Origin of the sequence: Alkalicoccus urumqiensis, from assembly GCF_002993335.1 — a bacterium.
Taxonomy (GTDB): Bacteria; Bacillota; Bacilli; order Bacillales; family Salisediminibacteriaceae; genus Alkalicoccus; species Alkalicoccus urumqiensis.
Genome location: NZ_PVNS01000018.1, coordinates 1 through 42,808, shown reverse-complemented (window position 1 = coordinate 42,808; position 42,808 = coordinate 1). Strand labels below are relative to the sequence as shown.

Below are 42,808 nucleotides of genomic sequence, written 5' to 3'. Positions count from 1 at the left end.
GGAGGCCCTGCCGACGAAAGCTGCTCTTTGCTTTCTTCGGCAGGGGTGAAGGAACCTCGAGCGAGTGGGCGCTGCAGCTGGACAATGCTTCGATTGAAGAAGCATGGCTCCGCGCGGCCGCGCCGCATGGCAGAAAACCGCTGCCCTGCGGCTCAAACCAAAGGCCGGCTCCGCTCATGCTTTCAGCCGCTTGACGCGGTATGGATTTTCGCCTCGTTCGGATCCTCCCGGAGTCGACGGCCTCCGGTTTCGGCAGGTAGGAAGAAAACGCTTGATAGAAGCGGTCCCTTTTGCACAGTGAATACTGTCATTCAATCGAATTGTACGAGGTCATCCTCGCCTTATAGACATCGATCCCGCTGCGGATCATTTGTATTTCACCTCTATTTTACTACGCTTCGAAGCGTTCGGCAGAGACGCCGGTGGGATTTAGCGCAGTCTGAAGATCCTTTCTCAGGGCGAAAGCCATGAGAAATAGCTGAAGACAAGCCCACGGCAAGCTTCTGCCGAGTAGCGGAGAAGCTCTACCACCAGAAACAAACGGTAAATGCAGCAAAACGTTGAAATGCTGCAGCCCTTGGCATACCTGCTTGGAAGAGGCTTTGGATTTTATACATTCTTATTAGTCAAAAAAAGCCTCCCGCTCAAAGCGGAAGGCCGGTCGTTAAAATACCTGTTCCTCGAGAGTTAATTCTGTTGTCGTCAGCTCGCCATCGCGGTAATAGCTTACTTCCATCGTATCACCGATACTAACTTCGGTGTAAAGGTACTTCCGCAGGTCGTGGGCGTCGGTAATTTCCTGTCCATCGAGCTCGACGATGACATCTCCTTCCTGAAGTCCTGCTTCCGCGGCCGGAGTGTCCGGCTGTGCCTGTTCGACATACACGCCTCCTTTAATATCTTCCGGCAGGCCTAACGTGCTCTCCCAGTGGAAGGACGGAATTTCCTGCAGGGAGCGGAGGACGATGCCCATCTGTGGACGCTGTACTTCGCCGTACTGCTCCAGATCCTCAATGACCGGCTGTGCAATCTGGGTCGGGATGGAGAAACCGATGCCTTCTACTGCACTCTGGGCAATTTTCATCGAGTTGATCCCGATGACTTCCCCGCTGCTGTTCACAAGAGCGCCGCCGCTGTTACCCGGGTTGATGGCTGCGTCCGTCTGCAGTACTTCAGCTTCCCAGTCCGGCTGACCGTCGCCGTTTAAATCCACGGGAATACTCCGCTCTACGGCGCTGATAATACCAGCTGTAACCGATCCTTCAAAGGCAAGCGGATTTCCGATAGCAATCGCCGTCTGACCGGCGCGGAGCGCTTCAGAATCGCCGAAATCTGCGGTCGTATCGACGTTTTCTGCGTCGATCGTCAGTACGGCGAGATCCGTGAGCACATCTTCGCCGACGAATTCCGCCGGCACGCGGGAACCATCTGCGAGCGTGACGTCCACATCCGTCTGCCCGGTGGCAGCGCCGTTAATGACATGCTGGTTCGTGACAACGAAAGCGCGGTCTTCCTCTACTTTATAGATGATACCGGACCCAGTGCCTTCTCCGCCGCCGCCACCGCCTTCCGGTGAGCCGAGAACGCCGGTGTTCTGATTCATGTTCACAATGCCGACGACAGCGTCGGATACGCGGTCGACCGCTTCGGTAACATCAACAGCTTCGGAAGGTGCTCCTGTATTATCCGACTGCGGTTCAATGCTGTCTGTCTCCGGTGCTGTCTCTTCTTCCTGCGGTGATTCCTCTGCCTGATCGTTTTCTCCCATATCCAGTTCATACGGCAGGAAACCGTAGGACGACAGCGTCGGAATGGAGAAAATAACGAGAAGGGCGCCAAGTACTGCCCCAATAAATCCGTATATACCGGAACGCCCGCCATTCTGCTTTTTCTCCCGGCGGGTGTAGTCCTGATCGTAGTATCCCATCGATAACAACCTCCCCTTTTATCTGCCGCCTGTCTTTGTCGAAGACGGACGAAACGGCTGTAATTCTATTGTAAGAAGAAGTGAGCAGAACGTCTATTGTCAGGGCTTCTGTTTGAGAATTTTCCAAACAGGAGCGTCATTCCTTTCATAGTTACCCATGTTTTGGCTGTTTTCTCCCTGTTCTGTCCATTTTCGTGCGTCATTGTTCTTAGATATCATCAGATAGAAAAAGCTGCAGCGGTGGATGCCTATACCGCTGCAGCTTTTTTCTATACTTCTTTCAATCCGGTCGGGGATTCCGGATCGGTATCAAACAGACGAAAATGTTCCCCGGGATGAACGTCCTCTGCCGTAAGTGTCTGTTCGACGGTCATTCTGGCGAGGTCCTTCATGTTGTTGTCCTTGCTCAGGTGGGCCAGGTAAATATCGGCTTTGTGGCTGCGCACAAGTTCCGCCAGCGCCATGCCGGCATCTTCATTGGAAACGTGGCCTTCATCGCCGAGAATGCGGCGCTTGACGTTCCACGGATAGCGGCCCATCCGGAGCATGCTGATGTCATGATTCGACTCGAAAATGAGCGTATCCGCTTCACGGGCCATGCCGATCATCCGGTCACTGACGTAGCCGGTGTCGGTTAAGATGGTCAGTTTTCTTCCTTCGTGCATGAACGAAAAAAACATCGGCTCCACGGCATCGTGCGAGACAGCGAAACTTTCCACATCGAGGCTGCCGAACGTTTTTCTGGCGCCGGTTTCAAAATGGAATTTCTGTGCCGGATCCACGGTGCCGATCATGGAGTCCATCGCTTTCCACGTCCGGTCATTGGCATAAATCGGGAGCTTGTAGCGTCTCGCGAGAATGCCGAGCCCTTTCACGTGGTCGCTGTGTTCGTGCGTCACGAGAATACCGGAGAGGCTGTCGAGCCGGATGCCCGCATCGGCAGCAAGCGCTTCGAGTTTTTTGCCGGACAGGCCGGCATCCACCAGAAACCGCTCCGTGGCTGTCTCTACATATATCGCGTTGCCGGTGCTTCCGCTGGCAAGCACGCTGCACTTCAACGTCATGCGGTACCCTCCTGCTTAGTTACTCATCGATGTCTGTATTTCACCGCGGAGTGCATCGACGAAGTACGTGTCATCGTCCACGGTGATCCGCCATACCGGCGCGAAAATTTGAAAGTCGGTGTCAATTTCCAGCAGGTTGTAATACCCAAGTTCTGCCGCGGATACTTCGCGCTCCCCGCCGACGAGAACCTGATTTTCCTGAAGCAGTATATCAATGACTTCAAGCGGTGTCAAAAGCTCCTGTTCTTCGCCGGTGGCGGTGATCGTTAAATAGCGCTGCGTATATTGGACAATTTCCCCGCTGTCATTGAGCTCCAGCTCAAGATGGAATGCCTCCCGCTCGTATTCGTCGATTTTACTGCCTTCATACGTCTGATACAGACCGACGCGGCCTTCTTCTTCGTCGTAGGCAGCCACTTCATATTCCTCCCCGCGGAAAACGAATTCCTGCAGAAAGGCATCGGCGCTTGCCTGGATGTTGGCGGTGACGAGCGAATACGGCGATTCCAGCTCGGAGCGGATTTCCAGACCGTCGTCGCTCACCGACAGGTTCTGCTCTTCGAGGGACTGGTTTAAGAAAACTTCTTCAAACACCCGCCACTCGCCGCTGATCATACCGCCTTCCTCTTCCACCTCTTCATTATTGATGTTAATGTCGATTTCCTCACTGAGACGGGATTCCAGATTCACGGAGGCGAGTTCCGGAAGATCGCCGTGCTGCTGCTTCAGTGTCAGCTGATAGCCGAGGAAAATGTTGAGCAGCATGAACGTGATAATAAAAATGGTTTTCGTTCTACTCCAGTCCATTCTCCACCTCCGTTCCCGCGTCCGGAATTGTGATCCGCTGCCACTGGCCGCGGACTTCCACGTACCACGACGGCTCGAAAACGGCGATGGAGTTCTGTACGCGCATGTAGTAGCCGATCCGGGCGTTTTCAACGACATCTAGGCCGAAGAGTTCCTCCGATTCAATATAGGATTCCACTTCTGCAAACGAAGGCAGTTCGATCCGTGTGCCGATCTCGAGCGGTTCTTCGCTCATGCGGAACATCGGACGGGTGTAGTTTGTGATATTGGCGCCTTCCCGGGTCAGCTGGATCATATAGTGGTCCGGGTTGTTCGTATCGGCGCTCAGCACCGGATAGCCGTCCATATGAAGCGAGTAGGAAGCCTGGTCGTTAAAGCCGGATTCGCTCCAGGAAGTCATGAAATATCTGTCGGTCCAGCCGCTGTGGCCGTTGACGAATTCCTGGGACGTGCGGAGCACTGATTCACTGGCGCCGAGGCTTCCGGTTACAATATCCGGCTGCACGTATTCAAGCGTCGTGTCGTCGTTTTCCAGCTGCATGTAGCGGCTGCCATCCGTAAAGTAGCGTTCGCCTTCTTCCGGGTATTCCTGAACAATACTCGGGTCGGCAAACAGCGACTGTACGAACGTGTCCGCTTCCAGTTCGATAATGTTATAGGTGAGAAGTTCTTCTTCCACCCGTTCGGCCGGAACATAATGAATCTCCTGGAACACGCGCTCCTCCTCCGGCTGAAACACTCTCGCTTCCACCGGAATCCGCTGCATGCCGGCATTCCGCGTATAACCGGTCAGCTCCGCTGCTTCGAGGGTGGTTCCCGCTTCGTACACGTTATCGCCTTCCAGGTCGATAAATCGGATGACGACATCATCCTCTTCGGTCACCGTGAGAAGTATGCGGTCCGCCTGCTCCATGGAAGGAAGGACCCCCCGCTCTCCTTCTTCTTCGGGTACCGTTAAAATCTGTTCAAGCCAGCGCTCCTGAAGCGGCGAGTCAAATTGAATTTCCAGTCCGTTAAATGACTGCAGATCCTCTGACGTAAGCCCGTTTGTCTGCTCAACTGCTTCGATTTCCACTTCCCGGAGATCCTCCATCAGCTGCACGTAGTTCTCTGCCGACTGCTGCAGCAGAAACGATGCCTCCTCCTCATGAGAAATCACCGCAGAAGGGTAGAAGAGTTCGGAGAAAGCTTTCGTTTCGCCGATCGACTCCACCTCTGTAAACGCCTCTTCGGGATCATCCAGCTCCGAATACGCCGGCTGGTATGTCCAGACGAACCACGTAAGGACGAGACTCGTTAATACCATTGTCCACAATACTGCTGTTTTCACATGTTCAATCACCGGCATGCTGCATCACCGCCTCCTGCGTGTAAGGGAGGCTGAAGGAAAATGTCGTTCCTTTGCCCCATTCACTGCTCACCCAGATATTTCCTCCGTGGGAGAGAGCAATTTCCCGGGCAATGGCAAGCCCGAGACCGGTGCCGCCGAGATTGCGGGACCGGGCTTTATCGACACGGTAGAACCGGTCGAAAACGTGGTTGACGTTGTCTTTTGGAATACCGACCCCTTCGTCTTTCACACTGACGACGATCCTCGACTCCTCTGTCCGGAGCGTAACGGTGATCGTGCCGCCTTCCGGGGAGTACTTCACGGCGTTGGACACGATATTGTCCATCAGCTGGGTCAGTTTATCCCGGTCGCCGAAAACAGTAATGTCCTGCTCCGGGATTTTTCGTTTAAACTGGATCTCCTGGTTTTTCGTCGACATTTCAAACCGGTCCACGATATGATTCACGAGCTGCGGCGCATCGACTTCTGTCATCTGCATCTGCTCGTCCCGGCCGTCCATTTTCGACAGCTGCAGCAGGTCGTTGACAAGCCGGATCATGCGGTCCGTTTCATTCGCGGTCACGCTGAGAAACTGCGGTGCGATATCCGGATCCTGCATCGCCCCGTCCTGAAGCGCCTCCAGGTAGCTTTTCATGGAGGTAAGCGGCGTCCGGAGCTCGTGGGAGACGTTTGCGACGAATTCCCGGCGCTCCTCCTCGATCCTCTCCTGCTCTGTCACATCGTGCAGCACAGCGATAACCCCGTTTTCTTCCCCGTTCTCTTTGGAGATCGTTGAGAAGTTCGTTTCGATCGTCATTTTTTCATCCGCTGTATCAAAATCGAGAAGCAGCGGGTCCTGGAAGCGGTAAAAATCCTCCAGCTTCATGAATTTATCGAGGTTCAGCACACGTGTCAGATCCGTGCCGACCATGTCTTCCTGCCGGCGGGCGAGAATTTCCTCGGCACGTCGGTTGACGAGAATGACCTTACCGTCGCGGTCCGTGGCGACGACGCCGTCAGTCATGTGCATCAGAACGGATGCAAGCTTTCTCCGTTCGCCTTCTGTCGTGGCATTTGCTTCCTGCAGCTTGTCGGTTAAGTCGTTAAATGTGTCGGCAAGCTGGCCGATCTCATCGTCCCCGTACACTTTAACGTACTGCGAGAAATCCCCCTGCCCCATAATGACAGCCTGTTCTTTCATATCCACGATCGGCCGGGAGATTGTTCTTGATAAAAAGATACCGAGCGCTGCGGTCATCCCGAGCGCAAGAACCGTTCCGGCAAACAGAATCTGGTTCGTTTCCTGAAGCTGATCGTAAATACCTTCCATCGACGCCTGGATGTCGATCGCTCCGATGATTTCCTGTGTCTGGGATTCAATCGGAATCGTCATGACGAGAACCCGGTCGTCGTTTTCCGGATCGCGCATGATCTCCCCATCGTAATCCGTACTTCCGGTTACGAGCGATGGGTAGACACGCATCGAATAATTCCCCTGGCCGGGCCGTCCGCTCCTCGAGGGATTCGTTGTGGCCAGGATGTTCCGGTCGCTGTCTACGACGACAACATCGGCGTTGTCGAGATTGAATACGTCGCTTCGGATGATGTCATTAATCCGCGACTGCCGGACTTCCTGCACGTCCTGGCCTTCCTCCAGTTCATCTTCGATATCGGCGGTCATTTCCTGGGAAATATTATAGGCGAGCAGGCCGGCCCGCTCGTTTAAGTTTTCCCGGAAGTTCGCCTCGAGCTGGTCTTCCAGCTGTTGTGTAAAGTATACCCCGATCAGCTGCATGGCGATAAGAATGAGCAGTACATAAATCGCCACGATTTTGACGTGGATCGATTTATAAAAGCGAAGTTTTTTCATGCATTAACTCTCCTGCTCTGCCTGCCTCAGGTAATAGCCGACGCCGCGTCGTGTTACGATCCACGTCGGACTGCTCGGGTTGTCCTCCACTTTTTCACGCAGCCGGCGTACGGTTACATCGACCGTGCGGACATCGCCGAAGTAGTCGTATCCCCATACGGCCTGCAGCAAGTGTTCACGCGTCATGACCTGGCCGGTGTGGCGCGCGAGGTAATGAATGAGTTCGAATTCCCGGTGGGTCAGCTCAATCGGATCTCCGCGTTTTGTCACCAGATAGGCGTCCGGCTGGATGAGAAGCGGGCCGATCTCAATATTTTTGTTCTCGGATCCGCTTTCATCCGACTTTTGATTACGGCGCAGGTTCGCTTTCACCCGCGCGACGAGTTCCCGCGTACTGAACGGCTTGGTGACGTAGTCATCCGCGCCGAGTTCCAGACCGAGCACTTTATCGATCTCCGAATCCTTTGCTGTCAGCATAATAATCGGCATGTCGTACGTTTTCCGTACTTCCCGGCATACTTCCATTCCGTCTTTATACGGCAGCATGATATCAAGCAGAATAAGACTCGGTACGTGTTCTTTTACGAGCTCCACTGCTTCATTCCCATCATACGCACAGACCACGTCAAATCCTTCTTTTTCCAGTCCAAACTTTAAAATATCGGCAATTGGTTTCTCATCGTCTACTACGAGAATCTTTTCCTTATCCATGTGGTCGTTCCTCCTGTACACTCGACTTCTTTCCCCATTTTAGCATACTAATGCCGGGGAACATATTTCCACTGTATTACAGCCCGGTCCCGGCTTATGGCAGAGCACCAATTGCTTTTCTTCATACAAAAAAACTATCCGACCGCAGTGGTGGATAGGAATTTTCTATCGTTATAAATGCTCGTGTGTACATCAGTGGTGGCTCGGGACGGAATCGAACCGCCGACACACGGATTTTCAGTCCGTTGCTCTACCGACTGAGCTACCGAGCCCTCTGAAAACAAAAAAATGGCGGTCCAGACGGGAATCGAACCCGCGATCTCCTGCGTGACAGGCAGGCATGTTAACCGCTACACCACTGGACCACTTACGTGTTTATTTATGTAAATTGGTTGCGGGGGATGGATTTGAACCATCGACCTTTGGGTTATGAGCCCAACGAGCTACCAGACTGCTCCACCCCGCGGCAATAAGAATGTGGGTTCGTTTGAGAACCGCAACAGATTTAATTCTACTCTTTTTTCACGCTGGTGTCAACAGCTGCTGAAAAAAGAAATGGTGACCCGTACGGGATTCGAACCCGTGTTACCGCCGTGAAAGGGCGGTGTCTTAACCACTTGACCAACGGGCCATGCTATCGCCTCAGCGACATATATTATAATAGCATGCTGGAAATAATTCTGCAATAACTTTTTTTGCGTTTTTTCCAGAAATTTATGCGGTGCCTGCCGGGCGCCGCGCCAGCCTTACTGATTGTATCAGCATTTCTCGGGAAAACCAAGCTGTTTTTTCGGCGGTAGGGGAGCTGCGCTGTTCTGCCGGCAGTTTCTAGCGGAGCCGCAGACGCTGTCAGAAGGCCACTCGAAAAAGGTTCACTTCCAGTGGGGAAGTGTATCGTAACTCTCTGCAGAACGTTCGTAAAACAGGTGCCGGCGTCCGCAGCACAGGTGCCGGCGTCCACTTCTCAAAAAATGTACCACTTCTTCATCCAAAACGTCCGTACTTTACCCAAAAGGTTCACTACCTCCGAAAAACGTCCACTGCCGTCGACGCTCCCCCCCATCCACCGGCCCCTGTAATCCTCAGCGGCTTTCTGCTTCGTCTGCTGCAGCGAACATACGGGTTTCTATCTATATAAAAAAGCTGCGGCAGGAGTTCTGCCACAGCTTTTTATAAAGTTCCGCTGCTTCTATGATTCCCTGCCTCCGCAGCTTACGCGAAAACGCCGCGGACGAGGTTTGTCTGTTTGCGGTCCGGTCCTACGGAGAAGATGGACAGCGGGATACCAGTCAGCTGCGAGATACGCTCGACATAGTAGAGCGCATTTCTCGGCAGGTCATGCAGGGAGTGGACGTCGGTAATGTCTTCCTCCCAGCCCGGCATCTCTTCATAGACCGGCTCACATTCTGCCAGCACCTTAAGACTTGCCGGGAATTCCTCCATGATCTCGCCGCGGTACTTGTAGGCGACACAGATTTTTAATGTCGGAATGCCGGTTAACACATCGATCGAGTTCAGCGACAGATCGGTAATCCCGCTCACACGGCGTGCATGGCGGACAACGACACTGTCAAACCAGCCGACACGGCGCGGACGGCCGGTGGTCGTTCCGTACTCTTTCCCGACTTCCCGGATCTGATCGCCGATTTCGTTATTCAGCTCGGTTGGAAATGGTCCGTCGCCGACACGCGTCGTGTACGCTTTGGATACACCGACGACGTGATCGATTTTGGATGGGCCGACACCGGAGCCGATCGTTACACCACCTGCAATCGGGTTGGAGGAGGTCACGAACGGATAGGTACCCTGGTCGATATCAAGCATGACACCCTGCGCTCCTTCAAACAGCACGCGGCGGCCGTCGTCCAGGCCATCGTTTAAAATGACGGATGTATCGGCCACGTATTTTGCAACCTGCTGGCCGTATTCATAGTATTCATCGAGAATATCCTCAATCTGAAATCCTTCCGTTTCATAAATCCGCTCAAATACGCGGTTTTTCTCACGGAGATTGACTTCCAGCTTCTCCTGGAACGTTTCGCGGTCCAGAAGATCAGCGATGCGGATGCCGGTACGGGCCGCTTTATCCATATACGCCGGGCCGATGCCTTTACGCGTCGTTCCGATTTTGTTGGAACCTTTGCTTTCTTCCTCACAGATATCCAGTTTCAGATGGTAGGGAAGAATGACGTGCGCCCGGTTGCTGATGCGGAGGTTGCTCGTATCCACATTCCGCTCGTGCAGGTAGGCGAGCTCTTCGACGAGTGCTTTCGGGTCGATTACCATGCCGTTTCCGATGACGCATGTTTTGTCTTTATAAAAAATTCCGGATGGAATTAAGTGCAGTTTGTATTTCGTATCATTGAAAATAATCGTATGTCCTGCGTTGTTTCCGCCCTGGTACCGGGCAATCATTTCTGCTTTTTCCGACAGATAGTCGGTAATTTTACCTTTACCTTCATCACCCCACTGGGTTCCTACCACTACTACTGATGGCATCGATGAAGCACCTCCACTGTGTGCGTTTATTCGTTCTTTATGCGAACCAACGTCAGTTTATCAGTTTCCACTTCCAGCGTCAACACAATTACCGAACATTAAAAGGCAGAAAACAACTATCGTTCGTTATTTTAACATCGTTTTGACAATGCGGCAGAAAAAAAGCACAGAACATCTGCGGGCAGATCTTCTGTGCGTGGCATGTCAGGCGCCGGGAGGAATGTCCCCCTCGTCAAAGCGGCGCTCCAGATTGACGAATTTATTATGTTCTTTCACGAACGCCAGCTCGACGGTGCCGACCGGGCCGTTCCGCTGCTTGGCGATGATGATTTCGATAATGTCTTTTTTCTCGGATTCCTGATCGTAGTAGTCGTCCCGGTACAAAAAGGCGACGATATCCGCGTCCTGCTCGATACTTCCGGATTCACGAATATCCGACATCATCGGGCGTTTGTCCTGACGTGATTCCACGCCGCGGGAAAGCTGGGAGAGGGCGATGACCGGCACTTCAAGCTCCCGGGCCAGCCCTTTCAGCTCCCTTGAGATCTCGGACACTTCCTGCTGGCGGCCTTCACTGGAACGGGCGTCGCCCTGAATCAGCTGCAGGTAGTCGATCATGATCATACCAAGACCCGATTCCTGTTTCAGCTTCCGGCACTTCGAACGGACTTCTTTTACTTTAATGCCCGGTGTGTCGTCAATGTAAATGCCCGCTTTTGCCAGGCTTCCCATCGCCATCGTCAGCCGCTGCCAGTCCTCTTCTTCCAGCGCCCCGGTACGGAGTCTCTGGGCGTCAATGTTTCCTTCGGCACAGAGCATACGCATGACGAGCTGATCCGCGCCCATTTCGAGACTGAAAATCGCGACGTTTTCGTCCGTTTTCGTTGCCACGTTCTGTGAAATATTCAGCGCAAAGGCGGTCTTACCAACCGATGGACGCGCGGCAACGATGACGAGATCGCTCCGCTGGAAACCGGCTGTGATCCGGTCGAGCTCGTTAAAGCCGGTCGGAATTCCGGTTACTTCTCCGGCGGTATGCTGAAGAAGCTCGATTTTATCAAAGGCTTCCACGAGGACGTCTTTAATGTTTACAAATTCGCCGGAATTCTGTTTTCTCGATACTTCGAGAATCGATTTTTCCGCCTCATTTAAGATGGCATCAATTTCTTCCTCCGCCGAGTAGCTTTCCGATGCAATATTAGTCGCGACACGGATCAGACGGCGGAGCAGTGATTTTTCCTCGACGATTTGTGCATAATACTGCACGTTGGCTGCCGTCGGAACGGCGTTGGCCAGCTCCCCCAGATAGGCGACACCGCCGATTTCCTCCAGCCAGTTTTTCCGGTGGAGTTCATCGATCATCGTTACAAGATCGACGGGCTCCCCTTTCTCGGAGAGTTCCACCATGACGGAAAAAATACGGCTGTGCCCCGTCCGGTAGAAATCCTCGGGCATCAGCCGCTCGACGGCTTTGTTCAGTGCTTCCGCCTCCAGAAAGACGGCACCGAGCACGGCCTGCTCTGCTTCAATATTCTGCGGGGGGGTCCGGTCTTCGTACATCTCGCTCATCCGGATATTCCTCCTTCAGCCTGGTTGATCAGGCTTCTTTCACGTGTACTTTTACGGTGCCGGTCACTTTCGGGTGCAGTTTCACCTGAACGTTCGTATAACCGAGCGCGCGGATCGGCTCGTTCATTTCAATTTTACGCTTATCGATTTTGTAGCCGTCTTTCTTCAGCTGTTCGGCAATCTGCTTGTTTGTTACGGCGCCGAACAGACGGCCGCCGTCTCCTGCTTTTGCAGAGAGTTCCACGGTTTTTTCTGCCAGCTCCTGTTTCAGCTTTTCCGCTTCCTCCAGTTCTTCCTGCGCCTGACGCTCTTCGCTTTCCTGCTTTTTCTGCATGGATTTCATGTTGCCTTTATTTGCTTCCATCGCCAGTTCGTTTTTCAGCAGGTAGTTGCGGGCGTATCCGTCCGGTACCTCTTTCGTTTCCCCGCGCTTGCCTTTTCCTTTTACATCTTTTAGGAAGATAACTTTCATGATGATTGTCCTCCTTTAAAATAGTCATCGATTTTTTCTTTGAGAAGCGCTTCTGCTTCTTCTTCGGTCATGTCCTCGAGCTGCGTCGCCGCATTCGTCAGGTGGCCGCCGCCGTTCATTTTCTCCATAATGACCTGAACGTTGACCTCTCCAAGTGAGCGGGCGCTGATACTCAGCCGGCCGTCTTCAATCTTGGAGATAACAAATGAGGCGACGACATCGTTCATCGTCAGAAGCGTATCCGCTGCCTGGGCGATCAGGACCTGCCCGTATGTTTCATCCGAGTAGCCGCGTGCAATAGCGACACCGCCCGAATAAATATGGGCCTGCTCAATCAGCTTCGAACGTTTGACGTAATGATCCAGATCTTCTTTTAACAGCTTCTGCACGAGCGTCGTATCCGCCCCTCTGCTCCGCAGGTAGGCAGCGGCATCGAACGTTCTGGAACCGGTCCGGATGGCGAAACTTTTCGTATCGACAATGATGCCGGCGAGAAGCGCCGTTGCTTCGAGCGTATTAATCTGCGGGTTTCTCGGCTGATACTCCAGAAGCTCTGTAACAAGTTCCGCTGTCGACGATGCATACGGCTCCATGTAGACGAGCACCGCGTCGTTGATGAAGTCTTCACTCCGGCGGTGGTGGTCGATCACGATCGTCCGCTCGACTTTATCGAGCAGCTTCGGCTCCTGCACCAGCTTCGGCTTGTGCGTATCGACGATGACGAGAAGCGTGTCGTCGGTAATTTCCTCGCGCGCCTCATCCGTTGTAATGAACCGGGCCCACAGTTCCCGGTCCTGCTCGACTTCGTGCAGGAGCTTTTTCACACTCTGATTCACATCGTCCGGATCGATGACGATATACCCTTCTTTCTTATTCGCCTGGGCAATTTTCAAAATACCGATCGCCGCTCCGACAGAATCCATATCCGGGTTTTTGTGGCCCATGATATACACTTTGCTGCTCTCTTTGACAAAGTCGCGCATCGCGTGGGAAATAACCCGGGCACGGACGCGGGTCCGCTTTTCTGTTGCATTGGATTTTCCGCCATAAAAGCGGACTTTTCCGTTCTTTTCTTTAATCGCCACCTGGTCCCCGCCGCGGCCGAGCGCCAGATCGAGACTCGACTGGGCAAGCGCCCCGAGCTCACGGAGCGAGGATTCCCCGCTGCCGATACCGATACTCAGCGTCAGCGCTATTTTTTCCTCATGGGTATTTTCACGTACTTCATCGAGCAGTGTAAAGCGGTTCGCTTCCAGATCGGCGAGCGTGCCTTCGTTAAACACGGCGACGAACCGGTCGGATGAGGTCCGGCGGATAAATACATCGTGCTCTCTGGACCACTGATTCAGCGCATCTGTCACGTGGGAGAGAAGTTTGCTTCTCACCTGATCGTCCATGCCCTGGGTCACCTCATCGTAATTATCCAGGTAGATGAAACCGAGCACCGTCTTTTCCTGCTCAAACTTTTCTTTAAACTGCTGCTCTTTCGTTGCATTGAGAAAATACAGCAGCCGTTCGTCCGGTTCATGGACGACACGGTAGTTTTCCTCTTCCAGCTCCAGAAAAAACGTATGTTTTTCTTCATTCACCGATTCAAGCAGCTCGTCGGAAACGGCGTCGAGTGACGCGTTCGTATAGTCTTTGCTGCCGATTTCCTGCATGAATGGATTCATCCACTGGATCTGCCGGTCTTCGTTATACAAAAGCATACCGACCGGCATTTTGGTGACCGCTTTCTCTCCTGCTTTATTGACGCGGTACGTCAGCGTGGAGATGTAGTCCGAGAGCTCGCGTTCAAATTGAATACGGGCACGGATGACAAACGCAGCGGATCCTGCAAGCGTCACCCACCCGGCAAGCCCGGCGCGCCAGTCATATACTGTTAAAATTCCGATGAAGACAGCCGCTACTGCATAAAGCAGTGTGACATGATAGCCGTGCCAGCGTTTCATAAGGAATTTTGGCATTTCACACAACTCCTACCTCTGCGACGTCAGCCGCATTCGCAAATCAAAGCCTAAGTCAATTATACCTAAAATACGGACGATCGGGAGCATAAATGGAAAAATGAGAAGCGACAGAGAAATTAGAATGGGCAGGAGAATGTTCATCTGCTTCCAGTGGAAGAAAAAGAACAAAAACGACAATCCCTGCAGCACCATCAGAAATTCCATCACCGGGGTGACGTTTGCCGCCACCGTATGAAGCATGCCTTCTGCACCTTCACTCTGGTTAATAAACGAGAGAATGATTGCCGCCAGGTAGTACCAGATAAACACCCGCGGCAGGCTCCATTCCCGGAGCGGCGGAAACGAGGGTGCCTCCAGGCTCCGCCGGCGCATCCAGGCCTGCGCGGTTACCTGCAGCAGGAAGGCGGTCACCGCACTTACTGCGACAAGAAGCATCGGCGCGATCACCTGCAGTCCGTCGATAAAGGCCATTACATCCTCAACGGCACCCACTTCCTCTTCCGCATCAATTCCGATCAGCGTTTCGGTCTGATCCATCGATTCCTCCATCGCTGTCTGAAACGCTGCGATGGGATCGGTGGAGGTAAACGCCATAAAAGCAACGTAGGAAAACACTACGCCGGCGGTCACGGTGAGCACCGTACCGGCAAACACACCGAACGCCGGCGTCTTCTGCCGGAACAGTTCTCCCATAATGATCCCCGTCACGCCGAAAATGACGAACATGGAGGGCGCAAGCGGTGCGATCAGAATAACGAGAAGCATCAAGCTGAACAATCCCGCCACCGCTCCGGCCCGCCAGCCATAGTGATATGTAAATACAACAAAAGGCAGCGGCAGTACCAGCATCAGAAGAAATCCGATCAGCGGCAGCAGAAGTGCTGCAAGCGTCAGTCCGGCAAAAAGAAACGATGCAAGAATACCGCTGCGGAATAACGATTGCTGATCCATACAGCGAGCCACCTTCTTTACAATATAAGCCTGCATTTCGTTTTAACAGAAAAAGAACCCGCCCATCTGTCTTTCCGGAATGATTTTTCCGGAGGGCACGGTCGTATTCTCCATTTTACCATGCAGGCCTTTGGGAAACAAAAAAACGGGAAAAACGCTGTGCGCTTTCCCCGTCTTTCTATCGTTTTACTCTTCCACGAATGGAAGAAGTGCCATTGTACGAGAGCGCTTAACCGCGCGGGTCAGCATACGCTGGTACTTGGCAGACGTGCCTGTTACACGGCGTGGAAGAATCTTTCCGCGCTCGGAAATGAATTTCTTCAGAAGCTCCGTGTCCTTATAATCAATTTTCGTGATCTTGTTCACCGTGAAGTAACATACTTTACGGCGACGTGGTCGTCCTCGACGTGCCATGGAAATACCTCCTTTTTACTTGAATTCGTTTCTATTTAGAACGGCAGATCATCATCGTCAATATCAATCGGCTTGCCTTCTCCTGCAAATGGATCGTCATTTGCCGGTGCACCCGAGCCCTGCTGTCCGGAACCGCCCTGACCGCCGTAGCCGCTCTGGCCGCCGGCCGGTGCGCCTCCGTACTGCTGGTCATTCTGATATCCGGATGATGGAGCGCCCTGGCCTCCCTGGGAGGAGCCGCGTGGTTCCAGAAACTGTACGCTGTCCGCGACTACTTCGGTCATGAACACACGCTTGCCTTCCTGGTTATCAAAGCTGCGTGTCTGAATCCGTCCGTCGACGCCGGCCATGCTTCCTTTTTTCAGGTAGTTGGCGACGTTTTCGGCCTGCTTTCTCCATACAACAATGTTGATGAAGTCTGCTTCCCGATTGCCCTGCTGGTTGGAGAACGGACGGTTCACAGCAAGTGTGAACGATGCTACTGCAATCCCGTTCGCCGTATAGCGGAGCTCCGGATCTTTTGTCAGGCGTCCAACTAGAACAACGCGGTTAATCATCCGAATTCCTCCCTGGAAGTTGATGTCGGTCAAGCATATTCGTATTAGTCATCCTCGCGTACAATCATCGAACGCAGGATGTTGTCGTTGATAGAGCTAAGACGGTTAAACTCGTCAAGTGCCGGCTTTTCAGCCTTTACTTGAAGAATGACATAATAACCTTCAGGGTAATCGTCGATCTCGTAAGCGAGACGCTTTTTCCCTTTTTCATCAGTCTCTACGACCTCTGCGCCGTTATCCGACAGGATCTTGTTGAAGCGTTCAACTGTTTCTTTTGTCTGTGCTTCTTCCAGGTCCGGGCGGACAATGTACATAATTTCGTAATTGCGCATGTTCAGTCACCTCCTTTTGGACTTAGGCCCTCTTCTTGTAAGAGAGCAAGGAGCGAGTTCTATTTGCTCGCAAGTAATCATTATATCAGAAGGAGCACACAGGTGCAATGCCTTTTCCATCATCTATTTTTCAGCCAACGGACACGGCCGCACGTTTTTCCTTCTCGGCCATTAGGAGCCGGTAGGACGTAAGCCGGGCATCCAGGTCGTGAATGTTCGTAATGAGGAGGAAATCGTCGCTCTCATAGCGGCGGGCGAGTTCCTCCAGCTGGTCAAGCACCTGGGAAGGCGTTCCGTAAACGGTCCGCCGGCGTTCGTTTTCCGCTGCACGTTTTGTCTCCGGATCGTCAAGCATGCGGCGGGCGGTTTCCGGAGAAGGAATAATGGTCGATCCTCTCCGGTACTGCTGCATCCAGGCGTCCTGCGTTTTAAGAAGTGCCTCGGCTGTCTCCTCTGTTTCGGCACAGACGACAAAGACGCATGTACGGACCCTTGCTTTCTCTCCGGCCTGCTCCCGGTACGACCGGAGTGTTTCCTCCCATTTATCCGGGCTGATGAAATGACCGAAGACGAGCCCTGCTCCTGCGGCTGCAGCGGTTTCTGCGCTTCCCGGAGAAAGGCCGAGAATCCAGAGCGGAGGCGCCGGCGCGTGTCTCGGCGTCGTTTTTACAATGCGGTGCCGGTGGTTCTTTGGCAGCGTATCCTGAAGAAATCCCTTCAGTTCCCCGACCTGCCGGAGGAAATCATCCATCGCCGACGCCCCGCCGGCAAGCGCTTCCCGCGTCCGTTCCGTTCCGCCGGGCGAGCGGCCGACGCCGAGCTCGACGCGGCCGGGAAACATCGTCTCCAGCGTGGAAAACTGTTCCGCTACTTTCAGCGGACTGTACTGCGGCAGCAGAATGCCGCCGCTGCCGAACATCATCGACGGGGCTGCTGCTGCCCACCTTGCGATCCACAGTTCCGGCGCCGCGCTCATCATGCCGTTCGTGCTGTGGTGCTCGGCAAACCAGTAGCGCTCATATCCAAGTGTCTCCGCCTGCCGGATCATCTCTTCGGTATGCGTCAGGACCTGTGCGTGCGTTTTCCCTTCCGGAAGCACCACCTGATCCAGTATTCCAAGCTTCATTCTCGTCCCCTCCTGACGGACAGTATGCCACGAAACCAGACAGACTGTCCTGCAAGATGCTCGCCCGAAGGCGGACCGTTCTCTGCCTGCAGGAAAAACGTCCGCTTCTGGCGGGGAGTGTATCATAAAGGATCAGAAAACGTTCGTAACCGGCATCCGGACGTCCATAGCAGCGGGTGCCGCGTCCGCTTCGTGAAAAAGGTATCACTTCCCATGCCGGAACGTTCATTTCTTCATGAAAACGTCCGCTTCCTCAAAAAAACGTCCGTTCCATCCACCGGCCACGGCCCCTCTCACTCAGACCGTAACCCGCAAAAAAGCAGAGGCGGGCGCTCTCCGGCCCGCAGTTTCCTGCCGCCGGCAGAAAAAAAGACAGAAGCATGGCTGCTCCTGCCTGTTCGTTATATTATACGTTGAAGCGGAAGTGGACGACATCTCCGTCCTGGACGACGTATTCTTTGCCTTCCAGACGGACGTTTCCGGCTTCTTTTGCTTTGTTCATGCTGCCTGCTCCGGTCAGATCCTCGTAGGACACGACTTCTGCCCGGATGAAACCGCGCTCGAAATCGGTGTGGATGACGCCTGCAGCCTGTGGCGCTTTCGTGCCGCGGCGGATCGTCCAGGCGCGGACTTCCTGTTTTCCGGCCGTAAAGTACGTGTCGAGGCCGAGGAGCTGGTAGGCTGCACGGATAAGCTGATCCAGACCCGGCTCTTCAATGCCGAGGTCGTCGAGGAATTCCTGCTTCTCTTCCCCCTCCAGCTCCGCAAGCTCGGATTCGATCTTCGCGCAGACGACGATCACTTCCGAATTTTCTGCTTCGGCGAATTCCTTCACCTTCTGCACATAAGGGTTGCTGTCAGCATCGAGAATTTCTTCCTCACTGACGTTTGCCGCATACAGCACCGGCTTTTCCGTCAGCAGCTGGAAGCCTTTCACGATTTTTTTCTCTTCCTTTGTGAAATCGACGCTCCGGGCAGGCATTTCATCTTCAAATGCCGCCTGTAACTTCTGAAGGACAGCAAGCTCAGCGATCGCCTCTTTGTCCTTCGATTTCGCCAGTTTTTCCACTTTGCCGATCCGCTTTTCCACGGTTTCCAGATCCGCGAGAATCAGTTCCAGGTTGATCACCTGAATGTCCCGGATCGGATCCACGCTTCCGGAAACGTGCGTCACGTTTTCATCCTGAAAGCAGCGGACGACATGCGAGATCGCATCCACTTCGCGGATATGGGAGAGGAATTTATTGCCGAGGCCTTCGCCTTTGCTCGCCCCTTCGACGATACCGGCAATATCGGTGAATTCAAATGCGGTCGGTACCGTTTTCTCCGGATCGACCATCTCTGTCAGTGTCTGCAGACGTGCATCGGGCACTTCAACGATACCGACGTTCGGGTCGATCGTGCAGAACGGGTAGTTCGCTGACTCCGCTCCTGCCTGTGTAATTGCATTAAATAGCGTGGACTTGCCGACGTTCGGCAGTCCGACGATTCCAGTTGTTAACGCCATGTTCATTCTCCTTTATTCGTTCCATAAAATTATCTTGTCAAAAATCATACGTACGGGCATCCTCGTCAATTATAGGGAGTCCCGGAGGAAAACGCAAACGCCCGGTTTCTGTGCGGACTTCCGGAGCCCGGACCGGAAGTCCTTCAGCTTTCCGGCTCGGCCCGCTCCAGGATGCGCTTCATCTTTTTTTCAAATTCTTTTCTCGGCATCATGATGCTGTGTCCGCAGCCGGTGCATTTGATGCGGATATCCATGCCCATGCGCACAATTTTCCAGCTGTTCGTCCCGCATGGATGCGGTTTTTTCATTTCCACGATATCGCCGCGTTCAAATGACATGACAAATCCCTCCTGATAAAGTAACGAAGTATATTAGAAAAACTGCTGCTGTACGAGAACGAAGAGGATAACGAGCAGAATCGCCGGCAGCAGGTTTGCAATCCGGATTTTCGGCAGGCCGAGAAGGTTCAGGCCGATCCCGATAATCATGATCCCGCCGACAGCGGTAATTTCACTGATAATCATATCAAGCTGTTCTTCCGGAAGAAATCGGACGATCCAGACAGCGGCGAGCGCAATCGATCCCTGATATACAACGACCGGAACCGCCGAGAGCATGACGCCGATGCCGAGCGTTGCTGCAAAGATCACCGACGTGAAGCCATCGAGCACCGACTTCGTCAGAAGCACCGAATGATCCTGCCTGAAGCCGCTGTCGAGCGCCCCGATGATGGCCATGGCTCCCACGACATAGAGAAGCGTGGCTGCAATAAACCCTTCCGCAATGGAGCTCCCGCCTTCGTCGCCTTCCTTTTTAAACCGACGTTCAAGCCAGCTGCCGACGCCGTTTAATTTTCCTTCCAGATTCCAGCGTTCCCCCAGAATAGCACCGAGCGCCAGGCTGAAAATGACGAGCAGGAACTCTTCCCCTTCCACTGCCATCGTGAAACCGAGCACGAGCACTGCCAGTCCGATCGCTTTCATCACGGTCTCCTGCATGCTTCGTGAAAACCGCGTCAGTTTCGTTCCGATCAGCGCCCCGAAGACGATCGCCAGGCCGTTGACGATCGTACCGAATAAAACCATACTCCCCCACCTTTCCATAACAAAGGCCTTCCGGAAATTGCCGCTTCCGGAAAGCCTGCAGTACGTTACTCTTCTTCGTGCACCAGCATTTCCAGCAGGCGCTCCAATTCACTCTCATCCGCATAATCGATTTCAATGCGTCCCTTTTTCTTTCCGGTACGGATATGGACGTTCGTGCCAAGATAGGATTTCAGCCGGGATTCCCGGCGCCGGATGGCGGCAGGGACGCTTTTCTCTTTTTTCGTTTCACGTGAAACACCGTCGTTCAGCCGCTGAATCAGCTCCTCGAGACGCCGGACGCTCATCTCTTCTTTTACGATCCGTTGCAGCAGCCCGCTAAGCTCCCGCTCGTTTTTCAATCCGAGAAGCGCACGGGCGTGCCCGGAGGAAATCGTCCCGGCGTTCACGTAGTCCTGTACGAGCTCCGGCAGTTTTAATAGACGGAGGTAGTTGGCAATGTGCGGACGGCTTTTTCCAAGACGCGCAGCGAGCTCCGTCTGGTTCAGCTGCAGATGCTCCATCAGCTTCTGATAGGCCCGTGCTTCTTCCAGTACGTTCAGATCTTCGCGCTGCAGGTTCTCAATCAGTGCAAGCTCCATCATTTCATCGTCATTGAGTTCTTTGATGACAGCCGGAATCCGCTTTAATCCAGCTTCCCTGGCCGCCCGGAAGCGGCGCTCGCCGACGACAATTTCATAGCCTTTGACAGAAGGCCGGACCGTGATCGGCTGAATGAGCCCCTGCTTCTGAATGGAAACCGCCAGTTCCTGAATTGCTTCGTCATCAAATATTTTCCGCGGCTGGTATGGATTTGGGCGCAGATCTTTTACTGCTACTTCTTCAATCCGGTCCTCCGCTGTATCATCGGCATCCGGGAAAAAGGCATTGATACCTCGTCCGAGTCCTTTAGCCATGGGAAATCACTTCCTTTGCTAAGTCTGCATACACCTGGGCGCCGCGGGAGCGCGGGTCATAGGTGACGACCGATTCACCGTGGCTCGGCGCCTCTCCAAGACGCACATTCCGCGGGATAATGGTTTCAAACACTTTTTCCTTAAAGTATTTTTTCACTTCATCGATCACCTGAATGCCGAGGTTCGTCCGCGCATCGAGCATCGTTAACAGCACGCCTTCGATATAAAGGTCGTGGTTCAAGTGTTTCTGGACGAGCCGGACCGTATTTAAAAGCTGGCTGAGCCCTTCCATCGCGTAGTACTCACACTGAACCGGAATCAGCACGGAGTCCGCCGCAGAAAGAGAATTCAGCGTCAGAAGGCCAAGGGACGGCGGGCAGTCTATGATCATGTAATCATATGTATCCCGGAGCGGATCGAGCGCCTGCTTCAGCCGGATTTCCCTGGAAATCGTCGATACCAGTTCAATCTCAGCACCTGCAAGCTGAATAGTGGATGGAAGAATGGAGAGCCCCTCCATCGGCGTCGGCAGAATGAGTTCTTCTGCATCCCGGCTTTCCACCAGTACGTTATAGATACACTCGTCCACATCCCCTTTATTGATGCCGATCCCGCTCGTTGTATTTCCCTGGGGATCGATATCCACCAGCAGCACCTTTTTGCCCTCCTGAACCAGACTGGCGCTCAGGTTGACGGCTGTCGTCGTTTTGCCGACACCGCCTTTTTGATTTGCAATAGCCACAATTTTTCCCATACTTCTCACCTGCCTGACCGATTCTTCCGGCTGTTTTCTCTATCATATCATGAAATGGAAAGAAAAAAAGACATCCCCATGTCCTATAATAAAGACAAAAACCGTTTTTGAAATGACGGACCGTTTTCTGCCTGCATCAGCAGCACCATGCACGAACAATGCAGTTAAGCATTTATTGTCCCGGGTTGGAACAACGTCCGCATTCCCAACTTCCCCGGGCCGTTAAAGAACCAGGAAGAGTCCGCCAGGTTTTAAAAGAAAAGAGAGGTTTTCTGAATAGGTTCGCGCTTCCTGCCTTCACCTGCAGCCGTACGCGTTCCGGAGGGAACGGGCTCAACTAATTCCTTCTTCCGTTCGTCAGAAGGAATGGATTTTCGCCTCGTTCGGATCCTCCCGGAGTCGACGGCCTCCGGTTTCAGCAGAGGAAAGAAGTGCTTTGACTAGCAGGATGTTTCTTCTACGGTAAAAGCATTTTTTCGTTTGCATATTTACTATCCGCTATCCAGTTTATCCATCTATTCTTCAGGTCGAAGCTTCTGTCTTTCTAACATCATACTACGCTTCGGAGCGTTCGGCAGAGACGCCGGTGGGATCAAGCGCAGTCTGAAGATCCTTTCTCAGGGCGCAGGCCATGAGAAATAGCTGAAGACAAGCCCACGGCAAGCTTCTGCCGAGTAGCGGAGAAGCTCTATCAACAGAAACAAACGGTAAATGTCACAGAACACTGAAATGCTGCAGCCCTTGGCATAACTGCTTGAATGAGGCTTTGAATTTTATACATTCTTACCCTACAAAAAAAGACCCTCCGCTGTGGAGAGTCTTCGCGTTATTTCTTCGGAATGCGGATGGTGAACTGATAGTAATCGTCGTGCTCTTCTTCATCCGTATCGACGTTCAGTCCGCTCTGCTCCACCATGTCGACCGATTTGCGGATCGTGTTCATGGCGAGACGCATGTCGCGGGAGACGCTTTTTCGAACCGGTTTTTCTTTCTTCGGTGCGGGCGGCGCCATCATTTTCGCAGCAGCCTGCTCTGTTTCTTTGACGTTAAGCCCTTCTTCCACAATCCGCTCCACGAGTTCGTTCTGCTGCTCTTCTGTTTCCAGATGCAGCAGCGCGCGGGCGTGGCGCTCGCTGATCTCCCGCTTCAACAGCGCATCCTTCACTTTGGACGGCAGCTGCAGCAGGCGGAGCTTATTTGCAACCGTGGACTGGCTTTTGCCGAGCCGCTGGGCGAGGCTTTCCTGCGTCAGCTGATGCAGCTCGAGAAGCCGCGCGTAGGCCTGCGCTTCTTCAATGGACGTAAGTCCTTCGCGCTGCAGGTTCTCAATCAGTGCTACCGACGCCGTTTTCGTGTCGTCCAGATTGTTGACGACGACAGGAACAGTCTCCAGTCCGGCTGACTTCGCGGCCCGCCAGCGGCGCTCACCGGCAATAATCTCATAGCCGCCGTCCTTTTCCCGGGCGACGATCGGCTGAATCATGCCGTGCGTATGAATCGTCTGCGCCAGCTCTTCAATTTTCTCTTCGACAAATACTGTACGCGGCTGAAACGGATTCGGCGACAGCTTCTCCACCGGTATCTGCCGGACAGATTCTCCGCTTTCCACCAGTGCGTCTTCCGTCCCTGCTCCTTTTTTCTCCGTTAAGCCAAACAGTTTAGAAAATGGCTGTTTCACGGTGACACCACCCTTACCAGTCTCTCCATGGCTGTTTCACGTGAAACACGCATGGACCCTCTAACCTTCTGCCGAGTATTATATCATGAAATCTACGACTTTGTGCGGAAATTAAGGAACGGGTGTTTCTATGAAGGCAGGATCGGCTCTTTATTCGGCGTCCCCGGCTTTCTCGGAAATTTTTTCGGCGTCGCTTTTTCTTTCCGGATCCGGATCACTGTCCGCTGTCCGCCATCCTCCGGGAGGGAAAACGACGCTGCCTCCTCGACCTTTCCGCCGAGAAGCGGAATGGCTTTCTCCGCATCACGGAGCTCCTCTTCCGCTCCGGACGCTTTCATGGCAATGAAGGTGCCGCCTTTTTTCACGAGCGGCAGGCAGAGTTCTGCCAGCACCGGCAGTCTTGCCACCGCGCGGGAAACAACGACGTCGTAGGCCTCCCGGTGGTCGGGACGGCGGCCGAACTGCTCCGCCCGGTCGTGGTGGAATGCCACGCCGGTCAGCGACAGTTCCTCCGCGAGCGCATTTAAAAACGTAATCCGCTTCTGAAGGGAGTCGACGATCGTAACATCGAGCTCCGGAAAACAGATTTTCAGCGGCAGGCTGGGAAAGCCGGCACCTGCACCGACATCCGCTACTTTCAGCGGACGGTCGAAATCAAAGGAGAACGCTGCCGAAATCGAATCGTAGAAATGCTTCAGGTATACTTCTTCCTTTTCTGTAATAGCGGTCAGGTTCATCCGCTCATTCCAATCCACCAGTACGCCGTAGTACCGCTCCAGCTGCTTCTGCTGATCGGTGGAAAGTGTGATATTCTGCTCTGCCAGTGCCTGCTGAAGTGCCGCTTCATTCATCCTGCCTGCTCCTCCTTTATCCTTGTGCTGCTGTTTTCTGCAGCTGTCCCTGCTCGAGGTAGACGAGCAGTACTGAAATGTCCGCCGGATTTACTCCGGAGACACGGGATGCCTGGGCAACAGAAAGCGGACGGACTTCGGTCAGCTTTTCACGTGCTTCCAGTGCCAGACTGCTGATCGCGTGATAATCCAGGTCTTCCGGAAGTTTTTTGTTTTCCATTTTACGCAGCTTTTCCACCTGCTCCATCTGCTTGGCGATGTAGCCTTCGTATTTAATGTGGATTTCCACCTGCTCTTTAACATCATCTGTCAGCGGCTTCTCTGCCGGTGCCAGTTTCTCTACTTCCGCGTACGTGATTTCCGGACGCTTCAGCAGCGCGGCTGCGTTAATAGCGTCTTTCAGTGCCGAGGATCCAGCTTCTTCCATCACCTGCTGCGCCGCTTCCTCTGCTTTGATCGTCGTTTTCTCCAGACGCTTCACTTCAAGGGCGATCTCTTCTTTTTTCGCTTCAAACCGGGCGAAGCGCTCGTCGGAAATGAGGCCGATGTCATGGCCTTTTTCCGTCAGACGGAGATCGGCGTTATCGTGACGGAGAAGCAGGCGGTATTCCGCCCGGGACGTCAGAAGGCGGTACGGTTCCTCGGTGCCTTTCGTGATAAGATCATCGATCATGACGCCGATATACGCTTCTGAACGGTCAAGAACGACCGGCTCGCGGCCCTGCACTTTCATGGCCGCATTGATGCCAGCCATGAGTCCCTGGCCGGCTGCTTCTTCATAGCCGCTCGTGCCATTAATCTGGCCGGCTGTAAAGAGACCGCTGATTTTCTTCGTTTCAAGCGACGGCCACAGCTGCGTCGGCACGATCGCATCGTACTCGATCGCATAGCCCGGACGCATCATCTGCACGTGCTCGAGCCCCGGAATCGTTTTAAGAATGCGCTGCTGAATATCTTCCGGCAGGCTTGTAGAGAGTCCCTGGACATACACTTCCTGCGTGTTGCGCCCTTCCGGCTCCAGGAAAATCTGGTGGCGCGGCTTGTCGCTGAAGCGGACGACTTTATCTTCGATCGACGGGCAGTAGCGCGGACCGGTTCCTTCGATCATGCCGGAATACATCGGCGAGCGCGTCAGGTTATTGTTGATCAGCTCGTGGGTCTCGTCGTTCGTATACGTGAGCCAGCAGGGCAGCTGGTCGGTGATATACTGAACGGTTTCATAGGAAAACGCGCGCGGAACATCATCGCCAGGCTGGATTTCCGTTTTGTCGTAATCGATCGTGCTGCTGACGACACGCGGTGGAGTCCCTGTCTTAAACCGCTCCATCTTAAACCCGAGCTCCTGCATATGGTAGGAGAGGTTGACGGACGGCTGCATGTTATTCGGACCGCTCTCGTAGGAAAGCTCACCGAGAATGACTTTGCCGCGCAGGTACGTTCCGGTCGTGACGATGACCGCCCCCGCCCGGTACTCGGCTCCTGTCTGCGTAATGACGCCTTTTACCTGATCGTCTTCAATAATAAGCCGCTCCACCATACCCTGGCGGAGAAGCAGGTTTTCCGTTTCTTCAATCGTCTGCTTCATTTCCTGCTGGTACAAAAATTTATCCGCCTGCGCACGGAGTGCCCGTACGGCAGGTCCTTTTCCTGTATTGAGCATCCGCATCTGAATGTGTGTTTTATCAATGTTTCGTGCCATTTCCCCGCCGAGTGCGTCAATTTCTCTTACGACGATCCCTTTCGCCGGTCCACCGACGGACGGGTTGCACGGCATGTAGGCGACGGCGTCGAGATTCAGTGTGAGCATCAGCGTATTGGCTCCGGCGCGTGCCGATGCCAGACCTGCCTCCACACCGGAATGTCCGGCCCCGATCACAATGACATCAAATTCTCCTCCATGATATCCCATGATGGATGTCCTCCTTTATTTTCCTAAGCAGAATTGCGAAAACAACTGGTCAATTAAACTATCCTGCACACTTTCTCCAATGACTTCGCCGAGAATTTCCCACGTCCGGGTAATATCGATCTGAACCATATCCACCGGCATGCCGTTTTCCGCGGAGGAAAGCGCCTCATCCATCGAGCGGAGCGCCTGCTCCAACAGCGCAATGTGGCGGGAGTTGGACACGTACGACATATCGCCGGAGTCCATTTCCCCTGCGAAAAACAGCGTCCGGATGCCCTCCTCCAGTTCATCGATTCCTTCATCTTTCATAAGTGAGGTCGAAACGACCGGATTGCCTCCGGCGAGCGTACGGACCCGCTCCATATCGACGTTTTCTTCCAGATCGGTTTTGTTGACGACGATGATCGCCTCCTGGCCGTCGATGAGCTGGAACAGTTCTTCATCGGCCTCTGTCAGTGCTTCATTGTAATTTAACACGAGCAGCACGAGTTCAGCGCCTGCGACGACTTCACGGGAACGCTGGACGCCGAGGCGCTCGACGATATCCTCTGTTTCACGGATGCCGGCCGTATCGAGAAGCCGGAGCGGTACCCCGCGCACGTTGACGTACTCTTCCACGACGTCGCGTGTCGTTCCGGGAATGTCGGTGACGATCGCTTTTTCCTCATGCACGAGGCTGTTTAACAGCGATGATTTCCCGACATTCGGCCGGCCGATGATCACCGTGGACAGTCCTTCACGCAGTATTTTTCCCTGATGGGCGGTCTGCAGCAGCTGTTCGATATCCCGGCGGACTTCTCCGCCTTTGTCGCGCACCATCTGCACGGTAATCTCCTCTGCGTCGAACTCCGGATAGTCGATATTCACTTCCACTGAAGCGACCGTTTCTAAAAGCAGCTGCCGGAGCCGCTGAATGCGTGTGGAAAGACGTCCCTCCACCTGATTCATCGCCACGTTCATGGCGCGGTCCGTTTTCGCACGGATGAGATCCATGACGCCTTCCGCCTGGGACAGGTCGATCCGGCCGTGGAGAAACGCCCGTTTCGTGAATTCGCCGGGCTCCGCCAGACGCGGGCCGTGGGCGAGAATGAGCTGCAGCACGCGGTTTACCGAGGTAAGTCCCCCGTGGCAGTTGACTTCAATCATGTCTTCCTTTGTATACGTCCGGGGCGCCCGCAGGACGGAAACCATCACTTCCTCCACGGTCTGTCCGCTCTTCGGGTCCACGAGATGACCATAATTGATCGTATGGCTGTCCACCTCCTGGAGAGACTGCTTTCCCTTATACAGTTTGTCCGCAGTCTGCACCGCTTCCGGACCACTGATACGGACGATGCCGATAGCTCCTTCTCCCATCGGTGTGGAAATCGCCGCGATCGTTTCCGTTTCCATAAGGCTCTCCCTCCTTTTCGTTGATTCCAACTTAACAGAATAGCACACTCTTGTTCAAAACGAAAGAGAGAGCTCTGGCAGCGCTCCCTGCAAAAACGCCGCCCCGGGAATCGGGACGGCGTCTGGCTGCATTTAATTGGCTGACTGCTTCGGTACGACGACGATACGGCGGTTCGGTTCTTTCCCGTCTGAATACGTCGTCACACGCGGGTTTTTCTGCAGTGTATGATGAATCATTTTTCGTTCATGGGCACTCATCGGCTCGAGGCGGACTTCCTTTTTCAGGCGTACGGCCTTTTCCGCCAGCCGCTCCGCCAGCACTTCGAGCGCTTCTTTCCGGCGGCTCCGGTACCCTTCCGCATCCAGTGTAATCCGGAGATACTCCTCCGACTGGCGGTTCGCCGCCAGATTCACCAGATACTGCAGGGAATCGAGCGTCTGACCGCGTTTTCCGATCAGCACGCCTGCTTCTGCACTGTGGATATGAAAGCAGATCGTTCCGTCGCGGTCTTCCTGCTCCACCGAGGCATGAATGCCCATTTGATCAATGACGTCACGGAGAAAGAGAAGGCCTTCGCGGACCGGATCCGGTTTCCGTTCGAGCTCCACCAGGGCAGGACGGGCTCCGAGCAGCCCGAAAAACCCTTTCTGCGGTTCTTCAAGTACACGAATATGAACCTCCGTCTCTTGTGCCTCAAGTTTCTCGAGGCCCTGCTTTACGGCTTCCTCAACGGTTTTTCCGGATACGGTCACTTTTTTCACTAGCCTTTCGCTCCCCCCGCTTTCGCCTGATCGGCGGTTTCTTTTTTCTTACCGACATTCGGGCCGGTAATGAAGTATGTCTGTACGATCATAAACAGGTTACCGATAACCCAGTACAGCGCAAGTGCCGACGGGAAGAACGCTGCAAATGCCATGATCATGATCGGCATAATATACAGAAGCGCCTTCATCTGCGGGTTGTCCTGCACCATCATCATCTTCTGCTGAATAAACGTGGTCGCACCTGCGATCAGCGGCAGAAGGAAGAATGGGTCTGCACTTCCGAGCTCGAACCAGAGAAATTCCTGTGCCTGGCCGGTGTAGCTCGGATCGACATCCGGGTTAATGGACGGCGTCCGGATAATGGCGTGATAAAACGCAATTAAAATCGGCATCTGCACGAGAATCGGCAGACACCCGGCAAGCGGATTGACGCCGTGCTGCTGAAACAGCTGCATCATTTCCTGCTGAAGCTTCTGCTGGGTCTGCTGGTCTTTCGCACTGTACTTCTCACGCAGTTCTTTCATCTGCGGCTGCAGTGCCTGCATGGCTTTTGTACTCTTCGTCTGCTTGATCATGAGCGGCAGGATGAGGATACGCAGCAGGATCGTCACGATGATGATCGCGAGTCCATAGCTGTTGCCGAGCGCTTCGGCGATCGTCGTCATCAGCCACGACAGTGGATACACAAAAAACGGGTCCCAGATACCAGTGTTTTCTTCCGAAATTGGCTGGTCGATGTTGAAGCACCCTGCCATAACGAGCATGATGCCGGCAAACAACGCCGCCAGACTTAACTTTTTCACCACTTGATGGTCCTCCTATTCTATTCGATGCAGCTCAGTTATCTTCCTGCACCTCTTCACCTTTTTTCTTCCCGGGAACCGGATCAATCCCCCCTGGATGAAATGGATGGCACTTGGCAAGCCGGCGGATCGTCAGTACACTTCCCCGTACCACTCCGTGAACCTGCACTGCCTCGATGCCGTAGTGGGAGCAGGTTGGATAGAAGCGGCAGGTTGGAGGTGTGAACCGGGAAATATACCGCTGATACAGACGGATACTTCCGATAACCAGTTTCTTCATATGAAATGCGCCTCCTGTTTTACCGGCGGTTGACCAGCTTGGCTACCTTAAGCACATGCTTCAATGATTTCTTCATCTCATCCAATTCCATTTCTGCAGCCGGCTTCCGTGCGATAATGACAATATCGCGCTCCTGATACAGAGAAGGTGCCTCTGCACGCAGAACTTCTTTCATCAGCCGCTTAATCCGGTTGCGCGTCACTGCGTTCCCCAGCTTTTTGCTGACGGACAGCCCGATGCGGATCGCTTTCTGATCGGGCTTTTTCCGCTGATAGACGACGAACTGGCGGTTGGCTGACGAAGAGCCGTAACGGAAAACCTGCTGAAACTCTTCGTTTTTTCTTAATCGATGCTGTTTTTTCATCTGCGCCTCCGATTACAACTGAAAAGCGCCGGTAACGCTCTTCATTGTACCGAAACTTTCCCCCGCCTTCAATCAGACAGAGGGGCGTTTCTGTGACATTCTTTCTACAGACATGCAAACAGCTGTCCTTTTCCGGCAACGGCAGGACAGCTGCTACATGTTCAAAAAGGGACCGCTGTAAAAAAAGACCACTGAACAATGCAGTGGTCTTTTCCTTACGCGGATAGAACCTTGCGGCCTTTACGGCGGCGGTTGGCCAGTACTTTACGGCCATTCTTAGTCGCCATGCGCGCACGGAAACCGTGGTTCATCTTACGCTTACGGTTATTTGGATTGAATGTCGGCTTACCCATGTGTTCCACCTCCCGGATATACTAAATTGCTTTTCCTGTCAGACCGCCCATACCCACTCCCGCAGCTTCCCGGCTGCACCTGAAATCGACGAGAGTTTTCACGGACGCTCTGTATCGTTTCTATCTCTGCGTCCTTCGTCTTCTGAAGGCAGTCTTGTAAATTATAATTTCTCTCCCCGCTCGTGTCAATAGCCCGTGTTGAAATAAACCAGGCAGAACCCGCCTGATTTTAAAAAAGGGAGATCTGTTGAAAGGATTCCGCTTTCTGCCGCACCTGCAGCCGTACGCGTTCCGAAGGGAAGCCGAATCAAGGAAGCGCAGCGGCTGCGGAGTCTTACTTCTGAGCAGGTTTGTCTTATAACGGACGCTTCCGCTCCAACAACTGCTCGTTCCAGTCTCACTACGAGGCAGCCCGTTCTCACTTCCCTGCCATAGTCTCACTTCTCCCGTCTATATTCCAACTTCTCCACCCAATATTCCCGCAGCGCACCAGTAAAGTCCAACTTCTCCATGCTGCGGCAGGCAGAGGCGGGCGCCTCTCCGCACGCGGTCTTCCGGTTCCGTATGACGACCAGGACGACCGGCCGCCACACCCCGGCGGCCCTCTGCTTCCGGACCGCTCCCCGTTTTGGGAGTGGAGCCGGCCTTTGGTTTAAGGCGTGGCCGCGCGAAGCCGTGCTTCTAATAGTAAAGGGATAGCCAGCAAGCTTCTCCAACCGGCATTCCAACAGCAGACCGGAAAAGTCTCACTTCTCCATCCACCGCGAGCGACGCTGCCTCCTCCGCTCCAGGAAACATTCCTCTTTCATATTAAGCGGACGTTCATCACTCAGGGGAGGACGCACACTTTTTTACCATGCAGCACTTCTTCTGTCAGAACATTTCCGGTCGGAGCTGAACCAGCCTTATTTTCCGAAAATCGTCCATCGGCCAGAGCATCGCTGATCTTGAAGAAACAGCTGTGTTAAAAAATAGATTTTACTTTTTGTGTCGGCCGTGATTTTACCTTCTACAAAACCCGCTCCAAAATTCTTTTCACGTCTGTGGATAACTTTTTGCGCTTATTTCACTTCCTCCACACCCTTTTCCGCAGGTCATTCACAGTATCTTGTGCTGTGGATAAAAAATACACACAACCGGTGGAATACTGTGGATAACTTAAATAAACGTTTGCCACCAGCGGATTTATTTGATAAGATGGTGTTGTTTTTCTCGTGGAAAAGTCTCCCGGGAATTAGAGCTATCCACAGCTGTGTATAACTATGTGGATAGTTATTCAACCGGTCTTAATAAGTTTATCCACACCTTTGTGAATAGCGTTGATTACCTGTTCTCTTCTTATTATACTGTTTTGCACACATTCCTGTGGATGTATATTTATCCATTCAGGTTATGCAATCCTTGTACAGAAGGGGAGAGGTGTCTTTTTGGTCCGCAGAAAACGGGGGAGGACAGAAAAGGAGGGGGATACGTGGAAAACCTGCATGATCTCTGGCAGCAGGCGCTGGAGAAAATTGAAGAAAAAGTCAGCAAGCCTAGTTTTGATACGTGGTTTAAAGATACAGAAGCCGATGCAATCGATCAGAGCTCCAATACCATCACCATTGTGGCTCCAAATGAATTTGCACGCGACTGGCTGGAGAACCGCTATTTTACGATTATCACCGAAACACTTCAGGAGCTGACCGGAGCGGAGCTGGAGGCAAAATTTGTTCTTCCGAAAGAAGAGCAGCCGGAGCCGGATCTTCCGGTGCAGAAACAGCCGCCCGAGCCAAACGGAGCGGAACAGAGCGATCCGCCGAAGCATATGCTGAATCCAAAGTACACGTTCGATACGTTTGTCATTGGAAGCGGAAACCGTTTTGCGCACGCGGCGTCGCTGGCTGTAGCGGAAGCACCGGCCAAAGCGTACAATCCGCTGTTTATTTATGGTGGCGTCGGACTCGGCAAAACGCACCTGATGCATGCCATCGGCCATTATGTCATTGATCATAACCCGGGTGCGAAAGTCGTTTATTTATCTTCCGAAAAGTTCACGAATGAATTTATCAACTCCATCCGTGATAACAAAGCCGTCCATTTCCGCAATAAATACCGGAGTGTCGACGTTTTATTAATCGATGATATTCAGTTTCTCGCCGGGAAGGAGCAGACGCAGGAGGAGTTTTTCCACACGTTCAATGCGCTGCACGAAGAGCGCAAGCAGATCGTGATCTCCAGTGACCGTCCGCCGAAAGAAATTCCGACGCTTGAGGACCGGCTCCGCTCCCGCTTCGAATGGGGGCTGATTACTGACATTACGCCTCCGGATCTGGAAACACGGATCGCGATTCTACGCAAAAAGGCAAAGGCGGAAAATCTCGATATACCGAACGAAGTGATGCTCTACATCGCCAACCAGATCGATACGAATATCCGGGAACTTGAAGGAGCGCTCATCCGTGTCGTCGCGTATTCCTCCCTTATTAATCAGGAAATGAATGCAGATCTCGCGGCCGTTGCGTTAAAAGACATCATCCCGAACGCCGCACAGCGGGAAATCACCATCGACGACATCCAGTCCGCCGTGGCCCAGGCCTACGGTGTCCGCGTCGAAGATCTAAAAGCGAAAAAGCGGACGAAAACAGTCGCCTACCCGAGACAGATTGCGATGTATCTTTCCCGTGAAATGACCGATTTTTCACTTCCAAAAATCGGTGACGTATTCGGCAAGCGCGATCATACGACAGTCATTCACGCACATGAGAAAATCAGCAAGCTGCTCCGGGAGGACCAGGAGCTGAAAAAGGAAATCGACGATATTACCGGCCAGCTCCGGAATCACTAGGCACCTGTGCAGAATGTGGATAAGCTGTACGCACTTGTACACAGCTTATCCACATGTGGAAAACCACGTCATAGAAGGTGCGGTATATAGTTATCCACAAATTCACAGGCCCTATTACTATGACGACTATTTTTTAAAATAATAATAACTATATAGAAAGACAGCCGGGCTGTCTTTTGAGGGAGGTTTTCAGCAGCATGAAGTTTACGATCCAGCGAGATGTTTTTGTGCAGAATATACAACACGTATCCAAAGCCATTTCATCACGGGCAACGCTGCCTATCCTGACAGGAATAAAAATAGTGGCATTCGATGACGGAATCACGCTGACAGGAAGTGACTCTGATATTTCCATCGAAGCATTTATTCCCGCAGAAGATGGGGACAACAGCAATGTCGACATCGAACGTCCGGGCGCTGTTGTTCTGCAGGCTAAATACTTTGCAGATATCATTAAAAAACTGCCTGAATCGACCGTGGAGCTTACATTAAACGATCAGATGGTGACGAAAATCCGTTCCGGAAGCTCCGAGTTCAACCTGAACGGCCAGGATCCGGATGATTTTCCGCGTCTTCCGGAAGTCGAAGAAGGAAGCCAGTTCACGCTGAAAACGGATCTGTTAAAAGCGCTGATTAAACAGACGGCCTTCGCTGTCTCCACTGCAGAAACGCGTCCGATTCTGACAGGCATTCACTGGGGCATGGAGTCAGAGAAGCTGATGTGCACGGCGACAGACAGCCATCGTCTCGCGATGCGCGAAGCCGGAGTAGAGGAAAGCGGCGATGTCGAATTCACGAATGTCGTCATTCCCGGAAAAAGTCTGACGGAGCTCAGCAAAATTCTCGATGACTCCGAAGAGACCGTCGATGTCACCGTTACGGACAATCAGGTGCTGTTTAAAGCAACGAACCTGCTGTTTTTGTCACGCCTTCTCGACGGCAACTATCCGGCGACGAAAAACATGATTCCATCCCAGTCGAAAACGAATATTCAAGTACCGGCCAAGCAGCTCATGGCTGCCATTGAGCGGGCGCTTCTGTTGTCCGACGGAAAAAACAACGTCGTCAACCTGAAATCGCTCAACGAAAACGAACTGGAGATCACGTCTGTGACGCCGGAAGTCGGAAAAGTCACCGAATCGGTTTCCTGCGACGCGTTTGAAGGGGAGGAGCTGCGCATATCCTTCAACGGAAAAAACATTATCGATGCGCTGCGGGTCATTGAATCCCAGGACGTCGCGATCCAGTTTACCGGGGCGATGAGTCCATTTATTATGCGCCCGGCAGATAGAGATTACATGCTTCATCTCTTTTCTCCGGTCCGCACATACTAAAGGCCTGTTTTCGATGGAAAAAGAGCTGTTCCAGCATCCGGAAAAACAGCCTTTTCCCGCTGAAAGCCCTCAGAAGCCTCTGTCCCGTTTTTTCGGGTGCAGAGGCTTTTTTGCACCCCGGGACAGTTTCAGAAAGAATATTGGCTAAATACGGCGGAATTTAGTACAATATAGATTGAGACACTTTGTGTACGTAGAAGAACGAAAGCGAGTTGAGCGGACATGGAACAGGAGATTGCCATACACGGGGAATATATTACGCTCGGCCAGGCACTCAAAGAAGCCGGGATCATTGGCTCCGGCGGAGAAGCCAAGCCGTTTCTGCAGGAATACCGGGTGCTTGTCAACGAGGAGCAGGACCAGCGCCGGGGCAGAAAGCTGTACCCGGGGGATCTGGTGGAAGTCGAAGAAGCCGGTACGATCCGGATTACTGCGTAGCCGCATGCAGATACATTCGCTCGAACTGAAAGACTACCGCAATTATGACTCGCTGGAACTGACATTCGATCACCAGGTCAATGTCATCCTCGGAGAAAACGCCCAGGGAAAAACGAACCTCATGGAAGCCATCTATGTTCTCGGCATGGCGCGTTCGCACCGGACACCGAGAGACAAAGAGCTGATACGCTGGGACCAGCCGTTCGCCCGGATCAGAGGCGGCCTCTCGAACCGGAGGGGGCCTGCGGATATGGAAGTCGTTTTTTCCAGACGCGGGAAGAAAGTAAAGGTAAATGCAATAGAGAAGAAACGTCTCAGTGAATTTGTCGGCACGTGCACGATCGTCATGTTTGCGCCGGAGGATCTGACGCTTGTGAAAGGCAGTCCACAGGTGCGCCGGCGGTTTCTCGATATGGAGCTTGGACAGATCAACAATGTCTACCTGTATCACCTGTCCCAGTACTACAAGATTTTAAAGCAGCGGAATCAGTGGCTGAAAGAGCTGCGGGAGCGCCGCAGAGATAGTGATGATGCGATGCTGGATGTGATGACAGGCCAGCTCGTGGATGCGGGGGCGGAAGTGCTTCTGCGCCGCTTTCAGTTTCTGGATAAGCTTGCACAGTGGGCGGCTCCGATCCACCAGGATATCAGCCGGGGACGCGAGGAGCTGGAAGTTTCCTATGACGCGAGTGCGGAAGTGGACCGGACGATGACGATCGACGAGCTGAAGCATGCGCTTCACGAGGCGTTCGCCGGGGTCCGCGAACAGGAAATGCGCCGCGGCACAACGCAGGCAGGCCCGCACCGGGATGACCTGTCTTTTTTCGTCAATGGGCGCAATATCCAGACGTACGGCTCCCAGGGTCAGCAGCGGACGACGGCGCTTTCTCTGAAGCTGGCGGAAATCGAACTGATTTATGAAAAAACCGGTGAATATCCGATACTGCTTCTCGATGATGTTCTCTCTGAACTCGACGATCACCGGCAGACGCACCTGCTGAATGCGATCAAAGGGCGTGTGCAGACATTTGTGACGACGACGAGTGTCGACGGTCTCGATCATGAGCTGTTATCGGAAGCCGGCACGTACTATGTGGAAGAAGGAACGATCCGGGAAAGGAGCTGACGGCATGTTTATTCATCTCGGCGGCGATATGGTGTTAAAGGCAGAGCGCATCGTTGCGATTCTTGATCATATGAGTGAAAAGGATTCGCCCGAGAACCAGGCGTTCATGCAGGCGAACCGCGACGGAAAGAAAACACAGAAGGTGACGGAGGATCCTCCGAAGTCGATGGTGATTACCGAAGACACTGTCTATTTATCCCCAATCTCCTCCTATACGCTCAAACGCCGGGCGGAGGAACGTACGTTCATCACCGGCGAAGCAGACATGGAAGAGGAAGAATCCACCCGCTCTTAATAACGCGGGAAGAAATGCAGGTGAAGCATAATGAGTTTAGATAATCAGTCCTATGATGAGAGTCAAATCCAGGTGCTTGAAGGGCTCGAAGCGGTCCGCAAGCGCCCGGGTATGTATATCGGTTCCACCGCCAGCCGCGGACTCCACCACCTCGTCTGGGAAATTGTTGATAACAGTATCGATGAAGCGATGGGCGGCTACTGTGATACGATCCACGTGTCGATCGGCACCGATAATTCCATCACTGTCGAGGATAATGGACGGGGCATCCCGGTCGGTATCCATGAAAAAATGGGCCGTCCGGCAGTCGAAGTCATTATGACCGTGCTGCATGCCGGAGGAAAGTTCGGCGGCGGCGGCTACAAAGTATCCGGCGGTCTTCACGGTGTCGGTGCATCGGTCGTTAACGCCCTTTCCACCAAGCTCGAAGTAAAAGTATACAAAGAAGGCAAAATCTACTTTATCGATTTCGCCCGCGGGATTCCGCAGACGGAGCTGGAAGTGATCGGAGAAACAGAAAAAAATGGGACATCGATTACATTCTGGCCGGATGACTCGATCTTTACGGAAACGACAGAATACGAATTTGATATTCTGGCCAACCGCCTCCGGGAGCTCGCTTTCCTGAACCGTGGTCTGCGTATTTTTATTAAAGATGAGCGGGAGAACGGCCGCGAAGCGGAGTACTACTACGAAGGCGGCATCAGCTCGTTTGTGGAGCACTTGAACCGGACGAAGGAAGTGCTGCACGATCCGCCTGTTTTCCTGGAAGGGGAGCGCGACGGAATCACGCTCGAGATTGCGATGCAGTACAACGACGGTTTCGCAAGCAACCTGTATTCCTTTGCCAACAACATCAACACCCATGAAGGCGGAACGCATGAATCCGGATTTAAGACCGGTCTCACGCGGGTTATTAACGATTATGCCCGTAAAAACAACCTGTTTAAAGAAAGCGATCCGAACTTAATCGGCGATGATGTGCGCGAAGGGTTGACGGCGATCGTCTCGGTCAAAATCCCGGACCCGCAGTTCGAAGGCCAGACGAAAACAAAACTTGGAAACAGTGAAGCGCGTACGATTACCGATTCGTTGTTTTCCGAGCATATGGGTAAGTTTCTTGCCGAGCATCCAACGGTTGCACGCCAGATTGTAGACAAGGGTCTGATGGCCTCCCGGGCAAGAGATGCAGCTAAAAAGGCGCGGGAATTAACCCGCCGGAAGTCGGCGCTTGAAGTGAGCTCGCTTCCCGGAAAGCTTGCCGACTGCTCCTCCCGGGATGCGTCGATCAGTGAGATTTATATCGTGGAGGGGGATTCGGCCGGCGGATCAGCCAAACAGGGCCGTGACCGTCATTTTCAGGCGATTCTGCCGCTCCGGGGTAAAATCATTAACGTGGAAAAAGCACGTCTTGATAAGATTTTGTCCAACAACGAAATCCGGGCGATCATCACCGCGCTCGGCACCGGGATCGGGGAAGATTTTGATATCGCGAAGGCGCGCTATCATAAAATTATCATCATGACGGATGCGGACGTCGACGGCGCCCATATCCGGACGCTCCTTCTGACGTTTCTCTACCGCTACATGCGTCCGCTCATCGAAGAAGGCTATATTTACATCGCGCAGCCGCCGCTTTATAAAATGGAACAGGGCAAGCGGGTGGAATACGCCTACAACGATAAAGAGATGGAGCGTATTCTCGGCGAGATGGATGCAACGCCGAAACCGAAAATGCAGCGCTACAAGGGTCTTGGTGAGATGAATCCGACCCAGCTGTGGGAAACGACGATGGATCCGGCAATGCGGACAGTCATGCAGGTGAACCTGAACGATGCGCTGCTCGCAGATGAAGTATTTGAAACGCTGATGGGGGACCGGGTGGAACCGCGCCGGGACTTCATTCAGGCGAACGCGCATTATGTAAAAAATCTCGATATTTAAGCCTTCGGGCTGCGTTTTCTGCCGTCAGCGAAACCGGCGGCTGGAAGCGCCCTACATAAGCGGACCGGAAAACAGCAGTACGAAATGGAGGGAAACGGATGGCGGATCAACATGATCAATCACGCGTAAAAGATATTAATATCAGTCAGGAAATGCGTACATCCTTTATGGATTACGCAATGAGCGTTATCGTCAGCCGTGCGCTGCCGGATGTACGGGATGGATTGAAGCCGGTGCACCGGCGTATTCTGTACGCGATGAATGAACTCGGCATTACGGCGGAAAAAGCGTACAAAAAATCAGCCCGGATCGTCGGGGAAGTTATCGGTAAGTATCACCCGCACGGGGATTCGGCGGTATATGAAACGATGGTGCGGATGGCACAGGATTTCAGCTACCGCAACATGCTCGTCGACGGCCACGGAAACTTTGGTTCTGTTGACGGCGATGCGGCTGCGGCCATGCGTTATACCGAGGCGAGAATGTCCAAAATTTCCATGGAGCTCGTCCGGGACATCAATAAAGATACGATCGATTACCAGGAAAACTATGATGGATCGGAGTCCGAGCCGATGGTCATGCCGGCCCGTTTTCCGAATCTGCTCGTCAACGGCACGTCCGGGATTGCGGTCGGGATGGCAACAAATATCCCGCCGCACCACCTCGGCGAAGTGATCGACGGCGTCCTTGCCCTGAGTAAGGATCCGGAGCTTTCCAGCCTTGATCTGATGGAATACATTACGGGACCGGACTTCCCGACCGGCGCGGAAATCGTCGGCATCTCCGGCATACGCCGTGCCTATGAGACAGGCAAAGGATCAATCCTGATCCGGGCGAAAGCAGAGATTGAAGAGAAAAACAAAAAGCAGCGCATCATCGTAACCGAGCTTCCGTATCAGGTGAATAAAGCCCGTCTGATCGAGAAAATTGCGGAACTCGTCCGCGATAAAAAGATCGACGGCATTACGGACCTGCGCGATGAATCGGACCGTACCGGAATGCGTATTGTCATTGAACTCCGCCGGGATGCGAATGCCAATGTGCTGCTGAACAACCTGTATAAACAGACAGCGCTCCAGACGAGCTTCGGCATCAATATGCTTGCGCTCGTCGACGGCCGTCCGAAGGTCCTTCCGCTGAAAGAGACGCTCTATCACTACCTGGAGCATCAGAAAGTCGTTATCAAGCGGCGCACAGCATTTGAGCTGAAAAAGGCGGAAGCCCGTGCGCACATCCTCGAAGGTCTGCGTACAGCGCTCGATCATCTGGATGAAGTTATCGAGCTGATCCGCGGCTCCCAGACGACAGAGGCCGCACGGAACGGTCTGATGGAAAACTATGAGCTCTCCCATGACCAGGCGCAGGCGATTCTTGATATGCGTCTGCAGCGTCTGACCGGCCTGGAGCGGGACAAAATTGAAAAAGAGTACAACGAACTCGTCGAACGCATTGCGGAGTTAAAAGCGATTCTGGCAGATGAGGAAAAGGTGCTTGAAATTATCCGTGAAGAGCTGGAAGATGTGCGCGACCGCTACGTGGATGACCGCCGCACGATCATTACGCTCGGGGAAGATACGTTTGAAGACGAGGATCTTATTCCGCGTCAGAACGTCGTCATCACCCTTTCCCACCAGGGGTATATTAAACGCCTTCCGGTTTCCACCTATAGAAGTCAGAAGCGCGGAGGCCGCGGTGTACAGGGCATGGGGACATACGATGAAGATTTCGTCCGACACCTGTTTATTACCAATTCCCACGACCACCTTCTGTTCTTTACGAATAAAGGGAAAGTCTACCGGATTAAAGGCTACGAGGTGCCGGAGCAGAAGCGGACATCCAAAGGGATCCCGATCATCAACCTGCTTCAGATCGATCCGGATGAGTATATCAGTACCGTCATCCCGATCTCCAACTTTGATCAGGAAGAGGAATCGCTCTTCTTCATGACAAAGTACGGAGTCTGTAAACGGACGGCACTGCAGGCGTTTAAAAATATCCGCCGCGGCGGCCTCTTTGCCATTAAACTGCGTGAAGGCGATGAACTGCACGGTGTACGCCGGACAAACGGCGACCACGAAGTCATCACCGGCACGAAGAAGGGGATGTCCATCCGATTCCATGAAAATGACGTGCGTCAGATGGGACGTACGGCGGCCGGAGTGAAAGGCATTTCACTCGGAAAAGACGATGAAGTCGTCGGCATGGATATTATTTTCCCGGAGCAGGATGTGCTGATCGTTACCGAATCCGGATTTGGAAAGCGGACCGTTATGGAAGAGTACCGACGTCAGTCCCGTGGTGGTAAAGGGATTAAAACTTGCAATATTACCGATAAAAACGGCGATGTGATTTCCTTGAAAGTTGTCGCGGAAGATCACGATCTGATGATCATTACGACGAACGGTGTCGTCATCCGGATGCCGGTGGAAGAAATCTCCCAGACCGGGCGGAATACGCAGGGAGTGCGCCTGATCCGTGTCGGGGATGAGGAGTATGTCTCCACCGTTGCACGCGTCAACATTTCCGATGAAGAGGATGAAGAGGAAGACCTCGAAACGCTGGAAATGGAAGAAGGCCAGGAGGAAACAGAAGCGCTGCCGGAAGCAGAGCAGGCTCCGGAGCCGGAAGACGAAGAAGAATAAACAGTACAGACAAGGACGCTCCAGACAACAAAGTCTGGGGCGTCTTTCAGTAAGGCGGCACCGCATCTCTGTGGAAAATCGTTTGAAGGAGAGCCTCATGCTGTACGACAGACAAACGTCCCGGACGGCCCTGACAAAGAAGGGTAATGCTTTAGACAGAACAATGAGTAAGACTAAATTCCTATAATACGATACAAATAAGTTGTTTATTCCATATATTCACGTATAATGGAGGACAAGAGTAAACATTTTCGATTGAATGAATAGCGGAGGGGAGTTTAGCCCTATCCCTTTACTGAAGGAGCGGTCCTATGCACGTAACCATTCGAGAACTGGTGCCAGGCTGTATTTTAAAAGAAGACGTATATAAAAAAACGTCCAAACCAATCATGCGGAAAAAAACCGTACTCGGTAAAGACCACCTGCAGATCCTGCAGACATTTCTCGTGCAGAGTGTTTACGTGGAGCCGAAGCTGGTGGACGGAACAACCTTCAAGCCTTCCCAGGTAATTAAGGAAGACCGGGAAGACCCGAAACAGACGCCGGGGCAGTTTGATGATCAGGATTCCTTCATGAACCGGTATCTCCGGGCAGTACAGCGGTACAAAAAAGAATTTCTCCGCTGGCAGGGACGGATGAAAATTGAACCGTATGCGGCGAGAGAAATCTTTCTCCCCCTGTATGAGAAAGAACCAACAAAACAGGAACTGATGGACCTTCATCATTACAGCAGTGCGGATCAGTATATTTTCCACCACGCTGTGGCCGTTTCGATTTACAGCTCGCTTCTCGGACGGAAGATGGGCATGGAAAACGCGGATATTATTCAGCTCGGTCTCGCGGGCCTTCTCGCCGACTGCGGCATGGCCCGTATCTCATTTGATATCTATAAGAAGAAAGACAGTTTGAACCGGGAGCAGTATGAAGAAGTGAAAAAGCATCCGGTATTCAGCTACCGGATGCTGGAGGAGGTGCCCGGCTTCAACAAAAAGGCGCTTCTCGGTGTACTGCAGCACCACGAGCGGGAGGATGGGAGCGGCTATCCCCTCCACGTAACGTCACAGAAGCTGCATCCCTTCGCAAAAATCATCGGGATCGCCGATGTCTTTCATGCGATGAGCGCCGAGCGCAGGTACAGAAAAAAGCAGTCGCCGTACCGGGTACTGGAGCTTCTGCAGACGGATGAATTCGGTAAATTGGATGACACCTGTGTCCGGGATTTCCTCGAGCTTCTATTAGATCTATCACCCGGAAGCGTCGTCCGTCTCAGTAACGGACTGTCGGCAAGAGTAGTGGAATCCGGAGGAGCGCATCCGACAAGACCTGTACTTGAACTGCAGACCGGAGAGCGGATGGACCTCCGCACCCAGCCGAATATTTTTATTACGGAGGCCTCCCTTGACCGAAATGAAGTCACGATGTAGAAGAAACAGAGGAACCCTTTCCTTCTATAAGAGAAACTTCCGGTGATCTTTCCTGATCGCCGGAAGTTTTTTGTCTGTTCCATTTTTTCCCCTGACGATCCTGCTGCTTCTACATCCCTTTCATTTTCCTTTGAGACAAAACCACTTCAGCGATCCGTTTCCTTATCTGCTACATGTAGTGTCCGGATGATGAAATATACTGCATATAGGAGAATAAAAAAACGACTTTTCTGAATATGGTTTTTTCCTTGCAGACTCTATCTTCTGCATGGTACATTTATTCTCGCTGCTTCGGAAAACAGACAGCAGCCGCATACATCGGCTCAAAAAAGTCATTGACTTTAAGCGGGTCGGATCGTATAATAGAAGAAGTCGCTCATAAGAAAAGCGAGCGATAAAAAGCCCTTTGAAAACTAAACAAAAGACAAAAGTGAAGGAAAGAGAATGACACATTCTCTGTTCAATTTCAATTTGGAATCTAAGCCAGATTCCGTCTGATGCAGCGAAAGCTGCGTTGTCAGTTC

38 protein-coding genes and 4 tRNA genes are annotated in these 42,808 nt (G+C 52.9%); 9 read left to right on the top strand and 33 right to left on the bottom strand.

Features of this window, described 5'->3' with window-relative positions; all coding sequences use genetic code 11:
- On the top strand, positions 1–194 hold a 194-nt coding region (locus C6I21_RS16615), incomplete at its 5' end, for a hypothetical protein (RefSeq protein WP_181186280.1).
- Between the two features lie 470 nt (positions 195–664).
- On the opposite strand, the gene C6I21_RS15260 is transcribed toward C6I21_RS16615, so the two are convergent.
- The 33 genes from C6I21_RS15260 to rpmH form a co-directional block, all read right to left on the bottom strand.
- Positions 665–1,927 carry a S1C family serine protease gene (locus C6I21_RS15260; protein WP_105960350.1) on the bottom strand — a complete coding sequence of 421 codons (1,263 nt, stop codon included), beginning with the start codon at positions 1,925–1,927 and terminating at the stop codon, positions 665–667.
- 269 nt (positions 1,928–2,196) lie between these two features.
- Positions 2,197–2,991: an MBL fold metallo-hydrolase gene (locus C6I21_RS15255; RefSeq protein ID WP_105960349.1), complete on the bottom strand. Its 795-nt coding sequence runs from the start codon at positions 2,989–2,991 to the stop codon at positions 2,197–2,199.
- 15 nt (positions 2,992–3,006) lie between these two features.
- Entirely contained in the window at positions 3,007–3,798 is a 792-nt protein-coding gene (locus C6I21_RS15250; protein ID WP_181186279.1) for a two-component system regulatory protein YycI, read from the bottom strand.
- Positions 3,785–5,146, bottom strand: a complete 1,362-nt coding sequence (locus C6I21_RS15245; protein ID WP_105960347.1) for a YycH family regulatory protein — start codon at positions 5,144–5,146, stop codon at positions 3,785–3,787. Before C6I21_RS15245 ends, C6I21_RS15250 begins: the two co-directional genes overlap by 14 nt.
- Positions 5,133–6,998, bottom strand: a complete 1,866-nt coding sequence (gene walK / locus C6I21_RS15240) for a cell wall metabolism sensor histidine kinase WalK (RefSeq protein WP_105960346.1) — start codon at positions 6,996–6,998, stop codon at positions 5,133–5,135. Before walK ends, C6I21_RS15245 begins: the two co-directional genes overlap by 14 nt.
- Before the next feature lie 3 nt (positions 6,999–7,001).
- On the bottom strand, positions 7,002–7,709 hold the full coding sequence (gene yycF, locus C6I21_RS15235; protein ID WP_105960345.1) for a response regulator YycF: 708 nt from the start codon (positions 7,707–7,709) through the stop codon (positions 7,002–7,004).
- Between the two features lie 196 nt (positions 7,710–7,905).
- Positions 7,906–7,981 (bottom strand) — tRNA-Phe (locus C6I21_RS15230).
- Between the two features lie 17 nt (positions 7,982–7,998).
- A tRNA-Asp gene (locus C6I21_RS15225) sits at positions 7,999–8,074 on the bottom strand.
- 24 nt (positions 8,075–8,098) lie between these two features.
- Positions 8,099–8,175: transfer RNA gene (locus tag C6I21_RS15220), tRNA-Met, on the bottom strand.
- 90 nt (positions 8,176–8,265) lie between these two features.
- A tRNA-Glu gene (locus C6I21_RS15215) sits at positions 8,266–8,340 on the bottom strand.
- Positions 8,341–8,921: 581 nt separating this feature from the next.
- Positions 8,922–10,208: an adenylosuccinate synthase gene (locus C6I21_RS15210; RefSeq protein ID WP_105960344.1), complete on the bottom strand. Its 1,287-nt coding sequence runs from the start codon at positions 10,206–10,208 to the stop codon at positions 8,922–8,924.
- 204 nt (positions 10,209–10,412) lie between these two features.
- Entirely contained in the window at positions 10,413–11,777 is a 1,365-nt protein-coding gene (dnaB, locus tag C6I21_RS15205) for a replicative DNA helicase (protein ID WP_105960343.1), read from the bottom strand.
- A 28-nt stretch (positions 11,778–11,805) separates the two neighbouring features.
- The gene (rplI, locus tag C6I21_RS15200) at positions 11,806–12,249 is read right to left on the bottom strand and encodes a 50S ribosomal protein L9 (protein WP_105960342.1); all 444 of its coding nucleotides are present in this window, start codon (positions 12,247–12,249) and stop codon (positions 11,806–11,808) included.
- Positions 12,246–14,216: a DHH family phosphoesterase gene (locus tag C6I21_RS15195; RefSeq protein ID WP_105960341.1), complete on the bottom strand. Its 1,971-nt coding sequence runs from the start codon at positions 14,214–14,216 to the stop codon at positions 12,246–12,248. Before C6I21_RS15195 ends, rplI begins: the two co-directional genes overlap by 4 nt.
- 12 nt (positions 14,217–14,228) lie before the next feature.
- Entirely contained in the window at positions 14,229–15,170 is a 942-nt protein-coding gene (locus C6I21_RS15190; protein ID WP_181186278.1) for a YybS family protein, read from the bottom strand.
- 186 nt (positions 15,171–15,356) lie between these two features.
- Complete coding sequence (rpsR, locus tag C6I21_RS15185; RefSeq protein ID WP_105960339.1) at positions 15,357–15,584, bottom strand: 30S ribosomal protein S18; 228 nt, start codon at positions 15,582–15,584, stop codon at positions 15,357–15,359.
- 35 nt (positions 15,585–15,619) lie between these two features.
- A complete protein-coding gene (gene ssb / locus C6I21_RS15180; protein WP_105960338.1) occupies positions 15,620–16,141 on the bottom strand; it encodes a single-stranded DNA-binding protein in 522 nt (173 codons plus the stop codon).
- Between the two features lie 44 nt (positions 16,142–16,185).
- Positions 16,186–16,473, bottom strand: coding sequence for a 30S ribosomal protein S6 (gene rpsF / locus C6I21_RS15175; RefSeq protein WP_105960337.1), 288 nt, complete (start codon positions 16,471–16,473; stop codon positions 16,186–16,188).
- A gap of 130 nt (positions 16,474–16,603) precedes the next feature.
- The gene (locus C6I21_RS15170; protein ID WP_105960336.1) at positions 16,604–17,599 is read right to left on the bottom strand and encodes an MsnO8 family LLM class oxidoreductase; all 996 of its coding nucleotides are present in this window, start codon (positions 17,597–17,599) and stop codon (positions 16,604–16,606) included.
- A gap of 406 nt (positions 17,600–18,005) precedes the next feature.
- On the bottom strand, positions 18,006–19,106 hold the full coding sequence (ychF, locus tag C6I21_RS15165; protein WP_105960335.1) for a redox-regulated ATPase YchF: 1,101 nt from the start codon (positions 19,104–19,106) through the stop codon (positions 18,006–18,008).
- Between the two features lie 143 nt (positions 19,107–19,249).
- Positions 19,250–19,444 carry a DUF951 domain-containing protein gene (locus C6I21_RS15160; RefSeq protein ID WP_105960334.1) on the bottom strand — a complete coding sequence of 65 codons (195 nt, stop codon included), beginning with the start codon at positions 19,442–19,444 and terminating at the stop codon, positions 19,250–19,252.
- A 33-nt stretch (positions 19,445–19,477) separates the two neighbouring features.
- Positions 19,478–20,191: a DUF554 domain-containing protein gene (locus C6I21_RS15155; protein WP_105960333.1), complete on the bottom strand. Its 714-nt coding sequence runs from the start codon at positions 20,189–20,191 to the stop codon at positions 19,478–19,480.
- A 65-nt stretch (positions 20,192–20,256) separates the two neighbouring features.
- Positions 20,257–21,105, bottom strand: coding sequence for a ParB/RepB/Spo0J family partition protein (locus tag C6I21_RS15150; RefSeq protein WP_105960332.1), 849 nt, complete (start codon positions 21,103–21,105; stop codon positions 20,257–20,259).
- On the bottom strand, positions 21,098–21,859 hold the full coding sequence (locus tag C6I21_RS15145; protein WP_105960331.1) for a ParA family protein: 762 nt from the start codon (positions 21,857–21,859) through the stop codon (positions 21,098–21,100). The genes C6I21_RS15150 and C6I21_RS15145 overlap by 8 nt, the downstream gene beginning before the upstream one ends.
- Before the next feature lie 826 nt (positions 21,860–22,685).
- On the bottom strand, positions 22,686–23,537 hold the full coding sequence (noc, locus tag C6I21_RS15140) for a nucleoid occlusion protein (RefSeq protein ID WP_105960330.1): 852 nt from the start codon (positions 23,535–23,537) through the stop codon (positions 22,686–22,688).
- A gap of 128 nt (positions 23,538–23,665) precedes the next feature.
- On the bottom strand, positions 23,666–24,388 hold the full coding sequence (gene rsmG, locus C6I21_RS15135; RefSeq protein WP_105960329.1) for a 16S rRNA (guanine(527)-N(7))-methyltransferase RsmG: 723 nt from the start codon (positions 24,386–24,388) through the stop codon (positions 23,666–23,668).
- Positions 24,389–24,404: 16 nt separating this feature from the next.
- Positions 24,405–26,297, bottom strand: coding sequence for a tRNA uridine-5-carboxymethylaminomethyl(34) synthesis enzyme MnmG (gene mnmG / locus C6I21_RS15130; RefSeq protein WP_105960328.1), 1,893 nt, complete (start codon positions 26,295–26,297; stop codon positions 24,405–24,407).
- Between the two features lie 15 nt (positions 26,298–26,312).
- The gene (gene mnmE, locus C6I21_RS15125) at positions 26,313–27,689 is read right to left on the bottom strand and encodes a tRNA uridine-5-carboxymethylaminomethyl(34) synthesis GTPase MnmE (protein ID WP_105960327.1); all 1,377 of its coding nucleotides are present in this window, start codon (positions 27,687–27,689) and stop codon (positions 26,313–26,315) included.
- A 132-nt stretch (positions 27,690–27,821) separates the two neighbouring features.
- On the bottom strand, positions 27,822–28,451 hold the full coding sequence (gene jag, locus C6I21_RS15120) for an RNA-binding cell elongation regulator Jag/EloR (protein ID WP_105960326.1): 630 nt from the start codon (positions 28,449–28,451) through the stop codon (positions 27,822–27,824).
- On the bottom strand, positions 28,451–29,260 hold the full coding sequence (gene spoIIIJ, locus C6I21_RS15115) for a YidC family membrane integrase SpoIIIJ (protein WP_105960325.1): 810 nt from the start codon (positions 29,258–29,260) through the stop codon (positions 28,451–28,453). The genes jag and spoIIIJ overlap by 1 nt, the downstream gene beginning before the upstream one ends.
- A gap of 31 nt (positions 29,261–29,291) precedes the next feature.
- Positions 29,292–29,537, bottom strand: a complete 246-nt coding sequence (gene yidD, locus C6I21_RS15110; protein WP_105960324.1) for a membrane protein insertion efficiency factor YidD — start codon at positions 29,535–29,537, stop codon at positions 29,292–29,294.
- Positions 29,538–29,556: 19 nt separating this feature from the next.
- Positions 29,557–29,901, bottom strand: a complete 345-nt coding sequence (rnpA, locus tag C6I21_RS15105; RefSeq protein WP_105960323.1) for a ribonuclease P protein component — start codon at positions 29,899–29,901, stop codon at positions 29,557–29,559.
- Positions 29,902–30,116: 215 nt separating this feature from the next.
- Positions 30,117–30,254, bottom strand: a complete 138-nt coding sequence (rpmH, locus tag C6I21_RS15100; protein WP_105960322.1) for a 50S ribosomal protein L34 — start codon at positions 30,252–30,254, stop codon at positions 30,117–30,119.
- Between the two features lie 1,471 nt (positions 30,255–31,725).
- On the opposite strand from rpmH, the gene dnaA reads away from it, so the two are divergent.
- The 8 genes from dnaA (at position 31,726) to C6I21_RS15055 (ending at position 42,284) form a co-directional block, all read left to right on the top strand.
- Positions 31,726–33,081: a chromosomal replication initiator protein DnaA gene (gene dnaA, locus C6I21_RS15090; protein ID WP_105960320.1), complete on the top strand. Its 1,356-nt coding sequence runs from the start codon at positions 31,726–31,728 to the stop codon at positions 33,079–33,081.
- Positions 33,082–33,278: 197 nt separating this feature from the next.
- The gene (gene dnaN / locus C6I21_RS15085) at positions 33,279–34,415 is read left to right on the top strand and encodes a DNA polymerase III subunit beta (protein ID WP_105960319.1); all 1,137 of its coding nucleotides are present in this window, start codon (positions 33,279–33,281) and stop codon (positions 34,413–34,415) included.
- Between the two features lie 222 nt (positions 34,416–34,637).
- The gene (gene yaaA, locus C6I21_RS15080; RefSeq protein WP_105960318.1) at positions 34,638–34,853 is read left to right on the top strand and encodes a S4 domain-containing protein YaaA; all 216 of its coding nucleotides are present in this window, start codon (positions 34,638–34,640) and stop codon (positions 34,851–34,853) included.
- Positions 34,854–34,857: 4 nt separating this feature from the next.
- Entirely contained in the window at positions 34,858–35,979 is a 1,122-nt protein-coding gene (gene recF, locus C6I21_RS15075; protein WP_105960317.1) for a DNA replication/repair protein RecF, read from the top strand.
- A gap of 4 nt (positions 35,980–35,983) precedes the next feature.
- Positions 35,984–36,274: an extracellular matrix regulator RemB gene (gene remB / locus C6I21_RS15070; RefSeq protein ID WP_105960316.1), complete on the top strand. Its 291-nt coding sequence runs from the start codon at positions 35,984–35,986 to the stop codon at positions 36,272–36,274.
- A gap of 30 nt (positions 36,275–36,304) precedes the next feature.
- Positions 36,305–38,218 (top strand): DNA topoisomerase (ATP-hydrolyzing) subunit B, encoded by a 1,914-nt coding sequence (gyrB, locus tag C6I21_RS15065; protein WP_105960315.1) that lies wholly within the window; start codon positions 36,305–36,307, stop codon positions 38,216–38,218.
- 98 nt (positions 38,219–38,316) lie between these two features.
- Entirely contained in the window at positions 38,317–40,860 is a 2,544-nt protein-coding gene (gene gyrA, locus C6I21_RS15060) for a DNA gyrase subunit A (protein ID WP_105960314.1), read from the top strand.
- A 311-nt stretch (positions 40,861–41,171) separates the two neighbouring features.
- The gene (locus C6I21_RS15055) at positions 41,172–42,284 is read left to right on the top strand and encodes an HD-GYP domain-containing protein (protein ID WP_105960313.1); all 1,113 of its coding nucleotides are present in this window, start codon (positions 41,172–41,174) and stop codon (positions 42,282–42,284) included.
- Positions 42,285–42,808: the final 524 nt, after the last annotated feature.

Excerpts from the sequence above, each read along its gene's own strand:
- yycF (WP_105960345.1), bottom strand. The coding sequence starts at position 7,709 with ATGGATAAGGAAAAGATTCTCGTAGTAGACGATGAGAAACCAATTGCC.
- C6I21_RS15150 (WP_105960332.1), bottom strand. The coding sequence starts at position 21,105 with ATGGCTAAAGGACTCGGACGAGGTATCAATGCCTTTTTCCCGGATGCC.
- C6I21_RS15245 (WP_105960347.1), bottom strand. The coding sequence starts at position 5,146 with ATGCCGGTGATTGAACATGTGAAAACAGCAGTATTGTGGACAATGGTA.
- C6I21_RS15170 (WP_105960336.1), bottom strand. The coding sequence starts at position 17,599 with ATGAAGCTTGGAATACTGGATCAGGTGGTGCTTCCGGAAGGGAAAACG.
- C6I21_RS15260 (WP_105960350.1), bottom strand. The coding sequence starts at position 1,927 with ATGGGATACTACGATCAGGACTACACCCGCCGGGAGAAAAAGCAGAAT.
- remB (WP_105960316.1), top strand. The coding sequence starts at position 35,984 with ATGTTTATTCATCTCGGCGGCGATATGGTGTTAAAGGCAGAGCGCATC.
- mnmE (WP_105960327.1), bottom strand. The coding sequence starts at position 27,689 with ATGGAAACGGAAACGATCGCGGCGATTTCCACACCGATGGGAGAAGGA.
- rpmH (WP_105960322.1), bottom strand. The coding sequence starts at position 30,254 with ATGGGTAAGCCGACATTCAATCCAAATAACCGTAAGCGTAAGATGAAC.
- C6I21_RS15155 (WP_105960333.1), bottom strand. The coding sequence starts at position 20,191 with ATGGTTTTATTCGGTACGATCGTCAACGGCCTGGCGATCGTCTTCGGG.
- rplI (WP_105960342.1), bottom strand. The coding sequence starts at position 12,249 with ATGAAAGTTATCTTCCTAAAAGATGTAAAAGGAAAAGGCAAGCGCGGG.
- C6I21_RS15195 (WP_105960341.1), bottom strand. The coding sequence starts at position 14,216 with ATGCCAAAATTCCTTATGAAACGCTGGCACGGCTATCATGTCACACTG.
- rpsF (WP_105960337.1), bottom strand. The coding sequence starts at position 16,473 with ATGCGCAATTACGAAATTATGTACATTGTCCGCCCGGACCTGGAAGAA.
- C6I21_RS15145 (WP_105960331.1), bottom strand. The coding sequence starts at position 21,859 with ATGGGAAAAATTGTGGCTATTGCAAATCAAAAAGGCGGTGTCGGCAAA.
- rsmG (WP_105960329.1), bottom strand. The coding sequence starts at position 24,388 with ATGAATGAAGCGGCACTTCAGCAGGCACTGGCAGAGCAGAATATCACA.
- walK (WP_105960346.1), bottom strand. The coding sequence starts at position 6,998 with ATGAAAAAACTTCGCTTTTATAAATCGATCCACGTCAAAATCGTGGCG.
- rpsR (WP_105960339.1), bottom strand. The coding sequence starts at position 15,584 with ATGGCACGTCGAGGACGACCACGTCGCCGTAAAGTATGTTACTTCACG.
- C6I21_RS15250 (WP_181186279.1), bottom strand. The coding sequence starts at position 3,798 with ATGGACTGGAGTAGAACGAAAACCATTTTTATTATCACGTTCATGCTG.
- C6I21_RS15210 (WP_105960344.1), bottom strand. The coding sequence starts at position 10,208 with ATGCCATCAGTAGTAGTGGTAGGAACCCAGTGGGGTGATGAAGGTAAA.
- mnmG (WP_105960328.1), bottom strand. The coding sequence starts at position 26,297 with ATGGGATATCATGGAGGAGAATTTGATGTCATTGTGATCGGGGCCGGA.
- C6I21_RS15055 (WP_105960313.1), top strand. The coding sequence starts at position 41,172 with ATGCACGTAACCATTCGAGAACTGGTGCCAGGCTGTATTTTAAAAGAA.
- dnaN (WP_105960319.1), top strand. The coding sequence starts at position 33,279 with ATGAAGTTTACGATCCAGCGAGATGTTTTTGTGCAGAATATACAACAC.
- rnpA (WP_105960323.1), bottom strand. The coding sequence starts at position 29,901 with ATGAAAAAACAGCATCGATTAAGAAAAAACGAAGAGTTTCAGCAGGTT.
- yidD (WP_105960324.1), bottom strand. The coding sequence starts at position 29,537 with ATGAAGAAACTGGTTATCGGAAGTATCCGTCTGTATCAGCGGTATATT.
- C6I21_RS15255 (WP_105960349.1), bottom strand. The coding sequence starts at position 2,991 with ATGACGTTGAAGTGCAGCGTGCTTGCCAGCGGAAGCACCGGCAACGCG.
- C6I21_RS15160 (WP_105960334.1), bottom strand. The coding sequence starts at position 19,444 with ATGTCATTTGAACGCGGCGATATCGTGGAAATGAAAAAACCGCATCCA.
- gyrA (WP_105960314.1), top strand. The coding sequence starts at position 38,317 with ATGGCGGATCAACATGATCAATCACGCGTAAAAGATATTAATATCAGT.
- ssb (WP_105960338.1), bottom strand. The coding sequence starts at position 16,141 with ATGATTAACCGCGTTGTTCTAGTTGGACGCCTGACAAAAGATCCGGAG.
- yaaA (WP_105960318.1), top strand. The coding sequence starts at position 34,638 with ATGGAACAGGAGATTGCCATACACGGGGAATATATTACGCTCGGCCAG.
- gyrB (WP_105960315.1), top strand. The coding sequence starts at position 36,305 with ATGAGTTTAGATAATCAGTCCTATGATGAGAGTCAAATCCAGGTGCTT.
- ychF (WP_105960335.1), bottom strand. The coding sequence starts at position 19,106 with ATGGCGTTAACAACTGGAATCGTCGGACTGCCGAACGTCGGCAAGTCC.
- C6I21_RS15190 (WP_181186278.1), bottom strand. The coding sequence starts at position 15,170 with ATGGATCAGCAATCGTTATTCCGCAGCGGTATTCTTGCATCGTTTCTT.
- recF (WP_105960317.1), top strand. The coding sequence starts at position 34,858 with ATGCAGATACATTCGCTCGAACTGAAAGACTACCGCAATTATGACTCG.
- dnaB (WP_105960343.1), bottom strand. The coding sequence starts at position 11,777 with ATGAGCGAGATGTACGAAGACCGGACCCCCCCGCAGAATATTGAAGCA.